Annotated in this window: 60 protein-coding genes and 2 riboswitches (2 of these 62 only partly in view); of the genes, 27 read left to right on the forward strand and 33 right to left on the reverse strand. The window is 68.0% G+C overall.

Annotated features, from left to right (window positions below; all coding sequences use genetic code 11):
* Positions 1–230: the final stretch of an alpha/beta fold hydrolase gene (locus tag G6N30_RS21120; protein ID WP_134059308.1), read on the forward strand. 640 nt of this gene lie to the left of the window's left edge; the window shows 230 of its 870 coding nt (coding positions 641–870); the start codon falls outside the window, past its left edge; its stop codon occupies positions 228–230.
* Positions 231–281: 51 nt separating this feature from the next.
* On the opposite strand, the gene G6N30_RS21125 is transcribed toward G6N30_RS21120, so the two are convergent.
* The 3 genes from G6N30_RS21125 to G6N30_RS21135 are packed head-to-tail and all read right to left on the reverse strand — an operon-like array spanning position 282 to position 2,645.
* Positions 282–1,241 carry an alpha/beta fold hydrolase gene (locus tag G6N30_RS21125; protein ID WP_134058918.1) on the reverse strand — a complete coding sequence of 320 codons (960 nt, stop codon included), beginning with the start codon at positions 1,239–1,241 and terminating at the stop codon, positions 282–284.
* Positions 1,242–1,301: 60 nt separating this feature from the next.
* Complete coding sequence (locus G6N30_RS21130; protein ID WP_134058921.1) at positions 1,302–2,201, reverse strand: LLM class F420-dependent oxidoreductase; 900 nt, start codon at positions 2,199–2,201, stop codon at positions 1,302–1,304.
* A gap of 33 nt (positions 2,202–2,234) precedes the next feature.
* Positions 2,235–2,645 (reverse strand): MarR family winged helix-turn-helix transcriptional regulator, encoded by a 411-nt coding sequence (locus G6N30_RS21135; RefSeq protein WP_197906152.1) that lies wholly within the window; start codon positions 2,643–2,645, stop codon positions 2,235–2,237.
* Between the two features lie 143 nt (positions 2,646–2,788).
* On the opposite strand from G6N30_RS21135, the gene G6N30_RS21140 reads away from it, so the two are divergent.
* On the forward strand, positions 2,789–3,484 hold the full coding sequence (locus G6N30_RS21140) for a nitroreductase (RefSeq protein ID WP_134058927.1): 696 nt from the start codon (positions 2,789–2,791) through the stop codon (positions 3,482–3,484).
* Positions 3,485–3,515: 31 nt separating this feature from the next.
* On the opposite strand, the gene G6N30_RS21145 is transcribed toward G6N30_RS21140, so the two are convergent.
* A complete protein-coding gene (locus G6N30_RS21145) occupies positions 3,516–4,049 on the reverse strand; it encodes a DoxX family protein (RefSeq protein ID WP_134058930.1) in 534 nt (177 codons plus the stop codon).
* 507 nt (positions 4,050–4,556) lie between these two features.
* Between G6N30_RS21145 and G6N30_RS21150 the strand changes: the two genes are divergently transcribed.
* Complete coding sequence (locus G6N30_RS21150) at positions 4,557–5,276, forward strand: hypothetical protein (protein WP_134058933.1); 720 nt, start codon at positions 4,557–4,559, stop codon at positions 5,274–5,276.
* A 128-nt stretch (positions 5,277–5,404) separates the two neighbouring features.
* Positions 5,405–6,475: a VldE C-terminal domain-containing protein gene (locus tag G6N30_RS21155; protein ID WP_134059311.1), complete on the forward strand. Its 1,071-nt coding sequence runs from the start codon at positions 5,405–5,407 to the stop codon at positions 6,473–6,475.
* A 5-nt stretch (positions 6,476–6,480) separates the two neighbouring features.
* Here the strand turns inward: G6N30_RS21155 and G6N30_RS21160 are convergent, their stop codons facing one another.
* From G6N30_RS21160 to G6N30_RS21175, 4 genes are all read right to left on the reverse strand, one after another.
* Positions 6,481–7,248, reverse strand: a complete 768-nt coding sequence (locus tag G6N30_RS21160) for a DUF1906 domain-containing protein (protein ID WP_134058936.1) — start codon at positions 7,246–7,248, stop codon at positions 6,481–6,483.
* A gap of 70 nt (positions 7,249–7,318) precedes the next feature.
* Positions 7,319–9,463, reverse strand: coding sequence for a DNA gyrase subunit A (locus G6N30_RS21165; RefSeq protein WP_134058939.1), 2,145 nt, complete (start codon positions 9,461–9,463; stop codon positions 7,319–7,321).
* Between the two features lie 18 nt (positions 9,464–9,481).
* The gene (locus G6N30_RS21170; RefSeq protein WP_134058942.1) at positions 9,482–11,515 is read right to left on the reverse strand and encodes a toprim domain-containing protein; all 2,034 of its coding nucleotides are present in this window, start codon (positions 11,513–11,515) and stop codon (positions 9,482–9,484) included.
* A gap of 63 nt (positions 11,516–11,578) precedes the next feature.
* Complete coding sequence (locus tag G6N30_RS21175; RefSeq protein WP_134058945.1) at positions 11,579–12,808, reverse strand: MFS transporter; 1,230 nt, start codon at positions 12,806–12,808, stop codon at positions 11,579–11,581.
* 99 nt (positions 12,809–12,907) lie between these two features.
* Between G6N30_RS21175 and G6N30_RS21180 the strand changes: the two genes are divergently transcribed.
* Complete coding sequence (locus tag G6N30_RS21180) at positions 12,908–14,059, forward strand: ROK family transcriptional regulator (protein WP_134058948.1); 1,152 nt, start codon at positions 12,908–12,910, stop codon at positions 14,057–14,059.
* A gap of 1 nt (position 14,060) precedes the next feature.
* On the opposite strand, the gene G6N30_RS21185 is transcribed toward G6N30_RS21180, so the two are convergent.
* On the reverse strand, positions 14,061–14,990 hold the full coding sequence (locus G6N30_RS21185; protein WP_134058951.1) for a serine hydrolase: 930 nt from the start codon (positions 14,988–14,990) through the stop codon (positions 14,061–14,063).
* 149 nt (positions 14,991–15,139) lie between these two features.
* Here G6N30_RS21185 and G6N30_RS21190 point away from each other — a divergent pair, with 149 nt between their 5' ends.
* The gene (locus tag G6N30_RS21190) at positions 15,140–15,817 is read left to right on the forward strand and encodes a VOC family protein (RefSeq protein WP_134058954.1); all 678 of its coding nucleotides are present in this window, start codon (positions 15,140–15,142) and stop codon (positions 15,815–15,817) included.
* Between the two features lie 55 nt (positions 15,818–15,872).
* Here G6N30_RS21190 and G6N30_RS21195 read toward each other — a convergent pair whose 3' ends face one another.
* The 3 genes from G6N30_RS21195 to G6N30_RS21205 are packed head-to-tail and all read right to left on the reverse strand — an operon-like array spanning position 15,873 to position 18,638.
* Positions 15,873–16,769 (reverse strand): ATP-grasp fold amidoligase family protein, encoded by an 897-nt coding sequence (locus G6N30_RS21195; RefSeq protein WP_234880290.1) that lies wholly within the window; start codon positions 16,767–16,769, stop codon positions 15,873–15,875.
* 37 nt (positions 16,770–16,806) lie between these two features.
* On the reverse strand, positions 16,807–17,760 hold the full coding sequence (locus G6N30_RS21200) for a serine hydrolase (protein WP_134058957.1): 954 nt from the start codon (positions 17,758–17,760) through the stop codon (positions 16,807–16,809).
* Entirely contained in the window at positions 17,757–18,638 is an 882-nt protein-coding gene (locus G6N30_RS21205) for a LysR family transcriptional regulator (protein ID WP_134058959.1), read from the reverse strand. The genes G6N30_RS21200 and G6N30_RS21205 overlap by 4 nt, the downstream gene beginning before the upstream one ends.
* 160 nt (positions 18,639–18,798) lie before the next feature.
* Here G6N30_RS21205 and bla (G6N30_RS21210) point away from each other — a divergent pair, with 160 nt between their 5' ends.
* From bla (G6N30_RS21210) to G6N30_RS21255, 10 genes are all read left to right on the forward strand, one after another.
* On the forward strand, positions 18,799–19,701 hold the full coding sequence (gene bla / locus G6N30_RS21210; RefSeq protein ID WP_234880291.1) for a class A beta-lactamase: 903 nt from the start codon (positions 18,799–18,801) through the stop codon (positions 19,699–19,701).
* A 25-nt stretch (positions 19,702–19,726) separates the two neighbouring features.
* Complete coding sequence (gene bla / locus G6N30_RS21215) at positions 19,727–20,599, forward strand: class A beta-lactamase (protein WP_134058962.1); 873 nt, start codon at positions 19,727–19,729, stop codon at positions 20,597–20,599.
* 8 nt (positions 20,600–20,607) lie between these two features.
* Positions 20,608–21,318 carry a polysaccharide deacetylase family protein gene (locus G6N30_RS21220; RefSeq protein WP_134058964.1) on the forward strand — a complete coding sequence of 237 codons (711 nt, stop codon included), beginning with the start codon at positions 20,608–20,610 and terminating at the stop codon, positions 21,316–21,318.
* Between the two features lie 77 nt (positions 21,319–21,395).
* Positions 21,396–22,220, forward strand: a complete 825-nt coding sequence (locus G6N30_RS21225; RefSeq protein WP_197906154.1) for a class I SAM-dependent methyltransferase — start codon at positions 21,396–21,398, stop codon at positions 22,218–22,220.
* 113 nt (positions 22,221–22,333) lie between these two features.
* The gene (locus G6N30_RS21230; RefSeq protein ID WP_197906180.1) at positions 22,334–23,470 is read left to right on the forward strand and encodes a cellulase family glycosylhydrolase; all 1,137 of its coding nucleotides are present in this window, start codon (positions 22,334–22,336) and stop codon (positions 23,468–23,470) included.
* 59 nt (positions 23,471–23,529) lie between these two features.
* Complete coding sequence (locus G6N30_RS21235) at positions 23,530–23,967, forward strand: hypothetical protein (RefSeq protein WP_134058970.1); 438 nt, start codon at positions 23,530–23,532, stop codon at positions 23,965–23,967.
* Between the two features lie 124 nt (positions 23,968–24,091).
* On the forward strand, positions 24,092–24,319 hold the full coding sequence (locus G6N30_RS21240; protein WP_134058973.1) for a hypothetical protein: 228 nt from the start codon (positions 24,092–24,094) through the stop codon (positions 24,317–24,319).
* A gap of 161 nt (positions 24,320–24,480) precedes the next feature.
* A complete protein-coding gene (locus G6N30_RS21245; protein ID WP_134058976.1) occupies positions 24,481–24,795 on the forward strand; it encodes a hypothetical protein in 315 nt (104 codons plus the stop codon).
* 74 nt (positions 24,796–24,869) lie between these two features.
* Positions 24,870–25,793: an NADP-dependent oxidoreductase gene (locus G6N30_RS21250; RefSeq protein WP_134058979.1), complete on the forward strand. Its 924-nt coding sequence runs from the start codon at positions 24,870–24,872 to the stop codon at positions 25,791–25,793.
* A 110-nt stretch (positions 25,794–25,903) separates the two neighbouring features.
* Positions 25,904–27,151 (forward strand): DUF2252 domain-containing protein, encoded by a 1,248-nt coding sequence (locus G6N30_RS21255; protein ID WP_134059323.1) that lies wholly within the window; start codon positions 25,904–25,906, stop codon positions 27,149–27,151.
* Between the two features lie 58 nt (positions 27,152–27,209).
* Here G6N30_RS21255 and G6N30_RS21260 read toward each other — a convergent pair whose 3' ends face one another.
* Positions 27,210–27,737 carry a putative immunity protein gene (locus G6N30_RS21260; protein ID WP_134059326.1) on the reverse strand — a complete coding sequence of 176 codons (528 nt, stop codon included), beginning with the start codon at positions 27,735–27,737 and terminating at the stop codon, positions 27,210–27,212.
* 152 nt (positions 27,738–27,889) lie between these two features.
* Between G6N30_RS21260 and G6N30_RS21265 the strand changes: the two genes are divergently transcribed.
* On the forward strand, positions 27,890–29,074 hold the full coding sequence (locus G6N30_RS21265; protein ID WP_134058982.1) for an osmoprotectant NAGGN system M42 family peptidase: 1,185 nt from the start codon (positions 27,890–27,892) through the stop codon (positions 29,072–29,074).
* 10 nt (positions 29,075–29,084) lie between these two features.
* Here G6N30_RS21265 and G6N30_RS21270 read toward each other — a convergent pair whose 3' ends face one another.
* A complete protein-coding gene (locus G6N30_RS21270) occupies positions 29,085–29,516 on the reverse strand; it encodes a MarR family winged helix-turn-helix transcriptional regulator (protein WP_134058985.1) in 432 nt (143 codons plus the stop codon).
* 88 nt (positions 29,517–29,604) lie between these two features.
* On the opposite strand from G6N30_RS21270, the gene G6N30_RS21275 reads away from it, so the two are divergent.
* Positions 29,605–30,462 carry an oxidoreductase gene (locus tag G6N30_RS21275; RefSeq protein WP_134058988.1) on the forward strand — a complete coding sequence of 286 codons (858 nt, stop codon included), beginning with the start codon at positions 29,605–29,607 and terminating at the stop codon, positions 30,460–30,462.
* Here the strand turns inward: G6N30_RS21275 and G6N30_RS21280 are convergent.
* Positions 30,459–30,935, reverse strand: a complete 477-nt coding sequence (locus G6N30_RS21280; protein ID WP_134058991.1) for a MarR family winged helix-turn-helix transcriptional regulator — start codon at positions 30,933–30,935, stop codon at positions 30,459–30,461. The genes G6N30_RS21275 and G6N30_RS21280 overlap by 4 nt on opposite strands.
* Before the next feature lie 90 nt (positions 30,936–31,025).
* Between G6N30_RS21280 and G6N30_RS21285 the strand changes: the two genes are divergently transcribed.
* Positions 31,026–31,997, forward strand: coding sequence for an NmrA/HSCARG family protein (locus G6N30_RS21285; RefSeq protein ID WP_134058994.1), 972 nt, complete (start codon positions 31,026–31,028; stop codon positions 31,995–31,997).
* A 7-nt stretch (positions 31,998–32,004) separates the two neighbouring features.
* On the opposite strand, the gene G6N30_RS21290 is transcribed toward G6N30_RS21285, so the two are convergent.
* From G6N30_RS21290 to G6N30_RS21300, 3 genes are read right to left on the reverse strand one after another with little or no spacing between them, the layout of a single operon-like run.
* The gene (locus tag G6N30_RS21290) at positions 32,005–32,424 is read right to left on the reverse strand and encodes a nitroreductase family deazaflavin-dependent oxidoreductase (RefSeq protein ID WP_134058997.1); all 420 of its coding nucleotides are present in this window, start codon (positions 32,422–32,424) and stop codon (positions 32,005–32,007) included.
* Between the two features lie 17 nt (positions 32,425–32,441).
* Positions 32,442–32,861: an EVE domain-containing protein gene (locus G6N30_RS21295; protein WP_234880293.1), complete on the reverse strand. Its 420-nt coding sequence runs from the start codon at positions 32,859–32,861 to the stop codon at positions 32,442–32,444.
* 28 nt (positions 32,862–32,889) lie between these two features.
* Positions 32,890–33,468 (reverse strand): TetR/AcrR family transcriptional regulator, encoded by a 579-nt coding sequence (locus tag G6N30_RS21300; protein WP_134059003.1) that lies wholly within the window; start codon positions 33,466–33,468, stop codon positions 32,890–32,892.
* A 129-nt stretch (positions 33,469–33,597) separates the two neighbouring features.
* Between G6N30_RS21300 and G6N30_RS21305 the strand changes: the two genes are divergently transcribed.
* Genes G6N30_RS21305 through G6N30_RS21315 form a run of 3 tightly spaced genes read left to right on the forward strand, consistent with a single transcriptional unit; the run spans position 33,598 to position 35,955 of the window.
* Positions 33,598–34,899: a cytochrome P450 gene (locus G6N30_RS21305; RefSeq protein ID WP_197906155.1), complete on the forward strand. Its 1,302-nt coding sequence runs from the start codon at positions 33,598–33,600 to the stop codon at positions 34,897–34,899.
* On the forward strand, positions 34,896–35,096 hold the full coding sequence (locus tag G6N30_RS21310; RefSeq protein ID WP_134059006.1) for a ferredoxin: 201 nt from the start codon (positions 34,896–34,898) through the stop codon (positions 35,094–35,096). Before G6N30_RS21305 ends, G6N30_RS21310 begins: the two co-directional genes overlap by 4 nt.
* 4 nt (positions 35,097–35,100) lie before the next feature.
* A complete protein-coding gene (locus G6N30_RS21315) occupies positions 35,101–35,955 on the forward strand; it encodes an SDR family NAD(P)-dependent oxidoreductase (protein ID WP_134059009.1) in 855 nt (284 codons plus the stop codon).
* A gap of 30 nt (positions 35,956–35,985) precedes the next feature.
* Here the strand turns inward: G6N30_RS21315 and G6N30_RS21320 are convergent, their stop codons facing one another.
* The 14 genes from G6N30_RS21320 to hisD form a co-directional block, all read right to left on the reverse strand.
* Positions 35,986–36,795 carry an MOSC domain-containing protein gene (locus G6N30_RS21320; RefSeq protein WP_234880294.1) on the reverse strand — a complete coding sequence of 270 codons (810 nt, stop codon included), beginning with the start codon at positions 36,793–36,795 and terminating at the stop codon, positions 35,986–35,988.
* Positions 36,796–36,832: 37 nt separating this feature from the next.
* Positions 36,833–37,864: a fused (3R)-hydroxyacyl-ACP dehydratase subunits HadA/HadB gene (locus G6N30_RS21325; RefSeq protein ID WP_134059015.1), complete on the reverse strand. Its 1,032-nt coding sequence runs from the start codon at positions 37,862–37,864 to the stop codon at positions 36,833–36,835.
* Positions 37,865–37,955: 91 nt separating this feature from the next.
* Positions 37,956–38,276, reverse strand: coding sequence for a DMT family transporter (locus tag G6N30_RS21330; protein WP_134059332.1), 321 nt, complete (start codon positions 38,274–38,276; stop codon positions 37,956–37,958).
* Positions 38,277–38,278: 2 nt separating this feature from the next.
* A complete protein-coding gene (locus G6N30_RS21335; RefSeq protein WP_134059018.1) occupies positions 38,279–38,632 on the reverse strand; it encodes a DMT family transporter in 354 nt (117 codons plus the stop codon).
* Positions 38,629–39,180, reverse strand: coding sequence for a TetR/AcrR family transcriptional regulator (locus tag G6N30_RS21340; RefSeq protein ID WP_134059022.1), 552 nt, complete (start codon positions 39,178–39,180; stop codon positions 38,629–38,631). Before G6N30_RS21340 ends, G6N30_RS21335 begins: the two co-directional genes overlap by 4 nt.
* Positions 39,181–39,226: 46 nt before the next feature.
* On the reverse strand, positions 39,227–40,612 hold the full coding sequence (locus G6N30_RS21345; protein WP_134059026.1) for an L-serine ammonia-lyase: 1,386 nt from the start codon (positions 40,610–40,612) through the stop codon (positions 39,227–39,229).
* Positions 40,609–41,010 carry a glycine cleavage system protein GcvH gene (gene gcvH / locus G6N30_RS21350; protein WP_134059029.1) on the reverse strand — a complete coding sequence of 134 codons (402 nt, stop codon included), beginning with the start codon at positions 41,008–41,010 and terminating at the stop codon, positions 40,609–40,611. The genes G6N30_RS21345 and gcvH overlap by 4 nt, the downstream gene beginning before the upstream one ends.
* Positions 41,011–41,218: 208 nt before the next feature.
* A riboswitch (glycine riboswitch) is annotated at positions 41,219–41,309 on the reverse strand.
* Positions 41,310–41,362: 53 nt separating this feature from the next.
* Positions 41,363–42,124, reverse strand: a complete 762-nt coding sequence (locus G6N30_RS21355) for an energy-coupling factor transporter transmembrane component T family protein (RefSeq protein ID WP_134059032.1) — start codon at positions 42,122–42,124, stop codon at positions 41,363–41,365.
* Entirely contained in the window at positions 42,121–43,611 is a 1,491-nt protein-coding gene (locus G6N30_RS21360) for an ABC transporter ATP-binding protein (protein ID WP_134059034.1), read from the reverse strand. The genes G6N30_RS21355 and G6N30_RS21360 overlap by 4 nt, the downstream gene beginning before the upstream one ends.
* Entirely contained in the window at positions 43,608–44,240 is a 633-nt protein-coding gene (locus G6N30_RS21365) for an ECF transporter S component (protein ID WP_134059037.1), read from the reverse strand. Before G6N30_RS21365 ends, G6N30_RS21360 begins: the two co-directional genes overlap by 4 nt.
* Positions 44,241–44,383: 143 nt before the next feature.
* A riboswitch (TPP riboswitch) is annotated at positions 44,384–44,495 on the reverse strand.
* Positions 44,496–44,525: 30 nt separating this feature from the next.
* Positions 44,526–45,104, reverse strand: a complete 579-nt coding sequence (locus tag G6N30_RS21370) for a nucleoside/nucleotide kinase family protein (protein ID WP_134059040.1) — start codon at positions 45,102–45,104, stop codon at positions 44,526–44,528.
* Positions 45,105–45,159: 55 nt separating this feature from the next.
* Entirely contained in the window at positions 45,160–46,536 is a 1,377-nt protein-coding gene (locus G6N30_RS21375; protein WP_134059043.1) for an MFS transporter, read from the reverse strand.
* A 59-nt stretch (positions 46,537–46,595) separates the two neighbouring features.
* Positions 46,596–47,342 (reverse strand): SDR family NAD(P)-dependent oxidoreductase, encoded by a 747-nt coding sequence (locus tag G6N30_RS21380; protein WP_134059046.1) that lies wholly within the window; start codon positions 47,340–47,342, stop codon positions 46,596–46,598.
* Positions 47,343–47,352: 10 nt separating this feature from the next.
* Positions 47,353–48,699, reverse strand: coding sequence for a histidinol dehydrogenase (gene hisD, locus G6N30_RS21385; protein WP_134059048.1), 1,347 nt, complete (start codon positions 48,697–48,699; stop codon positions 47,353–47,355).
* A 317-nt stretch (positions 48,700–49,016) separates the two neighbouring features.
* Here hisD and G6N30_RS21390 point away from each other — a divergent pair, with 317 nt between their 5' ends.
* Together G6N30_RS21390 and G6N30_RS21395 are read left to right on the forward strand one after the other, a co-directional pair.
* Positions 49,017–50,021, forward strand: a complete 1,005-nt coding sequence (locus G6N30_RS21390) for a LacI family DNA-binding transcriptional regulator (protein WP_134059051.1) — start codon at positions 49,017–49,019, stop codon at positions 50,019–50,021.
* A gap of 71 nt (positions 50,022–50,092) precedes the next feature.
* Positions 50,093–51,076 (forward strand): glycoside hydrolase family 6 protein, encoded by a 984-nt coding sequence (locus G6N30_RS21395; protein WP_134059054.1) that lies wholly within the window; start codon positions 50,093–50,095, stop codon positions 51,074–51,076.
* 24 nt (positions 51,077–51,100) lie between these two features.
* Here the strand turns inward: G6N30_RS21395 and G6N30_RS21400 are convergent, their stop codons facing one another.
* Positions 51,101–51,649, reverse strand: coding sequence for a TetR/AcrR family transcriptional regulator (locus tag G6N30_RS21400; protein WP_134059057.1), 549 nt, complete (start codon positions 51,647–51,649; stop codon positions 51,101–51,103).
* Between the two features lie 119 nt (positions 51,650–51,768).
* Between G6N30_RS21400 and G6N30_RS21405 the strand changes: the two genes are divergently transcribed.
* From G6N30_RS21405 to G6N30_RS21415, 3 genes are all read left to right on the forward strand, one after another.
* On the forward strand, positions 51,769–52,983 hold the full coding sequence (locus G6N30_RS21405) for an MFS transporter (RefSeq protein ID WP_134059060.1): 1,215 nt from the start codon (positions 51,769–51,771) through the stop codon (positions 52,981–52,983).
* A gap of 22 nt (positions 52,984–53,005) precedes the next feature.
* Entirely contained in the window at positions 53,006–54,664 is a 1,659-nt protein-coding gene (locus G6N30_RS21410; protein WP_134059064.1) for an ABC-F family ATP-binding cassette domain-containing protein, read from the forward strand.
* Positions 54,665–54,793: 129 nt separating this feature from the next.
* On the forward strand, positions 54,794–55,272 hold the 5' portion of the coding sequence (locus G6N30_RS21415) for an ANTAR domain-containing response regulator (RefSeq protein ID WP_234880295.1). The gene runs 265 nt beyond the window's last position; 479 of the gene's 744 nt are visible here — the first part of the coding sequence; it begins with the start codon at positions 54,794–54,796; its stop codon lies beyond the right edge, outside the window.

Raw genomic sequence — 55,272 nt, forward strand, 5'->3', positions numbered from 1 at the left:
ATCTTGCAGCGGTGCGGCCCCAGCTGGGCGCGCTCAGGGCCCCGACACTCATCGTCTGGGGTACCGGCGACTTCTTATTCCGCACGAAGTGGGCCCATCGGCTGGCTGCTTCCATCCCGGCGACGGTAGACATCCAGTGGATCGAGGGCGCGCGCATGCACTTCCCTGACGAGCGGTCCCAACAGTTCCACGACCTGCTGACGCGTCACTGGGCCGCCCACGTCGAGTAGCGCGCGACGCTCCTACCGGGGCGGCGTGACATGTCGCGGCGCGCCGTGGCATCAGAACGCTGTGGACAGCAGGTCCAGGAGTGCCGCGTTGACTTCGTCGGGTCGTTCCTGCTGAATCCAGTGTCCGGCGCCGGCGATGATGATCTCGCGGTAAGGGCCGGTGACGACCTCGCCGTGGCGGTCGGTGCGGGTGAACGACAGCACGGGATCATCGCCGCCGGCGATGAACAGTGCGGGAACGGTGATCGTGGATGCGGGCGGGGCTGCCGTCAGCTCCCAGTTCCGGTCGAAGTTGCGATACCAGTTCAACGCGCCGGTGAATCCGGTGCGACTGAATTCGCTGATGTAATAGTCGAGTTCGTGGCGCTTCAGCCAGTGTGGAAGTTCTGCAGGCTCGGGCAGGCGATCGACATAGCTTTGCGGGCCAGGCCTTTGCATGTCGGCGAGCTGCTGGCGGTCGACGCGTGGAGCGGCGATAATACGTCGGATCGTCGTGGCCGGGTCGCGGCCCAAATCAAGGTCGGCGATCCCGGGCTCCTGAAAGTACAGGATGTAGAAGAAGTTGTCGCCCACGGCTTCACGCCAGATCTTGGTGGGGGGCCTGCGTGACCGGGGCACCGGCGGTCCGCTCAACCCGGCCACTCCGGCGACGCGGCGCGGATGCAGCAAGGGCAACGCCCAGGTGACGATCGAACCCCAGTCATGGCCGACGAAGACTGCCTGCTCGGCGCCGACGTCGTCGAGCAGGCCCACAAGATCAGCGGTCAGATGGTCGATCGAGTAGGCGTCGATCGCAGCCGGACGGGAGGAGCCGCCGTAGCCCCGCTGATCGGGAGCGAGTACCCGGTATCCACCCGCGGCGAGCACGGGAATCTGGTGGCGCCATGAGAACGCCAGTTCGGGGAATCCGTGGGCCAGCACCACGACTGGGTCACCGGGTTCACCGCAGTCGAGTGTGCGTAGTCGCACACCGTTGGTCGCGATAACCCGCTCGGAGATCTCGGGTGCCATCGTCGTACTGAATCACAATGCGGCCACTCGCTCACGAATTCGCGTGTATCCAACCCCCAGTCAGAGTGGCAATACGGAGGCCAGTTCGCGCAGCGCCGGCCGCGGGTCCGTGGTCGGCCGATCGCCGAGGATCTGGACGACGACGTGATCGGCGCCCGCGTCGAGGTGCGCGGTGACCGACGCGGCGGCCTGCTCGGGGCTTCCCATCGCGACCAGCGCGCGGGCCAACCGGTCAGATCCGCCGGGCACCAGGTCGGACTCGTCGAAACCCTGTCGCAGCCACGAGTTTCGATAGTTCTGCAGCGGCACATAGAACCCGATGTGGGTGTGCGCGCGCCGGAGCTGATCCTCGGCGTCACCGCCGATTGCCACGGCCTGCTCGGAGATGACCCATTTGTCCGGTCCCAGGATCGCCCGCGTCGCTGCGGTCTGTTCGGGTGTGACCAGATAGGGGTGGGCGCCGTCGGCGAGCTCACCGGACAGTTCGATCATGTTGGGGCCGAGGGCGGCCAGGACGCGGGCGGGCCGGGCGCCTTCTTCGATCTCCGGGGGCAGGGCGTTCATCCGATCCAGGTAGGTGCGCATCGTCGCGAGCGGCTTGCCGTAGGTGCCCTTCATGTTCTCCTCCACGAAGGGGGCATGGCTGACGCCGAGACCGAGCACGAACCGCCCGGGATACAGCGCCGCCAGGGTGCGGGCGCCGCCTTCTGCGGGTGTCGGGATTCGGAAGTGGATGTTGGCGATGCCGGTGCCGACGACGAGGCGGTCGGTGGCAGCCAGGAAGGCCGCGGACTCGACGAGCGCGTCCTTGCCACCGCCTTCGGGCATGAAGAGCGATCCGAAGCCCAGCGCTTCGATCTCGCGAGTGATGCCTTGCGCCTCGCGAATCGGCCAGGGTTCGCTGTTCCACCAGACACCGACACGACTCGGGAAGTCAACGGCGGCAGTCTTGTTCGTCAGAGGTACTACTTTCGTGAGCAGGTCGAGCGGAGATCAATCGACGACCGGGTGTGCGAGCCCGTCGAGCGTCTGCCGGAGGTCATCGATGCCCTCCCAGGTCAATTGGCAGGCCGACTTGATCTTCGCGTTGACACCGCGAATCTCGGGTTCCATGGCGCGTGCTCGAGCGGTGACGTCGACCAACACGCGGCGTTCGTCGGAGGGGTCCCGTACGCGCGTGACCATCCCGGCGGCCTCCAGGCGTTTGACCAAAGGCGTGATGGTGCCGGTGTCCATGTCGAGCCGGGCCCCGAGCGCGCCAACCGTCTGGGGCGCGTTGTCGAGGAGGGCCAGCATTGCCAGGTACTGCGGAAACGTCAGACCCAGCGGTTCCAGAAAGGGTTTGTGCAGCCGGACCACCCGGTTGGCGGCCCCGTACAGCGCGAAGGACAGGGCTTGGCCCAACTGGTCCCGACAGGCCGACGTCGGTTCCGTGGACTTTCCCCTTGACTGCGATTCCATAGTACGCTAGACAATAGCACGCGAGAGGCTGCTGTGCCAGTGCCGACGCGGCGCCTCTCCCGCACCAGCCAGAGCGAGAAACATTGATGACGACGTCCACCACCCCACTGGTCGACCTGCTGCGGTCGCGGTACTCCGTGCGGAAATTCCTTCCCACCCCGATGTCGGCCGCCGACATCCGCGGCGTGCTCGAAGACGCCCAGACATCACCGTCGAACAGCAACACCCAGCCGTGGGCCGTGCACGTGGTGTCGGGCGCGGCACGGGACGCGATCAGCGGGGGGATGCTCCGGGCCCATGAGGAAGGACGAACGTCCTCGGACTTCACGTTCGGTTACGGAGACGGCCTCTACGCCTCACGCGCACAGCACCACGGCGCAACGCTTTACGAGGCCCTGGGTGTGGCCCGATCCGACGTCGAGGGAAGGAATGACGTCGTCCGCGACAACCTGCGCTTCTACGGCGCGCCGCACGCAGCCTTCCTCTTCATGCCGTTGCTCGGTGACGGGGTACGCACCGCCGGCGACATCGGCATGTACGCGCAGACCTTCCTGCTGTCACTGACCGCGCGGGGCTTTCACGGCATACCGCAGACGATTCTCGGCATGTACGCCGATGTCGTCCGCGAGGTTCTCGGCGTACCCGAGGAGTTGAAGCTGCTGTTCGGGATCTCATTCGGCACGGCCGATCCCGCCGCCAAGGTGAACGAGCTTCGTATGCACCGACTTCCGATGGAGCAGAGCGTCGTGTTCCACGATGAGCCGGCCTGGGGTCGAGGCTGAACTGCTCTGAATGCGACCGACCGCCCGGGCGCTACAGCATCGATTTCAAGACCAGGACGGCGACCGCGGACACGATGCCTGTCGCGATGCTGGCCACCGCCCACGACGCGCCTTGTCGCTGCCACGGCCGGCCATGGTCCAGTGCCAGTGCGCCGGCGCCGGTGCAGGCGATGACCGCGCCGGCGGTCGCGTAGAGCAAGGCTGGTTGATATCCGGCCGGGCCGAACAGCCCGCCCGACCAGGTAGCGGTGATGGCATTGAGCATCACACCGACGACGATGGCGCCGGCCAACGGCGTGAACAAGCCCAGCAGCAGCAAGAGCCCGCCCACCACCTCGAGCAGTCCGGCGACGGCAGCGAAGAAAACGCCTGGGCTGTAGCCGATCTGCTCGAACACGGCGCCCGTCTCGGTCAGGCCTTGACCGCCGAACCACCCGAAGAGCTTCTGCAGGCCTGCGGCAGCCAGCAGTGCGCCGAACACGACGCGGAGGAGCAACAGTCCGACGTCCCCGGCGCCGACACGGCCGGAGGTATCCGTAGTCAGTTGTGAGTCAGTGATGTTCATGACATGAAACGGTAGAACCTGAACAAAACTTCAGGTCAAGGGTTTCGGGTCGGCATTGCGCACCCTGGTCGACCGTCCGGCCGGCGTGCGGGCGGCAACGCATATCCAGTCAGACGAATGGTGTGACGTTCCATACACATTGGTCGCTCAACTGTTGGCGGTCCACCTCGTCTACCACGCGTTTTGTCAAATCGTTTGATCGTTTACTAAAGTCGGCGGCTAACTCTGACAGGGCAGTGACCCCAGAACAACGCAATGTAGGCCACATTCCGCCAGACAGTGGCAGTAGTCGTTCCGGGTGATGTATCGGCGCCGCGTCCACCGCGCGTCGCTCCCGCTGTCCTGCGTGTAGCAATAGCCCTCTGCTGGCCTGCATCTGGTCGTGTCGGCAGTCAGTCGCTGTCTACCAATCAGAGTCCAACGCCGTCTCTCGAGCGCCTGAGAGGCGGGTTGGCGGGGAGGGGAGCCCTGTACGGGGGAGCTCACACCTCCACAGAAGAAAGAACCATGCCGAAGCTCGACCGATTGACGAAGTTCGCAGATCAGAACCAAGTAAAGACGCTCATCACCGCTGTTCTCATCACTGCCGGTGCCGGGGGCGCTGCTCTCGGCGTTTCACCGGACCACACGCCTACAGCCGCCCCGGTTGCGCAGCCGGCGGTCGACGATGCGGCACCTGTCCGCGCCGGGACTGCCCCCACGGCCCCCGCGCCGGTGATCGCGCCCGCCCCCGTCGCCCCTCAGCCGGTGCTCGTGTCCAAAGATTCCGGCCCGCAGGACATCGTCAAGGCCATCGTGAGCCAGGGCCAGGCCGCCGGGCTGCCCGCAGACCAGATCCAGACCGTCATCGCCACCGCGAAGATCGAATCGGCCTTCCGCCCGGCGGTGTCCGGAGGTGTGCAGCCCTACGGCGGCCCGGGGACCGCTGCCGATGAGGTCTTCGGCCTGTTCCAGGAGAAAGCCAGCTTCGGCACCGTCGCCGAACGCCAAGACCCCAATAAGGCGATTGCCCGATTCATCGTCCGGTTCACCGAGGCGTTCAGGAAGTACGGCATCACTGGCGACACCGTGCAGGCGGCTACGCTCGCGCAGAACCCGCAACTGCTCAAGACCAGGCGCGGGGTCGGAACCGGCTACTACAACACCGTCAAGGCCGCGATGCGAGAGGCCAATGACCTCTACAACCAGGCGGCCGCACCCCCGCCGCCGCAAACAGTCCTCCGCTAGCTGGACTGCGAGGGCACCGCACGTCACCACGGAGGAGTGGACATCGCCGGTGTCAATTCGTAGCCTTGCCCGGGACACCGACAGCCGGGCCGAGAGCGGTCCTCGAGCGAAGGACCGTGACAATCCGCGTGACCGGGGTGCGCCACCTACTTCGGCGAACGGTGTGCGGTGTCGCGACCACGGCCTTCGTGCTGACCATCTCGCTGGGCGACGTCAAGGCGGACCCGGCAGCTGACGCGTTGTCCGAGCTCAACGAGTTGTCCCGGCAGGCCGTGCAGAGCCGCGAGGCCGTCACGGCGGCCCAGCGTGATGCCGACGCCAAACTGGCTGCGCAGGCCGCGGCGGTCGACCGCCACCGCGCCGACCTGGCGGCACTGCAGGCCGCGAACTCTCAGCTGGCGCCTTCTCAGGACGCTGTCGACAGGATCGCGGCGATGCACTACATGAGTGGTCGTGACGGTCAGTTCGCGGCGGTGCTGACTGCGACCTCCCCCCAACAGCTGATCGACCAGCTGTCGCTGCAGCGGACGGTCGGCGCAGGCATTGCCGACCAGTTGGCGACCTTCCACGCAGCACGGGAGCGCGCGGCCGCCGCCGCGCAGGCGTCAGAGAGATCGGCCGACGACGCCGTCGCCGCGGCGGAGTCGGCCGCCGCGGTGCGCGCAGAACTGCAAGCCAAATTGAGCGAGTTGCTGCGTCAGATCGCCGCTGCGGAGGCGCAGTACGCGGCTTTGTCACCGCAGCAGCAGGCGGTGGTCAACACGCAGCCGGCCATCGCCGCGATGCCCGGCCTGCCGCCCGGCGACGTGGCGCCGCCGCCGGCCGTCGCCATACCGGAGATCGCCGAGGCGTTGCCTGTCGGCGTCGCATCAGAAGCCGGCTTACAGCCCAACGCCGTCCTGGCCGCGAGGGCCGTGAGCCGACAGTTCCCCCAGATCGCCGACATCGACGGAGTCCGGCCGGACTCGAAGCCGTGGCATCCCAGCGGCCTGGCGATCGACATCATGATCCCCAACCCGGAAAGCCCCGAGGGCATCGCGCTCGGGGATCAGATCCTCGCGTTCGCGATGAGCAATGCGGGCCGGTTCGGGCTACAGGACGTGATCTGGCGCGGCACCTATTACACGCCGGCCGGTCCGCAGGCATCGGGATACGGCCATTACGACCACGTGCACATCACGGTGACGCCACGCCGCTGACCGATTCAAGGATGTAGGTTCCACTGGCCGCAATCCTGGGCCAGCACGTCGTTGACGTCGACGCGGATGCCGCCGACCACCGGTCCAGGATTCGAGGCGGTGTCGATGATGCGCTGGTACAGCACTGCGGCGGGGTAGACCTGACCATTGGACCACGACCGGGTCTGCCAGGCCCACACCTTGCCGGGTGACCGCGACCTCCCGATGACGCCGTCGGCCGCAGCCCACTGGCACGTCCTGATGCCCCCGTAGATCCCGGTGCGCTGCACGCCGATCACCGAATTGATTCCGCGAAACCACGGCAACGCAACGGTATTCCATGTCTCACGGTCGATGTCGTCGTCGACGCTGAAGAAGATCGGGGCGCTCTGGCCGCCCCCGGCGGCGGTGTGCAGTTGCCACCCGGTGCGAGCGTCGGCAACGCCCCCGGCGTACCCGCGGGTGAAGTCCGACGGCGCCGTTCCGCCCGGCTTGCCGTACTGGTAGTTGCTGACGATCACCAAACCGGCGGCGGCCAGCGACCTCGCGTAGGGCAGGGTGATCGGCTTGGCGCCGAAGGACGAACCGGGCCGCGAGGTCGAGACGTAGTTGATCACCCCGGCGTGGCCGGCGGCCCGGATGTCCTGTGCCGGGATCTGGCGCATGGCGTAGTCGATCAGCGTGGGAGCGGCGGCCGCGGCCGCGGGGGTGCGGGAACCTGTCGCCGCACCGAGCCCGGCCAGCGCCGACGCGCCGAGGGCGTAGCGCAGTGCGTCACGCCGGGATATCGACACCGGGCGATGTTAACAAAGTGGCGCTTGTGATTGACGTGACCTCTGCGTCGTGTCGGCTCGAAGCCGCGCCCTACTGGGCGGGCGTCACATCGCTGCCGGAACCCTTGATCGACGCCTTCGCGCGGCGCTCGGCACGAACCGCCCGCTTCCCGCGCACGAACCCCGTCGCTGACACCGATGCCGACAGCAACGCGGTTTCACCGTTGACGAACGGGTGAAACCCGACGCCGGCGCCCCCACGCCCCTTCACCGGGATGTCCGCGACTTCGGTGACCTTCCAACCCTTTTCGGAGATCGACAGGATGGCTTCGCCGTTTGCGCACGTGAGCGGCAGCGCAGCGATGACGGTGTCCAAGGGGTCACCCGGCGCCAACTTCACCCCGGCCACGCCGTTGCCTGCCGCGCCCTGCGGATTCACCGCGGCGGGGTCGATACGGAGCACCCTTCCGCGCCGCGTCACCAAGGCCAGGTGTGAACCCGCAGCCAGAACTCCGGAGCGCAGCAACCCGGTGATGTCCGGGGCGACCGGGATGTCGCGGATCTTGTACGGCAGCCCGCCGCCGGTGGTGAACTTGACCCGCCCGTCGGTCCAGACCGCCCAGCCCAACCCAGAGGTGAGCAGCTCGCCGTGGCTGTCGGAGAACACGCCGCGATCGTCAAGCCGCCAAGCCGCGTTGACCTTTCGTTCGCGGGAGCCGTCCTCGGCGGCGCCGGACGTGACCGGAGTGGCCTCGGCGTCCAGCACGGTGCGGCGATCGAACTCGGGCCCTTTGAACAGCTTCGCCGTCTCGACCAACTCCTGGTCGATCACTTTGCGCCGGGCGTCCGGATTCGACACCAGTTCGGTGAGCACGGCGAACTCGGCGTCCAACTTCTCGGCCTCGGCCCGCAGTTCGATCACGTCGAGCTTGGTCAGGCGGCGAAGCTGCAACGCCAGCACGTAGTCGGCCTGGACCGCGTCGATCGCGAACCGGTCCTGTAAGCCCTGGCGGGCCTCATCGACGGTGTCGGACCCGCGGATCACCGCCACGGCGGCGTCGATGTCCAGGTGAATGGTCATCAGGCCGGCCACCAGATGGCGTCGCGCGGTGACCTTCTCGAGCCGGTACTCGCTGCGGTGCAGCACAACTGAATCGCGCAGCGACAGGAACGCCGCGATCAGCTCACGCACCGACCACCAGCGCGGCACCCGATTCTCGTCGAGTGCCACCAGGCTGGCGGCGAACGTCCCTTCCAACGGTGTCAGGGCCAGCAGTTGATCGCGGATCTGCTCGGCACTGTGGCCGCGTTTCGCAGTGACGACGATGCGCAGCCCGTTGCGGCGGTCGGTGAGGTCGGACATGTCGGCCACACCGGGCATCTCCCCGGACTCGACCAGTGCCCGGATCCGTTCCTGCACGGTGTTGCTGGCCACACCGGGCGGCAGCTCGGTGATGACGCAGTTCTTTCCGTCGACCGACACCGTGCCGCGCACCGTGAACGCTCCGCGGCCGGTGGTGACGTACTCGCGCAGCCCGGCCTCGCCCACCACCGTTGCGCCGCAGCCCCAGTCCGGGCCGGGGATCAGCTTCATCAGCCTGTCGTCGGTCATGTTCGGGGTCTTCAGCAGCGCCCGGCAGGCGGCCATGACCTCGCGTGGATTGTGCGCGGGCACTTTGGTGGCCCAGCCCTCGGCGATGCCGACCGCCCCGTTGCAGAGCAGCACCGGCCACCGGGCCGGCAGCACCGTCGGCTCGGTCCACTCACCGTCGAAGGTGGGCACCATCGGCACCGCGTGATCGTCGAGTTCGGCGGTCAGTGCCGCGCCGGGCGCGGACAACCGCATCTCGGTGTAGCGGTCAGCCGCGGGGATGTCGCCCTGGATGCGTGGGAAAGCACCTTGTCCGTCAATGACTTTCACCCGCTGGAACTCGGCAGCCATCAGCGCAGCGGCTCCGTACATCGACGCGCCGCCGTGCGGGTGCAGGTTGCCGGTGACCGCCGAACAGACCTTCGAGGACTTCTGGGGTTTGTTGCCGGGCAGCAGCCGCGAGTCGTGCATCTGGTAGAGCAGGCGTCGCTGGCCCGGCTTGAGCCCGTCGAACGCGGACGGGATGGCGCGGTCGCTGACGCTGTAGAGCGCGAAGGTCAGCTGGTAGTGGTTCCAGTACTCGTCGGCGCTCTGGTCGAGGACCAGATCCGGATTCTGCTCAGGGACATCCAGGGTGGCGGTCACGATGTTTGTCCACGTCTCCTAGTCGAGGTCCAGCGCGGAGGTGTCGACGCGGGAGGCGACATCGGCCATCCACGTGCGCCTGCCCTCGGGTGGCCCGCCGAACAGCGTGTGGTGCAGCTTGGCGTCACCGTCATCGAGGTGTACTCGGATCACGGTGCGCCGCTGCGGGTCCAGCACCGTGTTCCAGAAGTCGTCGGCATCCATCTCGCCAAGACCCTTGTTGCGCTGCACCTCCACTTTGCGCTTGGACGTGGCTCTCATCTGCACGACGGCGGCGTCGCGCTCGGACTCGTCCTGACAGTAGATCCGCTGCTGGCCGTCTTTGACCACGAACAGCGGCGGCAGCGTCACATAGACCATCCCGGCCTCGACCAGCGGCCGGTAGAAGTCCAGGAACATCGAGATGAGGCTCGAGTTGATGTTGCCCCCGTCGGGGTCGGCGTCGGAGGCGAACAGGATCCGGTCGTAGCGGCACAGTTCCGGGTCGCAGTGGTCGCGGACGCCGCAGCCCAAGATGCGTTCGATCGCATCGAATTCGTCCTTGACCCGCGCCTTGCTGAGGGTGAATCCATAGACGTTGGGCGGCTTGCCTTTCAGGGGGAACGCGGCCTGGAAGGTCGCGTCGCGCGCCGCTTTGATGGTGCCCAGCGCGGAGTCGCCCTCGCACAGGAACAGCTCGGCTCCTGATCCGCGTCCTGTCTCGCGGCAGGGCAGCAACTTCGGCGGCAGCGACAGGTTCGTGCCGAGACCTTTGGCCTTGGACGCCGCTCGGGACCGGGCTTTCGCGCCTTCGGCGCTGCGCCGCGCTCGGGCCGCCTCCAGCGCCATTTTGGTCCACAGCGACACGGTGTCGCCGTTGGCGGGATTGGCCGCCCAGATGGTGACGCTGCGCGCGACGTCCGGGGCCATCGCCACGTTCAGCGACCGCGAGGACACCGCGGTTTTGGCCTGGGAGTCCCAGGACACATCGGGTGCGCGGGTGTCCACGGCGAGTGCGGTCACCGCAGCGAAGTCCTGTGCCTCCGGGCCGTCCTCACCTTTGGCCAGCCCCAGGTCGCGGATGCGGGATGCGCGGTCAGCCAGGGCTTCCGACAGCCCCTTCACCGCGGCGGTCAGATGAGAACCACCGCCGGGGGTGCGCACGGTGTTGCAGAAGGCAGCGACGGTGGCCGGTTCGGCTGGGCCCGCGGTCAGCGACCACCGGAACGGGGTCGGGCCGCGGCCGGTGGTGTACTCGCCACGCCCCTCGACCACCGCGCGCACGCCGGGAACGGGAGTGCCGGCGGCGGTGCACATGAGGTCCAGCAGCGTCTCGGTGCCCCACGGCCCGCTGAACGGCTCGAGAAGCTCGGGCCGGACGTCGTCGTCGGGCCAGCCTTCGTCGATGACGATCAGGTGCACCCCCGGCGACATCCGCGCCGCGGCGTGCGCCCGCAGCAGCACTTCGTTGATGTCGATGCTGGAGTCCGGCACCACGGCCGGGTCGAAGAGGATGCGGACCGTGGTGCCGTGCGAATCCGGTTTGCGGTTGCCGGAACCACGCAGTTTCTGTGTGTCGGCGCGGGTGAACGGTGCGTTCGGGTCGAACTCCTTGCCGTCGAACACCCCGGGGTAGCCACCGCCGAAACTCTGCAGGTACGTCTTCCCGGCGCGGCGAACCGTCACGTCGGTCCGTGTGGAGATGAATACCGCTGCGGCCGCGCCGATTCCATTCAGACCGGCGCCGGTGCTGACAGCGTCGGTGTGTGCGGAGAACTTGCCGCCCGCTCGTGCTGTTCCCAGCGTCTTGACGATGCCGTTCTTCCCGTTCGCCGGGTCCGAGTCGACGGGCAGGCCGCGGCCGTCGTCGGAGACGCTGACGGATCCGTCGGTGTGCAGGGTGATGGTGACGGTGGATCCGCCGTGGCTGGGATCGGCCACCTCTTCGATCGCGTTGTCCACGAGCTCCCGCAACGCGGTGTTGAGCACGTCCAGACCCAGGTTCACCGCAGGCCGCAGGCGTGTGTGCTGGACATCGTCGAGCTCGGTGATGTCAGCCGCGGTGTAACTCACTGCTCGTCTTCTCCATCAACGCCGGTGGGTGCCGGAGGAATGGTAGACGGCAGGCCCGACATCTCAGCGCATCCCGGGCCGCCGGTCGGTCCAGCGCTGCAGAAGCACCGACACGGTCAGTACGGCCAGGCCTGCGACGGTCAGCGCCGCACCCGCTGCGGCGGGAGCGGTATAGCCGAGGCCGGCGGAGATCACCATGCCGCCGATCCAGGCGCCTGCTGCGTTGGCGATGTTCAGTGCGGAGTGGTTGAGCGCCGCTGCCAGCGTCTGCGCGTCGTGCGCCACGTCCATCAAGCGGGTCTGCAGGGCGGGTCCGATCGACGAGCCGGTCGCGCCGATGAAAAACAGGCCGAGCATGGCCGTCCACGGGTTGTGGGCGGCGAAGACGAAGAGCGCCAGCACTATTCCCAGGGACGTCATCGACGCGTACAGGCCGCGGATCACCGAGACGTCGGCCATGCGGCCGCCCACCAGGTTGCCGATCACCATGCCGGAACCGAACGCCATGAGGCCGAGCGGGATCAGGCCTCGTGACACTCCGGCGACATCGGTCAGCGTGGTCGACACATAGGTGTACACCGCGAACATGCCGCCGAAGCCGACCATCCCGACCAGCAGGGCGAGCCAGACCTGCACGCGTTTGAGTGCACCGAGTTCGGTGAGGGGACTCGTCACGTGCATGCCGCGCATGTCGGGCACCCAGAACCGGATTGCGGCCAGTGTGATGGCGCCGACGGCGACGACCAGCGCGAAGGCACTGCGCCACCCGAAGTGCTGCCCGAGCCACGACGCCACCGGAACGCCGAGGACCGTCGCCACGGTGAGTCCGCTCAACACATACGCAACGGCCTTGGCCCGGTTGCGCGGACCCATGAGGTGCGCGGCAACCAGCGCGGCAATGCCGAAGAACGCCCCGTGCGGCAGGCCGGCGATGAAGCGCGCCGCCATGAGCGTGGCGTAGGAGGGGGCGAACATGCTGGCCAGGTTGGCGACGGTGAACAGGACCATCAGCCCCAGCAACAGCGTTTTGCGCGGCATGCGCGCGGTGAGCGCGGCGATCAGCGGCGCGCCGATGACGACGCCCAGGGCATACGCGGAGATGACGTGGCCTGCGACCGGCTCGGTGATACGCAGGCCGGCTGCGATGTCAGGGAGCAGGCCCATCGCGACGAACTCGGTGGTGCCGATGCCGAACCCGCCGAGGGCGAGTGCCATCACGGCGAGCCACCGGACGGTCGGGTCGGGCGCGACGACGGACATGGGTCCAGACGGGCGCGACAAGGTTCGGGTCATGGTGTCGACGGTAGACCTACTTATGCATGCGCTCAAACGGACTTCCGTCTTTCGTGGGTGAAAGTGGCGAACCTTACGCCGGTGCGGTTGAATCGAGGTGTGACGAGCGTCGGCGATGTGTTCGCCCTGATCCGCGAACTCCGGGTCACCACCCGGGCGGAACTGGTGGCCAGGACGTCGCTCTCGCGCACCGCGGTGACGGCCCGCGTGGCCGCGCTCCTGGAACTCGGGCTGGTCGCCGAAACCGAGCGTGCACCGTCGACCGGGGGACGGCCCGCCACCACGCTGAGCTTCGACGCCGACGCAGGCATCGTCGTGTGCGTCGCGATCGGGATCAGTCGCACCCGCATGGCGGTCTGCAACCTCGCCGGCGAGATCGTCGCCACTGCGGACATCGACCAAGAGGTCGCCCTGGGCCCCGACGACCTGCTGCCGGACGTGGTCAAGCGCCTCGACGCGCTTCTCGCCGAGCATCCGGACGTGCCGGTGTACGGCATCGGCGTGAGCCTCCCCGGACCCGTCGACCGGGAACGGGGTTGCAGCCGGGACTCGCCGATCCTGCGCGGCTGGGACGGGGTTCCGTTGCGTCCGTACTTCGAGGAGATCTCCAACGCCCGCGTCCTGCTGGACAACGACGCCAACGCCATCGCCCTCGGCGAGCGTGGCGGCAACCTGGAACGCATCGACGACCTACTGGTCCTGAAGGTCTCGACGGGGTTGGGCGCCGGCATCATCGCCGGCGGCGCGCTGCAGCGCGGCGCCACCCAGGCGGCGGGCGAGTTCGGCCACAACAAGACCCCTGCGGCAGCGGGACTTTCGTGCCGGTGCGGTGACACGGGCTGCCTGGAGGCGATCGCGGCGGGCTGGGCGGTGGTACATGCGCTACAGCAACGTGGCTATTCGGTGCGGCATATGCGCGACGTCGTCGAACTCGCGCACGCCGGCGATCCCGAGGTCCGCCGGATGATCCGCGACAGCGGCAGGCACATCGGCGGAGTCGTCGCCGCAGCGGTCAACCTGCTCAACCCGAAGGTGCTCGTCATCGCGGGTGATCTCGCGGGGGCCTACGAGATCTTCGTCGCTGGGCTACGGGAAACGCTGTACGGCAACGCAACCGCGATGTCCACGCGCGAACTCGAGGTCGTGCAGGCCGCCCACGCCGGACACTCGGCCGTCTTCGGCACGGCGACCATGGTGCTCGAAGAAGTGCTGAGCCCCCGCGCCGTCGACGCGCTGGTGGCGCTGAGCTGAGTCAGATCCTGCCGCCCGGGAACATGGTCTTGACGGCCTGAGTGACGTTGTCGCGGGCGGCGGCGGCGCTGGTGGGGTCCAGCGAGCCGATCGCCATCACGTAACGGCGGTCGGGCCCGATCGCGCCGGTGGACACGTGCAATTGGTTGCCGCCGTTCCAGCAGCAGAACCAGCCCTGCTTGACCGCGACCGGCTCGGCGTAGAGCCCCTCGGGAATGCCGAACCGCTGCGGATACCCGTCGGTGCCTGTCGGCGTCGACTGCGCGAGGTTGCCGATGATGACGTCGGCCTGTTCGGGTGGCAGCCCACCGGCGCCGTCCAACAGCATGTCGTAGTAACGGACGAGATCGGCCGCCGTGCTCTGCGTGACGTCCCAGTGCCCGTTGTAGGGGGCGGTCGTACCGGTCAACCCGTACCGGTCCTTGATCCGCGCGATGATCGCATTCCCACCGCTGCGGTCCCAGAACATCTGCGCCGCACTGTCATCGGAGGAGCGCAGCATGACGTCGAGCGACCTACGGTCGGCGGCGGAAAGGGTCGTCTTGCCCTCCGACTCCTGCAGCAGCAGGTCGTCGGCGATGAAGAGCTTCACCACAGACGCGATGGGAAAGGGCTTGTCGGTCCCGTTGGAGAAGGTCTGGCCGGTGTTGCGGTCCAACACGACGACCTCGATATCGGCCCCGGACGCGGCCGCGTCGGCGGTGGCTTGACGGACACGGGCGTCGAGTCCGTCCAGTGGCGCCGACGGCTGAGCTGGTGGGGCCGCAGGGAATGCGGGCAGTGAGGCCTGCGGAGTGACGACCGGTGCCTGCGGGGTGTTCTCAGTGGCCGGCGGTGAACCCCAGACCTGTGCCTCGCAGCCGCTCACGAGCAACGCCACAGAGACGATTGCCGCGCTCGTCATCGTCCATTTGGACAGCCGTGGGTGCATGAAACGCCTCCAAACAGATTCTGGACCACCGGAGCGGGGTCAACGCTGCGTACCCACCGCATACCCCAGCGTAATCGTCTGACGCGGAGGCCAGGGGGCCGCGTCAGACCGAGGCCGGTGAGACGCCGTCAACCTGGTTAGGTTGACGTATGGCAATCGACCTTCACGCGGTGGTCGTCGAGGCTGACGAACCTGTGCGGTTGGCCCGGTTCTGGGCGGACCTCCTCGAGGCGGAAGCCTCGAACATCGGCGGCGAGGAAAGCGTTGCCGTGCAGCTCGAGGACGGAGTGGTGCTGGAATTCGTTCCGGCGACCCAGTCCAAGGAGGGCAAGAATCGGCTGCACCTCGACTTGGCGTCCGAATCCGAGGGACATCAAACGACGTTGGTCGAAGCAGCGTGTCGTCTCGGCGGCGCACTGGCCGACATCGGACAGGATTCAGTGCCGTGGGTGGTGCTCGCCGACCCGGAGGGGAACGAGTTCTGCGTACTCGAGCCGCGCGACGAGTACCGCGGCTGCGGCCCGGTGGCCGCGGTGGTGACCGATACCCATGACCCCGTTGCCGTCGCTCGGTTCTTGTCGGACAACCTGGGATTCCCGATGACCCGCGCTCATCCGGATTACGCGTCGCTGCGCCGTGACGGCGGATCGTGGCTGGAATTCGTCCGTAATCCGCACCGACCGCAGAGGCAAGGCCGTCTGCACCTGCAGTTCGCTGCGCAGAGCCCACCTCCCGGCCAAGCCGCCACGGACTGCCCGGTATGCCCGCACCAGGCCACCGCGGCGTCCGACCCGGAGAGCACGCTTTTCTGCATCTCGCCCGGCTAGAGTGCTGAAACGTGTGGCTGCCATCACATGACGTCACCCCGGCCCTGACGGGCTGTCATCGGTATCGCCGCGGAACGGTCCAGTGCCGTCCGAACTCGGCGTTGAAGTACTCGGGATCGAAATGGCTGTCCCCTCCTGCGGGGAAGCTCGTCAGCTCACCGAAGACGATGCGTCCGTCGACGCTGTACAGGTCGACCCGCACGAAGTCGGTGTCGGCGCCGAGTCGTTCGGCCACCTCGATCATCTCGCGGAGTCGAGCGGGCTTTTCCGGCTCCGGGTCGGCCCACGTCGGCCCGCCGCGAAGCGGCACGTGTTCCCAGTCCGGTCGGAAGAAGTCCTGCGTTCTCCTGTCGAACCGTCCCGCGTCGACCTGTACGTAGGCGCAGTGGCCATGGAAGACGAAGAACTTGTAGTCAGTGGGGATCGCGCCGTCTGCGCCGGCGAGTAGTTCCTCGACGATGACTTGCCGCGGCATCTGCCCGTACACCCATTCTCTGTTAGGCCCTTGGCCGTACAGCTGCGCCACCCAGCCCTGCGCGATGCGGACGACGTCCTGCCGGGAGGCGAATTCAGGGCGGACGTGCTGGTAACTCCAGTTGCCCGGCTCCGTCGGCAGGCGCGCCGCGGACGGTGCGCTCTCCGAGACGACGATGGCCGCCCCACTTCCGTGAGTCGGCTTGACCACGTAAGCATGTGGCAGGTTCACGTCGTACAGGTCTGACGGGTCGCCGACGACCGCGTGCGCGTGCGGAAGATATTGGGACCCAACGACTGCCGCCACGTGATCCCGCACCGCCGCCTTGTCGGCGAACGTCACGACCAGGGGGCGGTGATCGCGCAGCATCTTGTAGCGGACCTTTTCCCGAAAAGTGCGGGGGTGGCGGGTGCGCCAGAGCCGTACCGCCCGCACAATGCTGCTCTGTTCGCGCCAGCGGACGTCGGTGGGTTTCACGCGCTCAGGCTACGGTCCCCGGGAAGCGCTCCTGCGGTCACTCCCGGCGGTGATCCACACCGTCGACATCGCGGCCCCCGTCAAGGCCGGCGCGACCTGGCACGTCCGCAGATCGCAGAGCGGTCACCGCGATTCGCGCGGTGTCGCCGATTGCTCGGTCGACGATCGGCAGGTAGGCGTCGGAGCGCGCGGCGCGGGTGAACACCGAGACCGCGACGGGAATCTCCTCCGGGAAGGCGACGACGGCGATCTCGTTGCGGATGGGTCCGATCGTGCCGGTTTTGCCGGCCACGACCACGTCAGCGAAGGGAAAGGCGGATCTGATCCGGTGTGGCCAGATCTGCTGACTCAGAATCGTTCTCATGATCTGTGAGGATTCGGGTGAGGCCGCACGGCCGGTCCAGATCGCGGTCAGCATGGCGTTGGTGTCAGCGGCGCTGGTTGCGGTGGTGTACGCCGGGTCGAACGCTGCGCTGTCGTGGATGGTGTTGTTGCTGCCGAGCAGCCCGACCGCTTCGTCGAGCGTCAGGGCACCGGTGTCGTGGATGACCTGACGTTGCAGTGTCGCGGTGCCGCCGACCACGCGCGTGCTGGCGAGGCCGAGATCTTCGATCACGTCGTCGATGGTGTCCAGCTCGACGGCGGCGAGAAGGACATCGGCAGCGGCGTTGTCGGACAGCGTGATCATCATGCGGGCGAGGTCCAGCCAGGACAGCGTGACCGGGTCGGAGAACAGGCTGATGCCGGTGGGGCCGGGAGTGCAGTCGCCGGGGACGACGCGAACCGTGCCGTGGGGGTCGAGCCGGCCGGCGTCGAAGGCGCGTGCCGCGGCGATCAGCACGAGGACCTTGTACACCGAAGCTGCTACGACCGGCGCGTCGCCACTGATGTCGATGACGGGTCCCGTCGCGCCGACGCGTTCGGCGCGCAGCCATCCGCGGCAGCCGGCGTCGGTGAACGCGGCGGTGATCTGGTCCTCGGTGGATGTCATCGGTCGGCTCGCAGGAGCTGCCGGTCGACCGCGTAGGTCGCGTCGGCGAGGTCGACGCCGGGTGCGGTGACGATACGCAGGCGGAGGGCGACCTCATCGACCAGCATCCGGCGGTGCGTGGTGCCGGTGTGCACCGGGCCGCCGCCAGTGGCCAGGCCGAAGCAGCTGCCTGACGCGGCGGCCGCCGCCACGTCGCGGTGCGTCGACGCCGGGCGAGTGCTCGGATCCAGGCCACGCCGGCGCAACTGGTCGATCAGGAGGTCGTGTGCGGGTGGATTGTCCTCTCGCGGCACGGTTGCCAGTTCCAGGTCCTGCAGCATCTGCGCCCGTGGTGCTGCCGCCTCGGCGGCGCGATGCCCGGCCGGGAGTACGACGCTGCGTGCCACCGAGACGACCGGTCCGGCGTCGAGCCCGTCGACCAGCACCGGGTGTTGCACCACCGCGAGTTGGATTGCTCCGCGGCGCAATTCACTCAACAGCTGCGATGTGCCGGCGGTGACGGTGGTGACACCGACGTCGTCGCTCTCGAGCGTGCTGCGGATGCCGGCAACGCAGCGCGCCACCAGTTCGTCGTCCAACTGCGGAACGACACCCCACCGCACACCTTGCACTGACCCGAACATGTGCCGGGCGTCGTCGAGGAAGCGGGCGGAGTCGTCGACGATCAGCCGGGCGCGGGGGAGCAGCGCAGCCCCATGCGTGGTCACCACGGCGCCCTCGGAGGTGCGTTCGATGAGCTGCAGCCCGAGGTGCTTCTCCAGCCGGCGCAGGCCCTGCGATACCGGCGGTTGGGTCACCCCGAGGCTGGCTGCTGCGCGGCCGAAATGCCGGTGCTCGGCGACCGCCACGAAGTAGCGAAGATGAGCGACCAAGTCCACGCCACCAGTCAACACGGCCACCCGTGCCGACGCGATCCGTTATCCACCGGGAGTTGTCGTCGTAAAAAGCGCCACCTAGCTGGGGATATCGCCATCGGCTATGGCGGTGCCACGCAGCGCGACTTGGGCCCCGCGCCGATCCGAATGAATCCTCGTCGTCGTGAATCAACGACTGACTCGACGTCAAGCGCTCCTTGGCGCGCTGGTGATCGGCGGCGCGGTGGCCGCCTCGCGGACCGCCGGGGCATCGCCGCCGCAGCCGGCGCCGGCCGACGCGGACTTGATCGCGCTGGAGGATCGCCATGGCGCTCATATCGGCCTGTGGGCGGTGGACCTGATCTCCGGCCGGACGCTGGGGCACCGCGCCGATGAGCGCCTGGCGATGTGTTCGACGTTCAAGACCTACGCCGTCGGCCGAGTTCTGCAGCTGGCGGCCGGGGGTGCGCTCGACCTGGACACGGCCGTACCGATCGACGCGGCCGACATCGTGGTGGACTCACCCGTCACGAGCACTCGGATCGGGTCGAGCATGTCCCTGGCGGAGCTCTGCGACGCGGCGTTGACCCGCAGTGACAACACCGCCGGCAATGCGCTGCTGCGACGCATCGGCGGACCGGAGGCCGTCACTACCTTCGCGCGCGCCGTGGGGGACGAGGAGACGCGCCTGGACAGGTGGGAGCCCGACCTGAACGAGGCGTTGCCGGGCGATCCGCGCGACACCACGACACCGAGGGCGCTCAACAGCGGTTATCGCCGGCTGCTCGTCGACGACGCGCTCGACTCGCGGTCTCGCGAGCGCTTGGTGAGCTGGATGCGGGGAAACGTCACCTCTGGCAAGCGCTTCCGTGCCGGGTTGCCGGCCGGATGGACCAGCGCCGACAAGACCGGTGCCGGTGGCTTCGGCACCACCAACGACGCAGGGCTGTTGATCGGTCCGTCCGGACAGCGCGTTCTCCTCGCGGTGCTGACGCGATCGAGCGCCGAGCGCAGGGATTCCGATCCGCTCAACGCCGCGATCGCGGACACCGTCGCACTGACACTGTCTCGATTCGGCCACCACTAGCAAGCGAAGCACCATGAAACCAGCCATGCATCAGCTCGATCGCCGGCGTTTCCTCACCGCCGCGGCGGTCGCCTCCGCAGCCGTGTGGGCTTGCCCACCCGCGGCAGCCGGCACCGAGCATCCCGCCTTGGCCGAGCTCGAACGGCGATTCGGTGCGCGCCTTGGCGTGTACGGGGTGGCCACCGACACCGGCGCCACGGTCGCGTACCGGGCCGACGAGCGGTTCGCGTTCTGCTCGACATTCAAGGCGCTGGCCGCCGGGGCGGTGCTGCACCGCCATTCGGTGGCGCACCTCGATACGCGGGTCGGCTACACCGAGCACGACCTGATGAAGAGTTCGGTCATCACCCGGCGGCACGTCGCGACAGGCATGACCATCGGCGAGCTGTGCGACGCAGCCGTCCGCTTCAGTGACGGCACCGCGGGGAACCTGCTGCTGCGTGTCCTCGGCGGACCCGAGCAGCTCACCGCCTATGCCCGCAGCCTCGGCGATACCGTCACCAGAATGGACCGCGTGGAACCGCATGTCGCTGACGCGGTACCCGGCGATGTCCGGGACACGTCGTCTCCGCGCGCGCTGACCGAAGACATACGAGCGCTCCTGGTCGGCGACGCGCTGGGTCCGGCTGAGCGCGCTGTGTTGCAAGATCTGATGCAGCGCAACGCTACTCGGGCGGGGATGGAGCGGATACGCGCCGGCTTACCACCGGACTGGACGGTGGCGGACAAGACAGGCACCGGTGATTTCGGCACGCTCAACGACATCGCGGTCGTATGGCCGCCCCATCGCGCCCCACTGGCCATGGGGATCATGTCCACCAAGACGTCCAAGGACGCCGCGTATGACCCGGCGCTGCTCGCCGAGGCGGCACGCTATGTCGTGGGCGTGATCGCCTGAGGGTGTCGATGAGTCGGCGGTGGGTCAGACGCGTGACGGCGGCCGTGGCGGCCGTGGCGGTCGTCTGCGTGGGCGCCTACGTCGTGATGAATGCGCGGACATTCCAGCTCGCCGGCCGCCTGGTGCCTCGAGTCGCCACCGCGGAGAAGGTGGTGGCGCTGACCTTCGACGACGGGCCGTCACCGCACACTCCCGAGGTGTTGAGGGTACTGACCGATCTGAGGGTCCGCGCCACGTTCTATCTCAACGGCGAAGACCTGCAACGCTTTCCGCAGTTCGGAACCGCGATCGCGGTCGCGGGCCACGAAATCGGCAACCACTCCTTCTCGCATCGGCGCATGGTGCTGACATCGCCGGCCACGGTGGCCGCCGAGGTCGAGCGGACCGACGCGGAGATCCGCGCTACCGGCTACACGGGCCCCATCACCTTCCGCCCACCGTATGGCAAGAAACTCTGGAGTCTCCCCGAGTATCTCGCCGACCACGACCGCACCACCGTCATGTGGGACGTGGAGCCCGACTCCTCAGGCCCGCAGACCACCGCTGAGATCGTCAGGCGGGCGGTGGACGGTACGCAACCGGGGTCGGTCATCCTCATGCACGTGATGTTCGACGGGAGGGAGGCCTCGCGGGCGGCCATACCCGGCATCGTCTTCGCACTCCGCGAACGGGGCTATGACTTCGTCACGGTGTCGGATCTCCTCCAGCGCGGCGGGTGAGGCCGCACAGCCGTTGGCGGCCGTCTCCGGCCGAAATCCGGCTGCGAATCGCATGCGAAGCTGGTGGGATCACGACCGTGGAGATTGATCACGCCATCCTCGAGCATTACCAGCAAGGCGTCGAGCGAGATCGGTTGAACACCTGGGGCCGCCTGGAGAAGGCTCGAACGCTGGACCTGATGAGCCGCTTCCTACCGCCGCCGCCCGCCGACGTGCTGGACATCGGTGGGGGAGAGGGTGTGTACGCGCTCCCGCTGGCCGCCGCGGGTTACCACGTCCGGCTCGTCGACCCGGTGCCACAGCATGTGGACGCGGCCCGCGCGGCCGCGTCCGGGAAGCCATACGCGTCACGAATCAGCAGTCACCTCGGTGATGCCCGCGATCTGCGCGAGGTCGACACCGGCAGTGTCGATGCCGTGCTGCTCCTCGGGCCCCTGTACCACCTCGTCGATCGTGACGACCGGGCCCGCGCCCTCGAGGAAGCCCATCGGGTGCTTCGTCCTGGCGGCATCGTGCTGGTGGCGGCCATCTCCCGGTTCGCCTCCGCGCTGGAGGGGCTGCGCACGGGTGCCGTTCACGACCCGCGTTTCGAAGCGATCGTCGCCGCCGACCTGCGTGATGGCGTGCACCGGAACCCTGAGGTCGGCACCAGGCCAGAGTGGTTCACGCTGGCCTACTTTCACCGCCCTGAGGAGCTGCGCGACGAGGTGACCGGCGCGGGGTTCGCCGATGCGCGGGTGCTGGCAGTCGAGGGGCCCGTCGACATGTCCACAGCCGCGGCTCTCGATGACGACGACCAACGCGCCACCATCCTCCGCACTGTCGCCCGTATCGAGAGCGAGCCGTCGCTCCTCGGGGCCAGCCCCCATCTGCTGGCCGTGGCGGTGGCACCGTCGCCGTAACCCTCAGCCTGGGCATGCGGACCTGAGAGCGCTCGATAACGATTCGAATGCTGTTGTGTCACAGCCCGAGACGTCGGCTCCACCGAATCGGACGGCGACACTATGTTCACATGGTGCACCGGAGAACCGTCCTCAGGCTCCCGATGTACCTCGCGGCAGCCGCGGCACTGACCAAGATCCCCACCGTCTCCGCTGCGGCGGGTCGATGGTCGGCTGACCGCGCCAACGCCTGGTACGAGGCTCAGGGCTGGCTGCTCGGCGCGAACTATGTCACCTCCACGGCGGTCAACCAGCTCGAGATGTTCCAAGCGGGAACCTACGACGCACGCCGTATCGCCGGCGAGCTCGGCGTGGCCCAGCGGATCGGGATGAACACCATGCGCGTGTTCCTTCACGATCAGTTGTGGGCCACCGACCGAGCGGGTTTCAGCAGCCGGCTCTCGGAGTTCGTCGCGATCGCGGCGAGCAAGAACATCAAGCCGCTGTTCGTCTTGTTCGACTCGTGCTGGGACCCGCTGCCGAAAGCCGGCCGCCAACGCGCGCCCATACAGGGAGTGCACAACTCCGGCTGGGTGCAGAGTCCGGGCGCCCACCGCCTGCAGGATCCGGCCTACACCCGCGTCCTGCAGAGCTATGTCACCGGAGTGGTCGGTCTGTTCCGCAACGATCCCCGAGTGCTCGGCTGGGATGTCTGGAACGAGCCGGACAACCCGGCGCGGGACTACCGGAAGGTCGAACACCAGGACAAGCAGGAGCTGGTCGCCGCGTTCCTCCCGCACGTCTTCCAGTGGGTGCGTGCCGTCAATCCGGTCCAACCGTTGACCAGCGGCGTGTGGCAGGGTCACTGGAAAGACCCCGGAGGCCGGAGCGCGATAGCCAGCGTGCAGCTGGAGAACTCGGACATCATCAGCTTCCACAACTACGGCGACCCCACCGACTTCGAGGCTCGCATCGACGAGCTCACCCCGCTGGGCCGGCCGATTCTCTGCACCGAGTATCTGGCGCGGAATCTGGGCAGCACCGTGGAGGGAGTTCTCCCGGTCGCCAAGAGGCGCAACGTCGGCGCGTACAACTGGGGGTTCGTCGCCGGGCGGACGCAGACGTATCTGCCGTGGGATTCTTGGAACCGGCCCTACACGTCGCTACCCGAGACCTGGTTCAGCGATCTCATCCACCCTGACGGACGGGCCCACGACGACAACGAGATACGGGTCATCCAGAAGCTCGCGGGGGTGGGTCGCCCCGCCTGAGCAACCGCGACCACGCATGACGCGCTAACGCAGGCGTGGTCGCAACCGATATCCGAGGCATGACACCCATCCGGGCCGCCGGGGCGTGCACCATCGCGCTGACCGCGCTCTGGTTGTGGGCGCCGTCGGCGCACGCCGAGCCGTCCGCGCAGCTCGACCGCGTCCCGGTGGTGGCGTCCTCGACGTGTGCCGGCAACGTCCGCGCCGAGGCCCAGGTGACTCCGGTGCAGATCGACGGTCGCCTCGACAACGGAGTCCGGGTGGCGATCCACTACGACGCCGGAATCTACGACGGTTCCTGCGCGCTGACCGTGACCGCCGATTGGACGAATATCGACACCGGCGCCTCCGGGAGCGAGAACATCACGGCGGTCTCGACGATCGACGGGCACTACGGTTTCATCGGCTACGCCAACACCACGTTCGACACGGGCAGCGGCACGGTGGTCGTCACGCTCAGTTCGCACCCGGACGCCGAGATGCGGATCACGGCGTAAGCCAGGTACACGTCAAGGTCAGAACGAGCGCTGCAGGAATCGATCGGCGCCATTCGCTGTTGACAGCCACGTCGCGGGAGTTCGGTCCGGGCGACGGAGCTCTACAGATGGAAGAGGCGAGATCATGAAGAAGTTCACGTTGGTAGGCGTTGTCGCGGCAGCGTTGTCCGCAGCAGTCATAGGGTTTGCCGGTCCGGCACAGGCCGATGGGAACGGGTACGCACTCAGTCGCCACGGTCATCACTACGGCTACGACTTCGGGTACGGCCGCGACCACCGCAACAACCCCTGGCTCGACCAGCTGTTTCCCTCCGTGAAGGTCCCGCACGTCGACACCAGCGTGCACAACTGATCGGCTGACATCGCACGAGGGCGCCCGCACTGCGGGCGCCCTCGTGCTGTCGGCGTGCCCGGTGTCGGTCATCACCTGCCTGGCATGGAACGAAACCGCCGGCAACGGCGATAAATCGTGTGGAGTCGGGGTCACGTTCTGCCATGGAAAGGCCGCGCCCGATGCGCCCCTCGTTCATTCTCGCCACATTCGCCACGTCGGTTGCAGTGGCACTGCTCGGTCCGGCCGCCACAGCGCAGGCCGAAACAGCCCAGGAGACGATCGCTCGTCTGCAGAGTTCGGGTTACACCGTGAACGTCGACCGTGTGGGCAGCGCGCCCCTCGACCAGTGCGTGGTGACCGGGATCCGCAACCCCCAGACGGTGACCGATTACGTCCGTGTCTACGACGGCAGGAACAAAGACGGCAGCCGCGATGTCGACCTCGTGCCCGTCGTCACGAGCAGATCCATCTCGGTGTCGCTGAACTGCGCCTGACTCCTCGCGGGAAGCAGTCGCTCCGTCAACCAGTTGCACGGATGACCGGGGGCCGACTGACTGGAGACGAGAAAATGGCACAGACTGTGCAATTCACCGAGTACGGCGATCTCGACGTCCTGCGGGTGGTCGACGCCCCGCCGCCTGCGCCCGCGGCGGACCACGTGCAGATCGCGGTGCGTGCGGCCGGCGTCAACCCCGTCGACTGGAAGATCGTCACCGGCGAGATGCGCGAGGTGATGCCCGTGCAGCTCCCGGCAGGCGTGGGTTCGGACGTGGCGGGGGTGGTCACCGAAGTGGGCGCCGGCGTCACCGAATGGGCAGTGGGAGACGAGGTCCTGGGTCGGTCGACCACACCCGCGTTCTCCGAATACGCCCTCGCACAGTCGGCAGACCTGGTCCGCAAGCCCCACGGGATCACCTGGGAGGTCGCCGGCTCGCTCGCCGGTGCCGGTGGCACCGCGTATGCGGTCCTGAAGAGGCTGGGCGTCGACACCGGAGACACGCTGCTGGTGCACGCGGCCGCAGGCGGGGTGGGCACCTTCACCGTCCAACTCGCCAAGGCCCGCGGGCTCACGGTCCTCGGCACGGCGAGCGAACGCAACCACGACTACCTCCGGTCGATCGGCGCGATCCCGGTCACTTACGGCGATGGCCTGCTCGACCGGGTCCGTGCGGCCGCCCCGCAGGGCGTCGACGCTGTCCTCGACGCCTCCGGCCGCGGCGAGATCCCGATGTCCATCGAGCTCACCGGGAATCCCGCGAAGGTCCTCACCCTGGTCGCCTTCGACGCCGCCGACACCGGTATCCAGATTCACGTCGACGGTGCCGGACGTGATCTCGGTGCCGCTCTTCGCGAGATCGTCGACCTCATCGAACAACAGCGACTGACCGTGGGGATCGCCCGCGCCTTCCCGCTGGCAGACACCGCCGCGGCCCTGCACGCCAGCCGCGACGGGCACGTCAGCGGCAAGATCGTCGTCCTGCCGTCTCTATAGTGAGGCATGTCGACTTATCGCCCGGACGTACGGTGACGGAGTCCGCGGCCGGCGGCAGCGACCGGGAATCCTTCATCGTGAAAACCCTCGTCGACGCGTTCGCCGATCTCATGGCGGCCGACCCCGGTGCGTTCCGCACGAAGTTCCGCAAGATGGCGGCCGACCCCTTCGCGTTCTTCCGCGGCAGCGCCTGCCTGTTCTACGCCGACGTATCGGTGCGGGAGGACCGGTGGGCCGACGAGCGCACCAGCCGGGTGTGGATCCAGGGCGATCTGCACGCCGAGAACTTCGGTACCTACATGGACGGCGCGGGGACGCTGATCTTCGACGTCAACGACTTCGACGAAGCCTACGTCGGCCATTTCACCTGGGACCTCGAACGTTTCGCCGCCAGCGTCGCGTTGATGTGCTGGCAGAAGGCACTTTCGGACCAGCAGATCTCCGGGCTGATCGAGACTTTCACCCGCGCGTATCTGCGTCAGGTGCGATGGTTCGCAGACGCCGACGACGATCTGAACTTCTCGCTCAACCTGAGCACGGCGCGCGGCGCGGTGCTGTCTGCGTTGCAGTCGGCGCGGTTGTCGACCCGCGCCGGGATGCTGGACCGTCTGACGGTGGTCGACGAGTGGGACCGTCGCTTCCGCGACCTGCCCGGGGTCATCCGACTCGACGACGCCGAGCGTGAGAAGGTCGTCGAGGCGTTCCACCGGTACCTGGACACGATCCCGCGGGCGCAGCGGTTCCGCGGAATCGCCTACGACGTCAAAGATGTCATCGCCAAGACCGGCTTCGGGATCGGCAGCGCCGGGCTGCCCGCCTACACCGTCCTCATCGAAGGTTTCAATCAGGCGCTGGACAACGACGCCGTGCTGTCGATGAAGCAGGGCAACGTGGCAGCGCCGAGCCGCGTGGTCGACGACACCGAAGTCCAGCAGTACTTCCGCCACCACGGGCACCGGACCGCCGTGTCACAGCGTGCGCTGCAGGCACATGCCGATCCGTTGCTCGGGTACACCGACCTCGACGGCGTCGGCTTCGTCGTCAGCGAGATATCGCCGTATGAGGCAGATCTGGACTGGAGCGAACTCACCGATCCGGACGACCTCGCCGAAGTGATCGAACAACTCGGCCGCGCGGTGGCCAAGATGCACTGTGTCAGCGATTCCGACAGCGACCAGTCGCTGGTGGACTTCCAGACCGAGGAGGCGATCGTCGCGGTGATCGGGGCCGACGAGTCCGCGTTCGTCGCGGACATCGTGGCGTTCGGCCTGGAGTATGCCGCGATCGTCCGCGATGACCATCGGCACTTCGTCGAGGCGTTCCGCGAGGGTCGAATCCCCGGGGTCAGCGCCACCTGACACCTGCGGACGGCTCTTCCTTTGGAAGTTCGCACCGCAACATCGGAGCCGGCGACGTTCACGCGTTCCGCAGCGAGGCGTCCAACGCCCGGTAGAGCTGCCCGAGCCGGGTGCGCCCAGCATCCGGCACGGGCATCGACGTGACGACGAGTCGAACATCCTCACTCGAATGTGCGGCTGCCCAATGAATCTCGTCGTCAGCGGCGGCCGGGTCACCGGTGCCGAGTTCACGCGCCCGTGCGGCGTAGACGGCGGGAGCCAGCAGGTGCATGGTCTGCCTGGCCGCCGCGGCACCGGTCAGGTCAAGGTGTGTATAGGCCACCGCCACCGCCATCTGTGCGGCGCGCGCCGCGGACGTGGCGGCGGGGTCGTCCGTTTCGCGAGCGGCGGCCAGGGCAGCGAAAGCGAGTGACCGCATTCGCTTGTCCCGCCGTTCGCCACGGCCGAACGCCCGCGCGGCTTCGATCGCATCCCGTGGCCGCCGGTCATCCGATGCCGCCGACTCGTAGATCGCGAGGACACGCGCCGCACAGTCCGCCGCCCACGTCGCGACGGGTCGCAACGCCTCAACGGTCAGTGCGGCCATCACGCGGGCCTCCGTGCAGCGCGCAGATCGTCGACACCGAACGGCTGCGAGGGTGCGCAAACCGCGGTTAGGCTGCCCATCAGGGGGTCCTCATCTCGCGGCGCAACCGCAGATCGACTGCGATTCGGGGGTCCGAGCGCGGAGGAGACATCATGCGCCAGGACGTCGTCATGCCCGACGCGGACAGCAGCTGGATGATCGACACCTTGCTGGCGCTGTTGCAGACCCCGAGTCCGACGGGGCGCACCGATGCGGTGATGCAGATGATCGGCGAGATCTTCGACGGCTTCGGCTTGTCGTTCTCGCTGACCCGCCGCGGCGCGTTGATCGTCGAGCTGCCCGGGGAGTCGGCGACCACCGACCGGGCGCTGGTGGTGCATGCCGACACCACTGGATGCATGGTGCGCGCGCTGAAGGACAACGGCCGCCTCGAGGTGACCCCCGTCGGCACCTTCTCGGCGCGCTTCGCCGCCGGCGCGCGGGTGCGGATTCTGTGCGAGGACTCCGACGAGTTCGTCACCGGGACCATCATGCCGCTCAAGGCCAGTGGACATGCCTTCGGCGACGCGGTGGACACCCAGCCCACCGACTGGGATCACGTCGAGGTCCGCGTGGACCGGAGGGTCTCCTCACAGGAGGATCTGGTGCGGCTGGGTGTGCGGATCGGTGACTACGCCCCCCTGATGGCCAACCCCGTCCTGACCGAGGACGGGTTCGTCGTGTCCCGCCACCTCGACGACAAAGCGGGCGTCGCGGTCGTGCTCGCGCTGATCAAGAACCTCACCGAGAACTCCATCGATCTGCCGCACCGCACCACGGTCATGGTGACCATCGCCGAAGAAGTCGGCTACGGCGCCAGTACGGGTCTACCCGCAGACATCGCCGAGATGATCACGGTGGACAACGCGGTGTGTGCGCCGGGCCAGCATTCCCGGGAAGACACCGTGACGGTACCGATGTCCGACCTGCACGGCCCCTACGACTATCACCTCACCCGGAAGCTGTGCCGGCTCGCCGACGAGAACGACATCCCGTTCACCCGCGATGTGTTCCGCTACTACAGGTCTGATGCGGCCGCCGCCATCGAAGCGGGCGCGAACACCCGGGCCGCGCTCGTGGGCTTCGGCGTCGACGGCAGCCATGGTTGGGAGAGAACCCATATCGATTCGATGAAGGCCACCTACAGCCTGCTTCACGCGTGGATCCGGTCACCGCTCACATTCGCTCACTGGGATGCCAACCCCTCGGGCGAAGGGGATCTGAGTGACTTCCCCTCGTCGCAGCAACCCGCACCGCGCGAGAAATGGGTTCCGTTGTCACGCAACGACACCAGGTGACCGGACCTGGTCACGCCAGGTGGTCGCCGATCTTGTTGAGCAATGCGGTCAGCTGCTTCTTCTCGTCGCGGCTCAAGCAGGCGAGCATCTCGTGCGCGGCCGCCGTGTAGTCGGCGCGCCAGCTCCGCGCCTGCTGCCGGCCGGCCTTGGTGGTGGTCAATCGCACTGCTCGCCGGTCGTTTTCGTCCGGTGCGCGCGTGACCAGTCCTTCGCGCACCAGCGCGTCGACGAGTGTCGACGCGGTGGCCTGGGTGATGCCCACCGCTCGCGCGACTTCCGCCGAGCGGACCGGCTGCAACCGGTCGATCTCCGCGAGCAGCTTGGATCGGGGGGTGGACACCCCGCGGTCGCCGAGGCGCTCGTCGAACGCGCGAACGACCGACTTGGCAGCGCGGCCGAACGCGTCGGCCACCTCGGCGGCGGTCCGCTTGTCGTCGTCCACGGCGTTTCCCCTCTACTGGTTGACGCAGAATATCAGTGCTCATATAGTTCGATAACAGATAGTTAGAGACCTAAGGAAAGGCGTTCCGATGTCGACGACGTTCCCGCTCGGCCCGTTCACCGTCCATCGCGTCGGATTCGGCGCCATGCAGCTGCCCGGGCCCGGGGTGTTCGGCCCGCCGCGCGACCACGACCAGGCGATCGCCGTTCTGCGGCGCGCAGTCGAACTGGGTGTCGACCACATCGACACCGCGCAGTTCTATGGCCCGAACGTCGCCAACGAGCTGATCCGGGAGGCGCTGTACCCGTATCCGGAGAACCTCGCCCTGGTCAGCAAGGTCGGCGGAAAGCGCGACGACCAGGCCAACTGGCTGCCCGCGCAGGAGCCCGACGAGTTGCGCCGCGACATCGAGGCCAATCTGCACACCCTCGGCGTCGATCGCCTTGCCGCGGTGAACCTGCGGGTCTTCGGCGACGATGCGGCCGGGCCCGCCGCGGTGGATCGCAACCTGTTCGACCGGCAACTGGACGCGATGATCGCCGCCCGCGACGAGGGCCTGATCGCCGGTATCGGGCTGAGCAGCGTCTCGCGCGAGCACCTCGAGATCGCGCTGGAACGCACGGAGATCGCCTGTGTGCAGAACGCGTACAACCTCGCCGATCGCACGTCGCAACCCGTCCTCGACCTCTGCATCGAGCGCAACATCGCGTTCGTGCCGTTCTTCCCGCTGGGTTCGGCGTTCGCCGCGGACAATCCGGTCCTGGGCAACCCGACCATCAAGCGCCTCGCCGGCGAACTGGGGCGAACGCCCGCACAGGTCGCCTTGGCGTGGACGTTGAACGTGGCACCCAACGTCCTGCTGATCCCCGGTACGTCCTCGGTCGCCCATCTGGAGGAGAACCTGGCCGTCTCCGACATCGAGCTGCCGGCGGACCTGGACATCTAGCGCTCCTCCTGGCGGTGCTCCTTGATCGCGGCAATGACCTCGTCGGAAGCCTGGTGGAACACCGCGAGGCGGTCCGGTCCCAGCACGTCGATGAAGAGTTTGCGGACGCGGGCGGCGTTGGCGGGCGCCGAGGACTCGATGGCCGCCTGCCCGGTCGGCGTGATGGCGACGCAGGGGTACCGTGCGCCCGCATCGGGATCCGCTTCGCGGCGGACCAGCCCGCGTTTCTCCATGCGGCTGAGGTGATGGGACAGCCGGCTCTTCTCCCACATCGTGGCCTGGCCGAGTTCGTAGGCGCGCATGCGTCCGCCGGGCGCCTCGGAGAGTTCCACCAAGACCTCGAAGTCGGAGTCCGACAACCCGAAGTCGCGCTGCAGGTATCGGCCCAGATGTCGTTCGAGGAGATGGTGCATGTCGACGAAACTCCGCCATGCCGCCAGCTCGTCCGGGGTGAGGCGCCCTTGCTCGGCCATGCCGTGAAGTGTAGCGGCCTGAGTTGACATATCAACCCGATGCGCTACTGTGGGTCTGGTTGACGCATCAACCTGGAAGAGGTGAGGTTCATGGCAACCAAACAGGTGATCTCCGTGGTGGGGGCGACCGGATCGCAAGGCGGCGGTCTCGTCCGCGCGATCCTCGACGATCCCGACGGGCCGTTCCGAGTGCGGGCGCTCACTCGCAGCGCGCAGTCCGCCTCGGCACGTGAGTTGGCCGCCGCTGGTGCCGAGGTCGTCGAAGCCGACCTCGAGGACGGGCGAAGCCTGCTCGCCGCCTTCGAGGGGGCGCACGGCGCGTTCGTCGTCACCAACTACTGGGCCCCGCAGTCTGCGGAAGACGAGGCTCGGCGGACCCGGGCCGACCGGGAACTCGCCCAGATCGAGACCGCGGCGCGCGCGGCCAAGCAAGCCGGCGTCGAGCACGTGGTCTGGTCGACGTTGGAGGACACCCGCGACCACTTCGGTTCCGACGATCGCGTGCCCACCGTCGACCAGCGGTACAAGGTGCCCCATTTCGATGCCAAAGCCGAAGGCGACGAAGTGTTCCGGCAGCACGGCGTGCCGACCACGTTCCTGCGCACCACGCTGTTCTTCGAGAATTTCACCGGCACGCTGGCACCCCGCCGAGGCGACGACGGCGCTCTCGCGCTGACGTTTCCGATGGCCGACCAGCGACTCTCGAGCATCGCCGTCGCCGACATCGGCAAGACGGCACGGCATCTCTTCGCGCGGGGTGAGCAGTTCGTCGGCGAGACCGTGAGCATCGCAGGCGATCACTTGACCGGCGATCAGTACGCGGCAGCGCTCAGCGCTGCCCTGGGGGAGAGCGTCGTCTACCGGCCTGTGTCGTGGGACGACTTCCGGGCGCAGGGATTTCCCGGCGCAGTCGAGATGGGCAACATGTTCCAGTACTACGCCGAGAACTCCGCCCACTTCGTCGGCGACCGGGAGCTGTCCCGCGTGCGGGAGCTCAACCCGGAGCTGCAGTCCTTCGGCGACTGGCTCGCCCTGCACCGCAACGACTTTCACATCGATTGACGGGCGCCTACTCGACGATGAACACTGGGATCTGTCGAGCCGTCTTCGTCTGGTACTCGGCGTACGGGGGGTAGGCGGCGACCGCCAGCGCCCACCAGTGTTCGCGCTCGTCACCCTCGATCTCCCGCGCGGTGCCCTCGAAGACCTTGTCGCCGTCCTGCACCGTCACCGCCGGATTCGCCTTGACGTTGAAGTACCAGCTCGGATGCTTGGGGTCGCCGCCCTTGGACGCCACCATGGCGTACCGGCCGTTCTCCTCCACCCGCATCAGCGGCACGTACCGCTTCTTGCCCGACTGCGCGCCCGTCGTGGTGAACAGGACGACCGGCCGGTCGAACACCTCGACGCCCTGGGTGGTGCCCTGGGCCAGGATGCGTTCGGTCTGTTCGCGGACCCAGTCGGTGGGGCTCAGTTCTGCTTCGCTCATGCGTGTGTCCAACCGCTTCAGCGCTCAGACATTCCCGGCGGCAGCAGCGCGTCGAGGAGTGCCAGTTCTGCCACGCTCACCCACGAGGGGTTCGACTGCTGGGGTGATCGGAAGACCTCCATCGAGCGCAGGCCCACGATCGAGGACAGTACGGCGGCCGTGAGCGGTTCGGCGAACAACGGGATGTGAACCGGCACATGCAGTTGCCCGCCCTCCTCCGTCACCTCCGCGGTGATCCGCCCGGCACCCCAGAAACCCCGCCGGGGGTGTGCCGAGACCCAGAAGAGCACCCGGTGGCCCGGCTCCATGAGTCGCGACCGATAGTTGTCGGCGACGCACCAGTGCGGCTTGGTCTCGCCCGCCGCCAGCATCGCATCCACCGGCGTCTTGCCCGGATTGCACTTGATGACCCACGCCCCGAGCGTCTCGGGCGTCACACTCCGCCGGGATCGGCGGCCCGCTCCGTCAGCGCCCGGCACGTGAGCCGCGCAATCCGAGTGTGCGGCGGCCCGCCGCGACGAGTTGGTCGCGCAGCGTCTCGTCGTCCACATCGCCGTAGTCGACGCCTGCGGCGGACGCGATGCCCGACATGACCAGGGCGGCCTTCACCTGGCCGCTCAAGCCCGGTTCGACGTCGGCGAACAGCCGCATCTGGCGCTCGACCAGTGCGCGCCACTCCTGTCTGGTGCGCAACAGTTCGACGACGCCGGGGTCGCCGGTGAGCAGCGGTATGAGCGCACGGTTTCGTGCGGCGAGGCCCGCGTATCCGACCAGCATGTGGTCGGCGCGTGCGTGCGGGGTGCGGTGTGTCTCGGCCGCCTCGACGAGTGCGGTGACCTCGGCGATGACCGGTTCCATCACGGCGCTCAACAATTCGTCGCGAGTGCGGAAGTGGTGGTATATCGCCGATTTCGTCAATCCGAGTTCGTCGGAGATCATCTGCAACGACGTACCGGCGACGCTGTGCTGCTGGAACAGCTCGATCGCGACGTCGATGAGCCGCTGCCGGGTGGGGCCACCGGTCTCCACGGAGTGGCTGGTCACATCTCTGCCTCACGGTCGGCTGTCTTACAGGCTCACCATAGCTGACCAACCGTACAGCCGTCTCCTGTACGGTTGGTCAGTAGACAACTGTACGATTGGTCAGGCGCAGCGACTTCAAGGAGCCCCAGGATGACAACTCAGGACTCACCGCGGGCTTCCGTGACCCTGCTGGACACCTTGGACTTCTTCCACAACGAGGCGCTGATCGACGACCCGTATCCGGTCCTCGACCGGATGCGCGAGGCGAGCCCGGTGTTTCGCGAACCGGTACACGGCGTCATGGTGGTCACCGGGTACGACGAAGTGCTGACCGTCGTCGGCGACCCCGACACGTTCTCGTCGTGCAACTCCACGACCGGGCCCATCCCGGGCTTCCCCGTACCCCTGGAGGGGCTCGACGGCGACGAGGTCAGCGCGCTGATCGACGCGCACCGTGGCGACCTGCCCTTCGGTGACCAACTCCCGTCGTTCGATCCGCCCGTGCACACCGCACACCGGTCGCTGCTGTCGCGTCTGATCACCCCCAAGCGGCTCAAGGAGAACGAGGAGTTCATGTGGCGGCTCGCCGACCGCGTGCTCGAACCGTTCGTGATGCGCGGCGGCGGGGAGTTCATCGGAGAGGTCGCCGGCCCCTTCGCGCTGTTGGTGATCGCCGACCTGCTGGGCGTGCCCGAAGACGACCACGCCGACCTCACCGAGGCGCTGACCGGGAACCACTCCCTCGGCAGTACCGATGACGAGACCGTCATGGCGCATACTCCGCTGGAGTACCTCTACGCGCGCTTCACCGACTACATCGCCGCACGGCGGGTCACGCCCGGCGGCGACGTCATGACGGAGATGGCGCACGCGACGTTCCCGGACGGTTCCACGCCGGAGGTCATCGACGTCGTGCGCGTCGCGGCCAACCTCTTCTCGGCCGGTCAGGAGACCACCGTGCGGCTGCTCTCCTCGGCGCTCAAGGTGCTCGCCGAGGACCGCGCACTCCAGGACCGCCTGCGGAGGACTCCCGCAGACATCCCCAACTTCATCGAGGAAGCGCTGCGGTTCGAAAGCCCCATCAAGGGCGATTTCCGGCTGGCACGGGCCGCGGCCACGGTCGGCGGCGTCGACATCCCCGCCGGCACCACGCTGATGGCGCACTACGGTGCGGCCAATCGCGACCCCCGCCAGTTCGACAACCCCCACGTCTTCGACCCCGACCGCCCGAATGCCCGGCGCCACATCGGATTCGGCCGGGGAGTGCACAGCTGCATCGGGGCGCCGCTCGCCCGCGCCGAGGGCCGGGTGATCATCCAGCGACTGCTCGAGCGGACCGCCGACGTCACGATCGACGCCGACGCACACGGCCCCGCCCACGATCGGCACTTCGACTACGTGCCCACCTACATCCTGCGCGGGCTCAGCACGCTGCACGTGGCCGTCGAATGAGGGTCTTCGTCGACGACGATGCGTGCCGCGGCCACGGCGTCTGCGCCGCGGTGTGCTCCTCGGTGTTCGTCATCACCGACGGTGGCTACGCCGAGGCCATCCGGTCTGAGATCCCCTCGGACGACGAGGCCTTCGTTCTCGAGGCCGCAGAGGGCTGCCCGGAGCGGGCCATCCATTTCCACGACAGCGAAGGGTAGACACATGTCGATCGATTTCCATCAGAAGGACCGCAACGCGCTCGACCTGTCCGGCAAGGTCGTCGTCGTCGTGGGCGGGGGCCAGCAACCGGGCCCCGGCATGGGGAACGGACGTGCCATCTGCATTCTCGCCGCGCGTCACGGCGCCCAGGTGGTGGCCGTCGACCGCAACCTCGATGCCGCCAACGAAACCGTCGACATGATCACCGCCGAGGGCGGCAGCGCCTACGCCATCGAAGCCGACGTCTCCAAAGAGGCCGACTGCCAACGCATATTCGACGAGACGATGAAGACCAGCGGCCGTGTGGACGGCATGGTGTACAGCGTGGCGGTCAATCCGCCGTTCGACTTCGAGTCGAACTCGATGTCGGTGGAGAACTTCAACTACGGCATCAACGTCAACATGCTCGGCTGCTATCACTGCAATCTCTTTGCCGCGCAGTGCATGGAGAAGAACGGCGACGACACCAACGGCAGCATCGTCAACATCTCGTCGATCGCGAGTGTGAAGAACGAACTCGGCCTGAACATCGGCATCATGCCCTACGCGCTGGGCAAGTGCGGGCTCAACCGGATCACCGAACTGACCGCCGTGCAGTACGCGGGAGTCGGCGTCCGGGTCAACACGCTGATGTTGGGGCCCATCGATTCCGTGCTGGGCAACCACGACTCGCAGTCGCTGTTCGGCCTCGACGCCGGCGAGGTCAAGGAGGCCTACGCTGATGTCGTCAAGCTGAAGATGGGCCGCGGCAGCGTGTGGGAATCCGCTTATGCCGCAGTGTATCTCCTCGCCGACGAGTCACGGTTCATGACCGGCCAGCAGATCCGCCTGGACGGCGGCGCGACCCTGGTGCGGTGATCGCGAACCGCGCGGGCACGGTGTGCGCGCTCAGCCGACCCGAACCTCGTCGCCCTCACTGACCGCGCCGCCGGTGAGCACCTCGGCGTACAGACCGGCGCAGGGCAGGACACCGAATCCCGGTGCCTCCACCCGGTTGTGCTCGAGCACGTAGCGAACCGACTGCGGAGACCGCGGCATCGGGCCGTGCTCCAGGGTCGGGACCGAGCACCGCGGTGTGGGCATCGTTCCGCGCAACTCGACGTCGCCGAGGCGGATCGTGACGCCGACCCAGTCGTTCTCGATGAAGGGCGGGCAGTCGGCCGGCGTCTCGATCACGATGTTGGGGCGATAGCGCACCGCTTCGTCGCGCTCGAGGCCCACGGCGTCCAGGGTCGCGGTGGTGATCAGGTGGACCGCCGAGTGGTCGACGAATGCGCCGCCGGGCGTGCCCTGGGCGATCTCCAAGATCGCGGCCTCGATCTCGGCATCGAGGCCATGGGCCAGCACGTCGAGCGGATCGCTTCGCTCGACAACAGCCCCGGCGGACCGTTCGTCGGCCAGGTGCACGCGCCGGCCGAGCAGGTCGGACAGCGGCTCGGCGACCTCGGCGACGGGCAGGATGCGCCCGTCGGGCAGGGTGACCGCGACAGCGTTGGCCTCGGTGGCCGCCGAACACTGCAGCAGCCGCCGCCAGAGGCGGGGGTTCTTGGCGGTGGCGACCCTGCCGGTCTCGTCGTCGATCAGCGCATAGCGCCGGTCGCCCGCCACCCCGAGCGGAGTCAGGTCGAGCGTCGCGCGGACCTCGCCCAGCATGGACTTCACCGGGTAACGGCGCAGCGTGGCCACCCTGCCGGTCATCTGGGTATTCGTCGACATAGCCGCAACAACCAGGCGGTCAGCTGAAGCGGACGTTCAGCGTCGCCAGGCCGAAGATCTTCCTGCCGCCTGACTTCGCCGAGACCACGATGACACCCGAGCGGGTCTGCGGGTCCAGCGATTTCACGCGCCCACCGAACTCGATGTCGGCGCCCTCCTTGGCGGACACGATGGCCGGTTGGGACAGGCGGATGGCGTAGCGGGTCACCGCCCCGGGGTCGCCCGTCCATGCGGAGGCGAATCCGGCGCCGAGACCCATCGTCAGCATGCCGTGGGCGATCACATCGGGCAGGCCGGCCAGCTTGGCGATGTCCTCGTCCCAGTGGATCGGGTTGGCGTCACCGGCCACGCCCGCATAGTTGACGAGGTCACCGCGGGACAGCCGGGCATGGCGCACGGCCAGCTCGTCGCCGACCTTCACATCCTCGAAGGACGGTGTCCCCGGTGTGCGGGTCGCGCCGCCCTCGGAAATGCGGATCTCACCGTCGGGACGCACCGTCTTGCGGTAGTCGGCGTCCGAACCCCCGATGTCGAGGATGTTCATGTCGTGCATCATCGCGTTCTGCACGGCCGTCTTCACGCCCGCGTCGATGTCCTCGGCGGTGACACCGACGACTGTGGTGTGCAGCGTGTGCACCCGCTCGCCGTCGGTGTCGGTGAACGTGTTGGTCACGGTGATGAAGTCCCGGCCCGCGGTGCGCCGCACAGACGTCAGCTCGACATCGATGAGCAGCTCGTCGCCCGCCACGATCGGGCGGTGCTGTTCGAAGACCTCTTCGGTCTGCAGGTAGGTGTCGTAACCGACGACGATCTCTTCGAACATGCGGCGATTGCACTGCATGCCCGGCGCGGAGGTGAAGGTCAGCGGCGCGATCACATCGGAGAAGCCCAACTTCTGTGCAGCGGCGACGTCCCAGTGCGCGGGGTGGTAGTCCTGCACCGCACGCGCGTACTCGCGGACCTTCTCGCGGCCGACGAGGTAGGTGCCGTCCATCTGGTAGTAGTGGCCCACCCGGGCTTCGAGCGGGGACGCTTCTGCTGCTGCGGTCATGAATAGCTCAACTCTTCTATCGGCTGGTTCGCTGAGGCCGACTCAAGCACCCTAACGCGCTGGCGTGGCCGCCCTTCACCGACGCCTGGCTTCAGTGACCTGCGCCGATCTCCATGAGGAGCACTCCAACCATGACGAACGCGATGCCGGTGAGCATCCTGCGCGTCAGCGGCTCGTCGAACAGGAACCGCGACGCCGCTGCGGTGAGGGCCACGCCCGCCGCGGCCCAGACGCCGTACGCCACTCCGAGGGGCATGCCGTGCCGGAGCGAACCGGCCAGGGCGACGAACGCGAGCACGTAGCCCACGGCCACCACCGCGTAGAGCGGCGGCCGTCCGTTCGCGGCCACCCGCAGGGTCAGGGTGCCGAGGACTTCGCAGACGATGGCGCAGAGCAGGAGCAGGTACTGCATCGTCACGCGTTCTCGGGCAGGCTTCGCTGCGCATCGTCAGGACGTGGCGAGCCCGTTTCGATGAGCAGCACCCCCACGATGATGCAGGCCAGTCCGATGCCCATCGTGACGGTGAACGCCTCGCCGAAGATCACGGTGGACAGGACCGCGGTGGCGGCCACGCCCGATGCGGCCCAGATCCCGTAGGCCACCCCGAGACCCAGGCCGCGTTTGAGGACGACGGTCAGGAACACGAAGGCGCCGACGTAGCCGAACCCGACGATCGCGTAGAGCAGGGGCCTGGTCTCCGACCCTTTGAGCGACAGCGTGGCGGCCACTTCGCAGGCGATCGCCGCGATCAAGTACAGCCAAGTCATGAATCGTCCGTTCCTATGAGGTCCAGCGCGACGGCCAGGACGTCGGGTTGTTCGGCGTCGCTCAGCGCGAACGTGGCACTGGCCTGCGCGAGCCAGGCGCCGTCGGCGACCAGGCGTGCGGCGTTGAGCCGTGCGCGTTCGGCCGGGGGCATGTCGGTGGGAACCTGCACCCACCGGGAGAAGTGCTCGGTCCACCGTCGGGTCATCTGGTCGACGAGCCGTGGATCGCCGAACATCACCAGATCCGAGCGCTGGTGCGGACCCTCGACCGCCCACTGCACATAGGCGCGCAGCCGCTGCCGGGCCGACGCCTGCTCGATCGGGATGTCGAGCCGCTGGCTCAGCTGCTGTTCCGCCGACCTCGCGACATGGTCGACCAGCCCGTCCATCAAGGCCTGTTTGGTGGGGAAGTGGTACATCAACCCGGGTTTGGTCAGGCCGGTGCGGTCGGCCACGGATTCGAGCGAGATCGGGGCACCCTCGTCGAGCAGGGCGCGGGCCGCGACGAAGATGGCCTCGACAGATGAGGGTCGCCCCCGTGCGGTCACCCGATTTACTTTACCGTCCGGTTGGTAAAGTAAATCCTCTAGGTATTCAGCACTCGACCAGGTTCACCGATACGTTGACGGCGAGGCCCCCGGTCGAGGTCTCCTTGTACCGGGAGTGCATGTCGGCGCCCGTGGTGCGCATCGTCTCGATGACCTGGTCCAGGCTCACGCGGTGGGTCCCGTCGCCGCGCAGCGCCATGCGCGCGGCGTTGATCGCCTTGCCGGCCGAGATGGCATTGCGCTCGATGCACGGGATCTGCACCAGCCCCGCGATGGGGTCACACGTCAGCCCCAGGCTGTGTTCCATCGCGATCTCCGCGGCGTTCTCCACCTGATGGGGCGTGCCGCCCAGCACTTCGGCCAACCCGGCGGCGGCCATCGCGGCCGCCGAGCCGACCTCGCCCTGACAGCCGACCTCGGCGCCGGAGATCGAGGCGCGCTCCTTGAACAGCGACCCGATGGCGCCCGCGGTCAGCAGGAACCGGACGGCTGTGTCGTCCGGATTCTCCGTGCCGGCCCGGGTGTAGTGCACCGCGTAGTGCATGACGGCCGGCACGATGCCGGCAGCGCCGTTGGTGGGTGCGGTGACGACGCGTCCGCCGGTCGCGTTCTCCTCATTGACCGCGAGTGCAACGAGATTGACCCAGTCCTCGGCGAATTCCGGTCGGCGTTCCGGGTCCTCGGCGCGAAGGCGCTCGTACCACGACTTGGCGCGACGCCGGACCCCGAGCGCGCCCGGGAGCAGGCCGTCGCGGCGGATGCTGCGCTGCTCACACTCCACCATGACGTCGCGGATGTCTAGCAACCTGGACCGGATCTCACCCCTTGTGCGGCTGTAGGTTTCGTTGCGGAGCACGACCTCGCTGATCGGGATGTCCAGGCGGTCGCAGATGCCGAGCAGTTCGGCACCCGAGCCGTAGGGCAGCGGTACCGGTCGCGCGGTGTGGCGGTCGTCGTGGGCCGAACCCTCGGTGACGACGAACCCGCCGCCGACGGAGAAGTAGGTCTCGGCGGCCAGCACGTCGCCGCGCGCGTCGAGAGCGGTGAAGCGCATCCCGTTGCTGTGCGTGGGCAGCACGGTTGCGGGATGGAGGGCGATGTCGCGTTCGCGCAGCCGCACGGGCACGGTCGCGTCCACTCTGACGACCCCGGTCTGCTCGATCTCGCGGGCCCGCGATTCCTTGTGCCGCGTGGGAATCGTCTCGGGTCGGCAGCCCTCCAGTCCCAGCAGGATGGCCGCCATCGTGCCGTGCCCCGCGCCGGTGGCGGCCAGCGACCCGTAGAGGTCGACGCGCATGCCGGCGAGTGCCCCCAGCCGGCCTCCGTCCCGCAGCATGCCGACGAACTGATTGGCCGCGCGCATCGGTCCGACCGTGTGAGAACTCGACGGGCCGATGCCTATCGAGAACAGGTCGAACACGCTGACGGTCATGACGAGGCTTCGTTCGCTTCGGCGTATTCCGCGGCGGTCAGCAGCGGACCGACCGCGGTCACGTCGACCGTGAAGAGCCATCCCGCGCCGTAGGGGTCGGCGGACACCAGGCCGGGGTCCTCGACCGCGGCGGTGTTGATCTCGGTGATGGTTCCGGTCACCGGGGCGACCAGGTCGGACACCGACTTGGTGGACTCCACCTCACCGCAGGCCGCTCCGGCGGTGACCTCGGCGCCCACCTCCGGCAGGTCGAGGAACACCAGGTCGCCGAGTGCTTCGGCGGCCACCCGGGTGATACCGACTCGGACGGGGTCGACGGGCACCTCCGCGGAAGTGAGGGTCACCCACTCGTGGTCGGCGCTGTACAGACGGTCGACGGGAAGCTCGGTGGTGGTCACGGTGATGTCCACCCGGCGAGGTCGGTGAACGTGGCGACGAGTGCGGGACATCGGGACATGAGGGCAGCTCCAGGGTTCGAGAGCCCGGACCACACCGGGCTGGCGCCCTCCCCGCTCTGTCCGGGAACCTGAGAGTCTGAGACGCCGCAGCGGCGTCGTACACCTTCGGTCAGACCGGTCGTGCGACCGGTCTAGTCTCCAGAGTTGCCTCGGCGTCGCGGTACTGGGGCCTGAGAGATTCCCGGGGAGGAGATTGCTCCTACGGCGCCTCGAATTCGAGGTTCTCCCACAACGCTTCAACGGCGTATTCAGTTCGTTGAGTCCACAACATACACACCCGCTCGATCGTCGGCTACCCCCCGATGAAGCTCCACGCGCCGGAGACGACCGAGACGGCGACCGACGCCACGGCGATGGCGATGCCCGCCGCCACGAGAGCGAATTCGGGTGCACCGAAGGTGGACGGACGCGCCCATGTGCGGCCGGGGTAGGCGCCGAATCCCCGCGCTTCCATCGCGGTTGCCAGTTTGGAGCCGCGGCGCAGCGCGAAGACCAGCAAGGCGAACGCCTGACCCAGCGCTCGCCGCAGCCGGGCGTGGTCGGCGACGCCCCGCGCCCTGCGCGCGTAGCCCAGGTACCGCCAGTCCTCCCGCAGCAACCCGACGAGGCGCATTCCGGCCAGCGCGCCGACGACGAATCGCGAGGGCAGCCGCAGGATCTGACCCAGCCCGTCCGCCAGTTCGGTCGGCTGCACGTCGAGGAACAGGAACACCGACGGCAGGGCGATCGCCAGCACACGCAGGAACATGGCCAGCGCCAGCGCGATGGAGCCGTCACTGACGTTGATCAGCAGGAAATGCCAGTGCACGGTGCCGCCGACCTCGCCGTAGAGCAGGTTGGTGAGGGCGGTCAGGCCGGCCGCGACCGTGATGAGACCACCCCGAATCAGGAAGGGCCGCAACCGAACCCCGAGCGCGACGAACAGCGGTATCTCGAGCACGAGCGCGGTGAGAGCCGAAACCCAGTCGACACTCAATACGAGCGCGACGGCGATCACCGCCGCGGTCAGCAGCCGCGCGACCGGGTTCACCGAACGGCGGGCGTCGACGCTCATAGTGCGGTGCTCGGTGAGCCGACGGCGGCGAGCGGGAGCTCGATGCGGTCGTCGGCGAGGAGTTCGACGAATTCGGCGTCGTGGGTGACGGCGACCACCGCGGTGCCGTCGTCGGCGATCTCGGCGAGCAGGTGGATCAGCTCCGCCCAGGTGCGGCGGTCCTGACCGAACGTCGGTTCATCGAGGACGATGACACCCGGCCGCGTCATCAGCACGGTGGCCACCGACAGCCGGCGCTTCTCTCCGCCGGAGAGCGTGTACGGGCTCTGGTCGGCCAGGTGGGCGAGACGGAGCCGCTCGAGCAGGGCGTCGCCCAGTGCGGCCGTCTCTACCGGGTCACGTTTGAGTGCTCTTGGGCCGAGGGTGATTTCGTCGCGCACGGTACCGGCCAGGAACTGATGTTCGGGGTCCTGGAAGACGCTCGTGATCCGGGTGAGGAGCTCCTTGGAGCGCCAGCGGACCGGTTGCCGGTTCTTCGCCGACGGGGCGAAGGCGGCCGCGGCTTCGAAGGTGCCGCCGAGTGGTGGCAGCAGTCCACCGACGGTCAGCGCGAGGGTTGACTTGCCCGAGCCGTTCGGTCCGGTGACCGCGGTGATTCGGCCGCGCCGCAGATCGAAGCCCAGCCCGTCGTGCAGGGCCGGACCCGGACGGTAACCGACCGCCAGATCTCCGGCGGTCAGCAGCGGTTCGGCGCACGCGGGAGGAGTACGGGTGATGACCGGGACAGGACCGTCGGGCACCCAGATGCCAGCCTCGAGCAGTCGTGCGCTCTCCCGCCGCACCGTCTGTTCCGGTGAGCCGTCGGCGACGATGCCGCCGTTCTCACCCAGGACGATGACCCGGTCGATGACCGGCAGCCAGACCTTCGTGCGGTGTTCGACGACGACGACCGTGGCGCCGGTCAGGTCGGCCGCGGCGGTGACGGCGTCGCGCACCTCGGCGACGCCGTCGGGGTCGAGGTTGGCGGTGGGCTCGTCGAGCAGGATGAGACCCGGGTGCATCGCCAGCACACCGGCCAGGGCGAGGCGTTGCTTCTGCCCGCCCGACAGGTGCGCGGTGTCCTGGGTGAGCGGCAGGGTCAGCCCGACCGCGCGCAGCGCATCGTGCACACGCGGCCAGATCGCCGCGCGGGGGACGCGGAAGTTCTCCATGCCGAACGCGACATCGTCGCCGACGCGGGACAGGATGACCTGGGAGTCGGGATCCTGCAGCACCATCCCGATCCGGGAGCGCTGGTCGGCCGGTCGCACGCCGTCGACCAGCAGCCGTCCTGTCTGCCGGCCGTCCTCGGCACTGTCGAGCAGGCCTGCCAGACCGTGCAGGAAGGTGGACTTGCCCGACCCTGAGGGGCCGAGCAGCAACACCCGTTGGCCGGATTCGATGGACAGACTCAGGTCGTGGACCGCCCAGCTGTGCTGTCCGGCGTGTTGCCAGCCCCAGCCCTCGGCGGTCACGTCCGCACCGCCGGGCCGGCGCTGCGCACTCATCGGGCTGGGCGGCTGAGCATCATCCGGCCCGACTCGAACCGGCTGAGTGCTCCGGTCTTCGCCAGCGCCTTGACCGCGAACCACGAACCGGCTCCGGCGATCACGGCACCCGACGCAATGCCCGAGACCGTGTAGATGGCCTTGAACGCCGTGGTGGCCTCTGGGTACCAGAGGATGACTTCGTTGACGCCCATCGCCAGGCCGGCGACCGCCCCGGCGAGCACGGCCACCGGGAGGTTCCAGCGGCGGTAGAGGAACAGCGCGAAGACCAGTTCGGCCGCGAGGCCCTGCACGAGCCCGAACTCGATGGTCAGTACGCCCCACTGGTTCCCGACGAGCGCGGACACGGTCGCGGCGACCACCTCGCCGAACACGGCGGCACCCGGTTTGCGGATCACCAGCGCCACGAGCACGCCGGCGAACAGCCAACCCCCGCCTGCCAGCGCCTGCAGGCCCGGCACCAGCGCCTCCAGCGGCGCGGTGAGCGGATTCGACGCGACGTTCCAGAAGACGAAGACCAGACCGGCGGCCACCGAGAGCACGCTCGCGACGACGATGTCGATGACCCGCCATCGCCACGGGGTGCCGGTGGTGCGCTCGGGATCAGTGGTGTGTTGTTGCCGGCCCATGAGGCCTCCTTGTCTTCGTTGAGCCCACGATCCGCTGCCGAACGGGGCCCGAAGTGTGAAATGCGCTGCGAGTCAGCGGTATTCGCGGACGCGGCACACAGTGCTGTGTGCGCGGCGCTACGGGATCGGTGGAAAGTCGAGAACAGCCGTCATGCGCATCTCCCTACGCCGGCATTACCCGGTCAGGTTCGTACGGTCGACGGCGCGTCAGCCGTCCTCTCAGCGCACTCGGTGTGCGCTCCCGTGTGGTTCCGCCTCAAGTTAGCGCAAGACGGTTGTGCACCGCTACACCGGGCGACGGTTGCCCGCGGTCCAGACCAGCCCGTCCGTGGTTTCGGTGACCACGATGTCGGCGACCGAGTGGGGTGTGTGCCGGGCAATGTGGTCGTCCTCCTGGGCCGCCCAGCGTTCCCAGTGCGGACGGTAGAGCTCGCCGTCACGCGCAAGTGCGCGCTGCTTGCGGATGTCGTCGGGGGTGTCGACCCAGATGCCGAGGCCGGCCGTCGCGCGGCTGGCGGGGGACAGCGCCCCGACACCTTCCAGGATCAGCCGCTGTGCGGGTTCGACGGTGTGCCAGCCGGCGGCGGTGTTCGTCGCCCAGTCCCAGCGCCGCCACCTGCCGGGGCGCCCGTCGGCGCGGGGTCGCAGCAGTTCGTGCAGGACGTGGTCGATGGCCCAGGCCAGCCCGTCCCACCCGGGATAGATGTCATCGAGCCGGACCACGACGCTGGATTCCCAGCGCGTGGCGAAGCGGTCGGCCAGCGTCGACTTGCCCGAACCGGACCGTCCGTCGATCAGTACGGTCGTCGCGTGGTCGGCGGTCAGGCCGTGGACCACGCGCTCGAGTGTCACACCGGTTCCCATGTCGGGCTCGAACGTAGCAGCGCCGACCGGACGGGATCCCCGCCGAAAACCCGGTTCAGCCGTGGGACGGCGACCGGTTCTCCGCGGGATCCTCCGAGCCGGGGAGGCCCTTGAGCTCGGCGTCGATCTCGTCGAGCTCGAGATGCCTGCGGTCGCGGGCGAACGAGATGGCGACCATGGCGACAACCGTTGTCAGGATGGCGAATACGATGACCATCCACAGATCTCCGTCGGCCCACAGGACCATGGCGCTGGCAAGCGCAGGGGTGAAACTGGCCAGCAGGATCGACGCCATCTGGTAGCCGATCGAGATTCCGGAATAGCGCACGGCAGTGGGGAACAGCTCGCAGTACAGGGCGGGCAGCGGGGCGTAGACCATCGCGTGGCCCAGCGCCAGGAAGATCGTGACGCCTGCGACGATCCCCCACAGCTGTCCGGTGTGCACGAGCGCGAAGATCGGCCACGCCGTGACGACGATGATCCCGCCTCCGATGAGGAAGGTCTTCACCCGGCCGATGCGGTCGGAGAGTCGCCCGAACACCGGGATCATGACGATGTTCGCCGCGGCGCCCACCATGGACGCGATCAGACCGTACGAACGCGGTGCGTCGAGCGTGGTCGTCACGTAGGACAGTACGAAAGTGGTGAAGAGGTAATAGTTTCCGGCTTCGGCGAACCGACCGAAGATCGCGATCAGCAACGGCTTCTTGAAGTTGCGGAACAGCACCACGGCGGGCGCCTTCCGCTTCTCGATCTCCAACTCCATCTTGGCCTTCTCCGTCAGGAACGCGGGGCTCTCGGCGGCCCGGAGACGGATGTACAGGCCGACGAACGCGAGCACGATCGCCATGAGGAACGGTATGCGCCAGCCCCATTCGTCGAAGGCGTCACCGGAGATCCACGACGACAGCGACACCACGGCGGTGCCCAGCAACAGCCCGGCGGACACGCCGATCTGTGGCCAGGAGCCGAACAGCCCCCTCTTGTCACGTGGTGAGTTCTCGACGGCGATGATCGCGGCGCCGCCCCACTCGCCGCCGACGGCGAAGCCCTGCGCCAACCGCAGCACGCACAGAAGTAGGGGCGCGGCGACACCGATCTGGGCGTAGGTGGGGAGGAAGCCGATCGCCGCCGTGGCCACCGTCATGATCGTGAAGGTCATGATCAACGTGGCTTTTCGGCCGATCCGGTCCCCGAGGTGACCCGACACAAAAGCCCCGACGGGCCGGGCCAGGAACCCGACACCGAACGTCGCCAGAGAAACGATCTGACCCACCGCGCCAGGTAGATTCGGGAAGAACAGGTGCCCGAAGACGAGCGCGGCCGACGTCCCGTAGACGGTGTACTCGTACCATTCGACGATTGCGCCGATGGTGCCGGACTGCACGGAGCGCCGGCGGAGTTTCTCCGGCGTCAGGGTGGCGGTGGCCATGATTCTCCGATCAAATGAGGTGGCGTCGTGTGTGGCGGCGCCGATTGTGCTTCGGGTGTTCAGCGGATGGTGTATCCGCCGTCGATGACGATGGTGTGGCCGGTGATCAGGGCCGCCGCGTCGCTGAGGAGGAAGACGACGGCGCCCGCGATGTCGTCGGGCTCGCCGAAGCGACCGGAAGGTATTCGGGACAGCAGTTCACCGGCCCACTCCGGGCGGCTCAGGGTTGATTCGGTCAGCTCGGTGCGCACGAACGTCGGCGCCACCGCGTTGACCCGGATGCCCCTCGACGCCCATTCCAGGGCAAGCTGTTTCGTCAGATGGATCAGGGCGGCCTTGCTCGTCCCGTAGGCGGCCCGTTCTTCGATGGCGACCACGCCGGCCTGAGACGCGACGTTGACGACCGCGGCCCGACCCGACGACGCCAGCCATGCCTTCGCCAGCTCGGTGGTGAGGAAGAACTGGCCGCGAAGGTTCGTGTCGAGCACGGCGTCCCAGTCTTCTTCGGTGACACCGACCGCGGGCTTGGGGATGTTGATGCCCGCATTGTTGACCAGCAGGTCGATGCCTCCGCTGCGGTCGAGGAGGTCGGCGACGCCGGTGCGCATCGCGGCCGTGTCCGTCACGTCCACGGTGACCGGGAAGGTCCCGTACCGATGGGCGATGGATTCCGCAGCGTCGCGGTCCCGGCTGGTTCCGTAGACGACGGCGCCTGCCTCGGCGAGGCCATCGGCGATGGCCTTGCCGAGACCGCGACCGGCCCCTGTCACCAGGGCGGACTTGCCCTTCAGGTCGAAACTGACCATGGCGTGTCTGTTATCCCGTGAAATCGTGATCAGACCACGACAGCTTCTCGCCACGGTACTTCGCGGCGCGCACGTCGCCGGATCGCGCGTGCCCTTCGAAGAGTTCGACCCGGGCGGCACGCCCGCACAACTCGCCGAAGAACGCGCTGGACTCGGTGTTCGTCACCTCTTGGTAGGTCACGGTGCGCAGGTACTTGCCGACCCACAGACCGCCGGTGTAGCGGGCGGCGCCGCGGGTGGGCAGGACGTGGTTGGTCCCGATGACCTTGTCGCCGTAGGACACACAGGTGCCCTCACCGAGGAACAGGGCACCGTAGTCGTGCATCTTGTCGAGCGCTTCGCGCGGGCTCTCGGTCAGGATCTGCACGTGCTCGGAGGCGTACTGGTCCGCCAGCGCGTAGGCCTCGTCCAGTGATTCGACGACGCGGACCTCACCCCAGTCGCGCCACGCCGGCTCGGCGAAGTCGCGGGTCGGCATGTCGACCAGGATGGTGTCGATGTGTTCGATGACCTTGCGGCCCACCTCTTCGCTGGTGGTGATCAGCACGGCCGGTGAGTCGGGGCCGTGTTCGGCCTGGGACAACAGGTCGACGGCGACGATGAACGGGTCGGCGTGCTCGTCGGCGACGATGAGCACTTCCGTCGGCCCGGCGAACAGGTCGATACCGACCTCACCGAAGAGCTGGCGCTTGGCCTCGGCGACGAACGCGTTGCCGGGACCGGCGAGCATGTTGACCGGGCGGATGGTCTCGGTGCCGACGGCCATGGCCGCCACCGCTTGGATACCGCCCAGCAGGTAGATCTCGTCGGCACCGGCCAGGTGCATGGCGGCGATCGTCGCGTCCGGAACCTCTCCCCGGATGAGGGGTGTGCACGCCGCGACGCGCTCCACGCCGGCGACCTTCGCCGTGACGATCGTCATGTGGGCGCTGGCCAGCAGTGGATACTTGCCGCCCGGGATGTACGCGCCGGCAGCCTGGATCGGAACGTTCTTCTGGCCGAGGAAAACGCCGGGGAGCGTTTCGATCTCGAAGTCCGTCAGCGATTCGAGCTGCTTTTTGGCCATCACCCGGACCTGCTCCTGGACGAACATGATGTCGTCGATGACCTGGCGCGGCACGCGGGCCATGATCTCGTCGATCTTCTCGGGCGTGAGCAGGTAGCTCTCCGCTGAGTACTTGTCGAACTTCTCCGAGTACTCGCGCACGGCGGCGTCACCGCGGGTGCGGATGTCGTCGATCACGCTCTCCACCGTGGAACGCACCGCCGCGGTGCTTCCGCGCTCGACGCTCTCACGCTGCGGGAGCTTGAGGTCTTTGGTGGCGATGTCACTTCGTGGTGCGGCCGCAATCGTCATGGACGTCCTTCCGTCGAGGGGGCTTGACCGTGAGTGCTGTCCCGGTCACGTGAAGCGAGCGATGTGCTCGCAATCACTTACCTGCGCTAGTGTATTCGTATGCATTGAACGATGCAAGAGGGAGGACCTTGGCGGCTACCACAGCACGTTTGAACAGCCTGTTTGTAGGGTCGTCGCCACGATTGCGTATTCATCCACGGGGCACAGGGGTTGAATCCGAATGCAGCAATTCGACACACCGTGAAACGATCGGACGTGCACGCGAGATGGTCCGGGACACAATCGACGCTCGGATCGCCGGGGGAGATTGGATACGAATGCCGACGAGCTACGACGTTGCCCGGTTGGCGGGCGTCTCCCAGGCCACGGTGTCCAGGGCGCTCAGCGGCGGGAGCGTGAGCGCCCAGACGCGGAAGAAGATCCTCGACGCCGCGAAGGCCGTCGGCTACGTCCCCAACATGGGCGCCCGGGCGATGAAGACCGGCCGCGTCAACACCATCGGCGTCGTCGTCGCCGATCTGCGCAATCCGTTCTACCCGGAGATCCTCGACGCGCTGACCTGTTACCTGGACGCCGCGGGCCAGAAGGTCACGCTCTGGAATTCCGACGGGCCGGGTAACGACGCTGCGCTCGAAGCCATCAACGCCGGATCGGTCGACGGCGTCATCTTCACCACCGTCACCGAGGCCTCCGCGCCGCTTCGGGCCGCCCTGCGCAGACACAGCCCCGTCGTGCTCATCAACCGCACCGTCGAAGGTCTCGGGTGCGATCAGGTGTCGAGCGACAATGTGGCAGGTGGGCGCGCCGTTGCGGACTATCTCCTCGAAAACGACCACCAGAGAATCGCTTTCATCGGCGGGCCGTCGACAGCGAGCACAGCCCGCGACCGGTTCCTCGGCTTCTCGCAGCGACTTGCCGATGCCGGCGCACCGCTGCCATCCGAAAGGGTGCTGGAGGGGCCGTTCACCCATGACTTCGGGTTCAGTGCGACGACACGACTGCTGACTGCCGACCACCCGCCCACGGCCGTCTTCTGCAGCAATGACCTCATCGCGTTCGGTGCGCTCGACGCCGCCCGCGCCGAGCGGGCGGTCGTCCCCGATGACCTGTGGATCGTCGGCTATGACGACATCGCCATGTCAGCCTGGCCGGCGTTCGACCTCACCACAGTTCATCAGCCCAGCGGAACCATGGCGGAAGCGGGCGCCCAAGCGTTGCTCGACCGCATCGCGTCGCCCACAGCGCCCTACCGGACACTCACATTCCGCTCGCACCTCGTCGTCAGGGGCTCGACCGCCGGAACGGCTCCGTCCACGCCGTGACGGGTACTTCCGGCGCCCGTCCCGATGCGGTTTGGCGCTGGTTGTGAAGCACCATTAAGTTTCCTGGGGTGATGTCCTCAGCTGCCCGGTGGATGGCGCCTTTCCTGACGGCTGCGGCTGTCGCCGGCATGGGCGCTCTGACCGTCCCGGAAAACACCGCTCCCACCCCGGCGATCCGCCTGGCCAGCGACGCCAATCCGCTGGTCGGCAAGCCCTTCTACGTCAACCCCGAATCGAAGGGCATGCGTGCCGCGCGGGGCATCGATCCGCCGAACCCCCAGCTGAACGCCGTCGTCAACACCCCGACGGCGTACTGGATGGATCATCTGTCGACGCCGTCGGTCGACGCCAAGTACATCGCCGACGCGCAGGCCGCCGGCACCATTCCGATCCTGGCGCTGTACGGCATCCCGAACCGCGACTGCGGCAGCTTCGCCGCCGGCGGCTTCGGATCGGCCGGGGCCTACCGGGGCTGGATCGACGGCGTCGCGGCTGCCATCGGGCCCGGCCCGGCCGCGGTCATCCTCGAACCCGACGCGCTGGCCATGATCGACTGCCTCTCTCCCGGTCAGCAGCAGGAACGGCTCGACTTGATCCGCTACGCCGTCGACACGCTGACCCGAAACCCGGGCACGGCGCTGTATGTCGATGCCGGGCATCCGCGCTGGGTGGCCGCCGACGTGATGGCGGGCCGGCTGAATCAGGTCGGCGTGGACAAGGCGCGTGGCTTCAGCCTCAACACCGCGAACTTCTTCACCACCGAGGAGTCGATCGGCTACGGCGAGACGATCTCGAACATGACCAACGGGTCGAACTACGTGATCGACACGTCGCGCAACGGCGCCGGACCGCTCGACAGCGATTCCTGGTGCAATCCGCCCGGTCGCGCCCTGGGCACCGCTCCGACCACGGCCACCGCCGGCCCACGTGCCGACGCCTATCTGTGGGTCAAGCGACCGGGTGAGTCCGACGGATCGTGCAGGAGCGGGCAACCCGGCGCCGGCACATTCGTCGCCCAGTACGCGATCGATCTGGCCCGCAACGCGGGTTGGTAGCCGCCGCACCCCGCGCCGGCCACGTCAATCGCCGGACACGTTCTGGCGGTTGGTGATTCGGTCCACCACCTCGAGTAACCCCTCGTCGGCCTCGGTCGTCGCCGGGTGGCCGCCGAGCGCGCTGTGCAGGGCGTGGTAGTACAGGCCGTCGCCGATCAACTTCACCGCACGCGCGGCGTCGAGGCTGCCCAGTGCGTCGCGCAGGATGCTCAGCCACTGTCCGGAGACCGACTCGATGACCTCCCGGGCCCGCGCATCACCGGCTTGCTGCAGCCGCGACACCGCCATCAGGGCGCGATCCAGAGGTGTGCCGGCGTAGTGGGAGGACCGAACGTAGTACCGCGCCGGGCCCTCCGGCGCGCTGCGCATGCGTTGCGCGTCGTCCGCGGCCAGCGCCACCAACCGGTCGCACAGGGCGGCGGCGAGTTGGTCCTTGGCCGGGAAGTGGTAGAGCAGTCCGCCCTTGGAGACTCCCGCTTTCGCCGCCACCGCCTCCAGCGTCGCGTACCGCTCGCCCTCCACGGCGAGCACCTCTTCGAAGGCATCGAGGATCCGATCCCGCGAAGACGTCATCCGGTCACCCTACGACGGCCGCTTCGGCGACGGAATTCGAACTGTACCGTCTGGACGGTATAGTCATCCGCCGCAGGTCCCGGTAGTCGGGCCGTACGAGGAAATGGGGGAGGCCGCCGATGCGTGCATACCGCGATGTGGTGCGGACCCCGCGTGTCCTCAACCTGACCGCCTCACAACTGTTCGCGCGTCTGCCGCTCGGCATGATGTCGCTGGCGATCCTGCTGCACGTCCACGGGCTGACCGACTCGTACGCCGTCGCGGGAGCGGTGGTCGCGTGGATGAGTGTCGGCCAGGCCGTGGCGATGCCGGTCACCGCGCGGCTCGCCGGCAACGCCGGTATGGTCCCGACGTTGGTGATCGCCGCGCTGGTCAACGGGGCGAGCATGATCGCGCTCGCCTTGGCCGTCTCATCGCCGGCGATGTTGATGGCGCTGGGGTTGCTGGTCGGCGCGTCGGTGCCGCCGCTGATGCCGGTGATCCGGGCGCTCTATCCGCAGCTGGTCCCCCGCGAGGGCGTCCGGGCCCTGTTCGCGCTCGACACGACGGCTCAGGAACTGATCTGGGTGATCGGACCCGTCGCGGCCACCCTTCTGTCATCGGCTGTGTCCACCGCCTTCCCGCTGGTCGCATCGGCGGGCGTCACGGTGGCCGGAACCGCGTGGTTCCTCCTCGGCGCAGGAACCCTTCGCCCGCGGATCGCCCAGAAGAAGGCCGTCTTCGGCAGCGTGCTGCTCAATCGCGCGGTCATGCTGGCGATGGTCGCCAGCCTCGGACTGGTGGCTTCGTTCATGGCGTTGGAGGTCGGCATCGTCGCCGCGATGGGCGACGACGGCGTCACCGCGGGGGTCGCGATCGCACTCGCCAGCGTCGGCTCACTCGTCGGGGGCCTGGCATTCGGGCATCGACGCCTCGGGGTCGTCGGCGTCGTCGCGGCCCTGACCCTCGTGGGGGTCGGCATCGTGCTGTTCGCCGTCTTCGACAACCGGGTACTGCAGTTCGCGAGCCTGTTCCTGTCCGGCTTGGGCTTCGCCCCGGCACTGTCGGCGCTCTACATCATGGTGTCCCGCGAGATCGAGGAGCACGTCGCGACCGAGGCGTTCGGCTGGCTCAACAGCGCCATGTTCGTCGGCGGGGCGATCGGCACCGCGCTCGCCGGTGTCGCCACCGAGGCGCACGGCTTCATGGGGGCGGTCGTGGTCGCCGCGCTGCTGGCGGGGGTCGCCGCCCTGAGCCCGATCGTCGCCCGGATGGCCGGCCCACTGCACGGCCTGTCGGGTGAACTGGACGCTGCGCTCGAGGTCGACGGCGCTCTGTGCGCGGCTGAGCGCTGATCGGTGATGGGACCATGAGCCCATGACCGCAACGCTCGTCGCGAAGAACCTGGCCGGCGGGTTCGCCCACCGCACCCTGTTCGAGGGGCTCGACGTGACGGTGGCCCCTGGCGATGTGGTGGGCGTCGTCGGCGCCAACGGCGCAGGCAAGAGCACACTGCTGCGGATCCTGGCCGGGGACCTCGAACCGCTCGAGGGTTCGGTCAGCCTGGCGCCTGCCGACGCGTTCGTCGGTTGGCTGCCCCAGGAGCACGAGCGGGTGCCGGGGGAGACCGTGGCCGCCTACATCGCGCGCCGTACCGGATGCGCCGCGGCGACCCACGCCATGGAGCAGGCGGCCGAGGCGTTGGCGGACCCCGACCACGCTGGTCCTGATCCGGCCGACGCGTATTCGGTGGTGCTGGATCACTGGCTCGCCACCGGCGCGGCGGACCTGGACGAGCGGCTCCCGGAGGTGCTGGCCGACCTGGGCCTCGACTCCGGCGCCGTGCCACCGCACTCGACGCCGATGACCGCGCTGTCAGGCGGCCAAGCGGCGCGGGTGGGTCTGGCGGCACTGCTGCTGTCCCGCTTCGACGTCGTCCTGCTCGATGAGCCGACCAACGACCTGGACCTCGACGGCCTCGCCCGGTTGGAACAGTTCGTCCGCGAGCTCCGGGGTGGCGTGGTGCTGGTCAGCCATGACCGGGAATTCCTCGCCCGCAGCGTGACTCACGTCCTCGAGCTCGATCTCGCGCAGAACACCACCACGGTTTTCGGCGGCGGCTACGAGAGCTATCTGGAAGAGCGTGAAGTCGGCCGCCGGCACCGGCGGGAACAGTACGAGGAGTTCGCCGAGAAGAAGGCCGACCTCGTGGCGCGGGCCCGTGTCCAACGGGAGTGGTCGAGCCAAGGGGTGCGCAATGCGATCCGCAAGGCTCCCGACAACGACAAGATCCGGCGCCGGGCGGCCACCGAATCCAGCGAGAAGCAGGCGCAGAAGGTGCGCCAGATGGAGAGCCGCATCGCTCGCCTCGAAGAGGTCGAAGAGCCCCGCAAGGAGTGGACACTCCAGTTCACCATCGGTGCGGCGCCGCGGTCGAGTTCGGTCGTCGCCACCCTCGACAATGCCGTTGTGCGGCAGGGCGACTTCGTGCTCGGCCCGGTGTCGCTGCAGGTCGACGCCGGTGAGCGGATAGGGATCACCGGTCCCAACGGAGCGGGGAAGTCGACGTTGCTACGGCTGCTCCTGGGGTACCGCAGGCCCGACGAGGGCCGCGCGAGCCTGGGCGCCAACGTCGCGGTCGGCGAAATCGACCAGGCACGGGGTGACTTCACCGGACCGGGGCGACTCGTCGACCGCTTCGAGCAGCGGGTGCCGACCTGGACGACCGCCGATGTGCGAACCCTGCTCGCGAAGTTCGGGTTGCGGGCCGACCATGTGGAACGCGCGGTCGACGACCTCTCACCCGGTGAGCGCACCCGCGCGGGCCTGGCTCTGCTGCAGGCCGTGGGCGTCAACGTGCTGGTCCTCGACGAGCCGACGAACCACCTCGATCTGCCGGCCATCGAGCAACTCGAGCAGGCCCTCGACACCTACGAGGGTGCACTGCTGCTCGTGACGCACGACCGCCGGATGTTGCAGAACGTCCGGTTGGACCGCTCCTGGCGGGTCGAGGGCGGTCGGGTCGTGGAGCTGTAGTGCGGCAGGTTCGGGTTTGTGGGGACGAAACAGTGACGGCGTTCCCTGAAACTTTCGTCCACGTCAGCCGGTCACTACGCTTTTCGGATGAACGATGATCAGCAGCGCTGAGAGGACGGTTTGTCGCGTATGACGGATCAGCGTCCCGACGAGATGGACCGGCTCGAGAACGTGAGCGAGGCCATCGAGTCGTTGCAGTCCCTGTTCACCGAGGACGGAGCGCTCGACGACCTGCTGCAGCGCGTCGCGGTGTCGGGGGCCGAAGCGATCCTGGACGCCGACTACGTGAGCATCAGTGTGCTGACCGAATCGGCTCCCCGCACCGCTGCGTGCACCGACGACCGCGTGCTCCCGCTCGACCGCGAGCAGTACTCCTCCGGGCGAGGCCCGTGTCTGGAAGCCGCTGACGTGGGTCGGCCGGTTCGCGCCGTGATGTCCGACGATGCCCAACGGTGGCCGGAGTTCGTCACCGCTGCGCGGGCGTGCGGCGTCACCGCGACGTTGTCGGTTCCGCTGCTCGCCGACCGCGTCGGTGAGCAGCCCGAACTGGTGGGGTCGCTGAACATCTACAGCAAGACCGCATCAGCGTTCGATCCCTTCGACGAAGC

The organism is Mycolicibacterium litorale, assembly GCF_010731695.1.
In the GTDB taxonomy this organism is placed as follows: Bacteria; Actinomycetota; Actinomycetes; order Mycobacteriales; family Mycobacteriaceae; genus Mycobacterium; species Mycobacterium litorale.

Bases quoted from the DNA above. Each gene is read 5' to 3' on its own strand.
- G6N30_RS21125 (WP_134058918.1), bottom strand. From the start codon at position 1,241: ATGGCACCCGAGATCTCCGAGCGGGTTATCGCGACCAACGGTGTGCGA.
- G6N30_RS21140 (WP_134058927.1), top strand. From the start codon at position 2,789: ATGACGACGTCCACCACCCCACTGGTCGACCTGCTGCGGTCGCGGTAC.
- G6N30_RS21145 (WP_134058930.1), bottom strand. From the start codon at position 4,049: ATGAACATCACTGACTCACAACTGACTACGGATACCTCCGGCCGTGTC.
- G6N30_RS21150 (WP_134058933.1), top strand. From the start codon at position 4,557: ATGCCGAAGCTCGACCGATTGACGAAGTTCGCAGATCAGAACCAAGTA.
- G6N30_RS21175 (WP_134058945.1), bottom strand. From the start codon at position 12,808: ATGACCCGAACCTTGTCGCGCCCGTCTGGACCCATGTCCGTCGTCGCG.
- G6N30_RS21185 (WP_134058951.1), bottom strand. From the start codon at position 14,990: ATGCACCCACGGCTGTCCAAATGGACGATGACGAGCGCGGCAATCGTC.
- G6N30_RS21190 (WP_134058954.1), top strand. From the start codon at position 15,140: ATGGCAATCGACCTTCACGCGGTGGTCGTCGAGGCTGACGAACCTGTG.
- G6N30_RS21200 (WP_134058957.1), bottom strand. From the start codon at position 17,760: ATGACATCCACCGAGGACCAGATCACCGCCGCGTTCACCGACGCCGGC.
- bla (WP_134058962.1), top strand. From the start codon at position 19,727: ATGCATCAGCTCGATCGCCGGCGTTTCCTCACCGCCGCGGCGGTCGCC.
- G6N30_RS21220 (WP_134058964.1), top strand. From the start codon at position 20,608: ATGAGTCGGCGGTGGGTCAGACGCGTGACGGCGGCCGTGGCGGCCGTG.
- G6N30_RS21235 (WP_134058970.1), top strand. From the start codon at position 23,530: ATGACACCCATCCGGGCCGCCGGGGCGTGCACCATCGCGCTGACCGCG.
- G6N30_RS21240 (WP_134058973.1), top strand. From the start codon at position 24,092: ATGAAGAAGTTCACGTTGGTAGGCGTTGTCGCGGCAGCGTTGTCCGCA.
- G6N30_RS21245 (WP_134058976.1), top strand. From the start codon at position 24,481: ATGCGCCCCTCGTTCATTCTCGCCACATTCGCCACGTCGGTTGCAGTG.
- G6N30_RS21250 (WP_134058979.1), top strand. From the start codon at position 24,870: ATGGCACAGACTGTGCAATTCACCGAGTACGGCGATCTCGACGTCCTG.
- G6N30_RS21255 (WP_134059323.1), top strand. From the start codon at position 25,904: ATGGCGGCCGACCCCGGTGCGTTCCGCACGAAGTTCCGCAAGATGGCG.
- G6N30_RS21260 (WP_134059326.1), bottom strand. From the start codon at position 27,737: ATGGCCGCACTGACCGTTGAGGCGTTGCGACCCGTCGCGACGTGGGCG.
- G6N30_RS21265 (WP_134058982.1), top strand. From the start codon at position 27,890: ATGCGCCAGGACGTCGTCATGCCCGACGCGGACAGCAGCTGGATGATC.
- G6N30_RS21275 (WP_134058988.1), top strand. From the start codon at position 29,605: ATGTCGACGACGTTCCCGCTCGGCCCGTTCACCGTCCATCGCGTCGGA.
- G6N30_RS21280 (WP_134058991.1), bottom strand. From the start codon at position 30,935: ATGGCCGAGCAAGGGCGCCTCACCCCGGACGAGCTGGCGGCATGGCGG.
- G6N30_RS21285 (WP_134058994.1), top strand. From the start codon at position 31,026: ATGGCAACCAAACAGGTGATCTCCGTGGTGGGGGCGACCGGATCGCAA.
- G6N30_RS21290 (WP_134058997.1), bottom strand. From the start codon at position 32,424: ATGAGCGAAGCAGAACTGAGCCCCACCGACTGGGTCCGCGAACAGACC.
- G6N30_RS21305 (WP_197906155.1), top strand. From the start codon at position 33,598: ATGACAACTCAGGACTCACCGCGGGCTTCCGTGACCCTGCTGGACACC.
- G6N30_RS21310 (WP_134059006.1), top strand. From the start codon at position 34,896: ATGAGGGTCTTCGTCGACGACGATGCGTGCCGCGGCCACGGCGTCTGC.
- G6N30_RS21315 (WP_134059009.1), top strand. From the start codon at position 35,101: ATGTCGATCGATTTCCATCAGAAGGACCGCAACGCGCTCGACCTGTCC.
- G6N30_RS21320 (WP_234880294.1), bottom strand. From the start codon at position 36,795: ATGACCGGCAGGGTGGCCACGCTGCGCCGTTACCCGGTGAAGTCCATG.
- G6N30_RS21325 (WP_134059015.1), bottom strand. From the start codon at position 37,864: ATGACCGCAGCAGCAGAAGCGTCCCCGCTCGAAGCCCGGGTGGGCCAC.
- G6N30_RS21330 (WP_134059332.1), bottom strand. From the start codon at position 38,276: ATGCAGTACCTGCTCCTGCTCTGCGCCATCGTCTGCGAAGTCCTCGGC.
- G6N30_RS21335 (WP_134059018.1), bottom strand. From the start codon at position 38,632: ATGACTTGGCTGTACTTGATCGCGGCGATCGCCTGCGAAGTGGCCGCC.
- G6N30_RS21345 (WP_134059026.1), bottom strand. From the start codon at position 40,612: ATGACCGTCAGCGTGTTCGACCTGTTCTCGATAGGCATCGGCCCGTCG.
- G6N30_RS21355 (WP_134059032.1), bottom strand. From the start codon at position 42,124: ATGAGCGTCGACGCCCGCCGTTCGGTGAACCCGGTCGCGCGGCTGCTG.
- G6N30_RS21360 (WP_134059034.1), bottom strand. From the start codon at position 43,611: ATGAGTGCGCAGCGCCGGCCCGGCGGTGCGGACGTGACCGCCGAGGGC.
- G6N30_RS21365 (WP_134059037.1), bottom strand. From the start codon at position 44,240: ATGGGCCGGCAACAACACACCACTGATCCCGAGCGCACCACCGGCACC.
- G6N30_RS21370 (WP_134059040.1), bottom strand. From the start codon at position 45,104: ATGGGAACCGGTGTGACACTCGAGCGCGTGGTCCACGGCCTGACCGCC.
- G6N30_RS21375 (WP_134059043.1), bottom strand. From the start codon at position 46,536: ATGGCCACCGCCACCCTGACGCCGGAGAAACTCCGCCGGCGCTCCGTG.
- G6N30_RS21380 (WP_134059046.1), bottom strand. From the start codon at position 47,342: ATGGTCAGTTTCGACCTGAAGGGCAAGTCCGCCCTGGTGACAGGGGCC.
- hisD (WP_134059048.1), bottom strand. From the start codon at position 48,699: ATGACGATTGCGGCCGCACCACGAAGTGACATCGCCACCAAAGACCTC.
- G6N30_RS21390 (WP_134059051.1), top strand. From the start codon at position 49,017: ATGCCGACGAGCTACGACGTTGCCCGGTTGGCGGGCGTCTCCCAGGCC.
- G6N30_RS21395 (WP_134059054.1), top strand. From the start codon at position 50,093: ATGTCCTCAGCTGCCCGGTGGATGGCGCCTTTCCTGACGGCTGCGGCT.
- G6N30_RS21400 (WP_134059057.1), bottom strand. From the start codon at position 51,649: ATGACGTCTTCGCGGGATCGGATCCTCGATGCCTTCGAAGAGGTGCTC.
- G6N30_RS21405 (WP_134059060.1), top strand. From the start codon at position 51,769: ATGCGTGCATACCGCGATGTGGTGCGGACCCCGCGTGTCCTCAACCTG.
- G6N30_RS21410 (WP_134059064.1), top strand. From the start codon at position 53,006: ATGACCGCAACGCTCGTCGCGAAGAACCTGGCCGGCGGGTTCGCCCAC.